The following is a 55,528-nucleotide window of genomic DNA, read 5'->3' as shown; positions in this document are numbered from 1 at the left end:
CTTCAAAGAAAAATCATCACCACAAGAATTTATTCAAAATCTGAATAACAAAACATTGTTGAACATTCTCGATACCATAAAAGTGCAGCAAGGCGATGTTTTCTTCCTAGAAACCGGTACAATTCACGCTATTGGCGCCGGAATTATTGTTGCCGAAATTCAGCAAACCTCTGACATTACTTACAGAGTTTATGATTTTGATAGACAAGACGCCAACGGAAACAAACGAGAATTGCATATTGATTTGGCTTTAGAAGCTTTGAATTACGAAAAGATTGAAGCACAAAAATTCTATTCTAAAATTGAAAACATTCCCAACGAAGTAGTCAATTGTCAATATTTTACAACCAATTTTATTCCGCTTGACGGAAATACAAAAATCCATAAAAATCAAACTTCATTTACCGTTTATATGTGTCTAGATGGTGACTTTCAGCTAACAATTGATGGCGAAAACTATACTTATCAAAAAGGCGATACCGTTTTAATCCCGGCTGCTTTAACTGATTTTCAGCTTTCTGGAAAAGCATCAATCTTAGAAATTTATATTTCGTAGTTTGTTTTCTAAAGATTTAGTGTAGTTTTGCACCGAATTTTAAAAATAAAAGAAAATGCCAAGTGTTAAAAATTTAAAGAAAGACATCAACTTCGTTTTAGGAGACATTATAGAGGCGGTTTACATCTATGAAATGACAACTTCCGGAAAACCATCCGACAAAACAAACGCTATCATTGATGAAGCTATCACCTCTTTTGATGGTTTGATTGAAAAAGTGAATGCCAAAAAAGTAGAAAATAAAAAAGCGCATTTTAAGCAAATCAATGCAGATTTAGAACAAACTGCGAATCAATTGGTTGAAAAAATCAACGCTCTTTCATAGAAAAAAGTCGTCAAATATTTTGGTGAATTAATTTTCACTTCTATATTTGCAATAATATGCTTCGCCAGCGTAGCTCAGTTGGCTAGAGCAGCTGATTTGTAATCAGCAGGTCGTGGGTTCGAGTCCCTCCGCCGGCTCCAAAAGAAACCGTTTCGTTTGTTCGAAGCGGTTTTTTATTAGAAATTAAATTAATACGAGAAGTTTATCCCGATGATTATCGGGAAGTGCCTCTGCCGACCCCAAAAAAGGAAAACGAAAGTTTTCCTTTTTTTTATGGAATGAACTCGCAAATCATTTCAATTCGTATCTTTATTGGCTTCAAAATTTTGAAAAGATTTAATATTATTATAAAAATATGTGTTCAACAAAACAAACTGAATTTATGATTAAGGCTATTCAGCTTTCTATCGAAAATGTGAAATCGGGCAAAGGTGGACCGTTTGGTGCCGTAATCGTAAAAGATGGAAAAATCATAGCGCATGGTGCCAATAGCGTGACTTCTACAAATGATCCAACAGCGCATGCTGAAGTTGTTGCGATTAGAAATGCCTGCGCAGCGCTTGGAACTTTCCAATTAGATGGTTGCGAAATCTATACGAGTTGTGAACCATGCCCGATGTGTCTTGGTGCAATCTATTGGGCACGACCAGATCGAATGTACTTTGCCAACACCAAAAAAGATGCTGCTGATATCAACTTTGATGACCAATTTATCTACGAAGAATTAGAACTTCCTTACCAAAACAGAAAATTGGAAACAATTCAAATGATGAATGAAGAAGCTTTGGAAGCTTTCAAACTTTGGTCCGAAAACATCAACAAAATAGAATATTAGATTCTAAATCAGCATGATTCAATTTATTTTAAACAATCAACTCATCAAAACCGACAAGCCGGCAAGTACCACGCTGCTTGATTTTGTTCGTTATGACGAAAACTTACGCGGTACAAAAATCGGTTGCCGTGAAGGCGATTGCGGTGCATGTACCATTTTGATTGGATCGATGAAAGACGGAAAACTCGAATACATGAGTGCTACTTCCTGCTTAACGCCATTACCAAACGTTCACGGAAAACATGTCGTTACGGTCGAAGGTTTAAACTTACCGGATAAATTAAATCAGGCACAGCAAGCCATGGTCGACTGCTCGGGAACCCAATGCGGATTCTGTACGCCTGGTTTTGTAAACTCAATGTGTGGTTATGCGCTGACATGTACTGCACCAACTTTGGAAACTGCAATTAGTGCGATTGATGGGAATATTTGTAGATGCACAGGCTACAAAACCATTGAAAGGGCTTCGGCACAATTAGCTGAAAAATTACTAACGAAAGACCAAAACAATTCACTGCAGTGGCTCGTTACCAACGAATTTGTTCCTGATTATTTTTTAGGTATTGAAGCAAGAGTAAAAGCAATAAAAACTGAATCATACAATTCAAATGGTAGGATTCCAATTGGTGGTGGAACCGATTTATATGTTCAGAAACATGACGAATTGCACGATTTCGATTTGGATTATTTATTCGATAAAAGCGAACTTAACGGAATTTCATTCAACGGAAATACCTGCATCCTAAAATCGTCAGCAACCGTAACCGATTTAATGGAGAATAAAACGTTGTTAGATGCGATTCCGAATTGGTACAAACACTTAAAATTACTTTCGTCAACACCAATCCGAAACATTGCAACCATTGCCGGAAATATCGCCAACGGTTCGCCAATAGGAGATTTTACGATTATTCTTTTGGCAATGAAATCACAACTAACATTGACCAATAAAGAAAATGTAAGTCGAAAAGTATTGCTCAAAGATTTCTATTTAGGCTACAAACAACTTGATAAGAAACCAGACGAAATCATCACCGAAATCGCTTTTGAATTACCAACCAACGGAACGAAATTCAATTTCGAAAAAGTCTGTAAAAGACAATATTTGGATATCGCCAGCGTGAATTCAGCAATGACAATTTCCAGCAATGGAAATACTATCACCGAAGCGCGTGCTTCAATGGGTGGAGTAGGACCAATCCCAAAATATCTGGCGAAGACCAGCGAATTTTTGACAAACAAAGCAATCACAGTTTCAGTCATAAAAGAAGCAGAACAAATCCTGCAAACCGAACTATCGCCAATAAGCGATGCACGTGGAACAGAAGCTTACAAAAGATTATTGGGACGTCAATTGTTCTTCAGCCATTTTATCGAACTATTTCCTGAAACTATTAAAATGGAAGACCTGATATGATTAATATAGACGCACATAATCACGTAAAAGGGAAATCCATTTATCTTGACGATATTCAGGAACTAAAAGGTACTTTATATGCACTTCCTTTCGATTCGACGGTAGCACACGCCAAAATTAAGAGCATAGATTACACAAATGCCTTAAACAGTCACGGAATTGTTTCAATTTTAACAGCCAAAGACATTCCTGGTCAAAACCAAATTGGCGGAATTATTCCTGATGAACCTTTATTTGCCGAAGATGAAGTTCACTTTCGTGGACAGGTAATCGCTTTAATTGTCGGAACTTCCGAGCATCATTGCCGAATGGCAGCAAAATTGATTAAAGTCGAATTCGAAGAACTTCCTGTAATTGTTGACCCAAGAGAAGCACAGGCGAAAGGCAAATTAATCATGCCGCCAAGACAATTCAAATTAGGTGACACCGAATCCGCTTGGGCAAAATGTGAACACGTTTTTGAAGGAAGAAGCGACGTTAACGGGCAGGAACATTTATACATAGAAACGCAAGGTGCTTACGCTCGTCCAAAAGAAGACGGAAGCATTCTCATATCATCATCTACTCAAGGTCCAACAGCCGTTCAACGAATGGTAGCGCAGGTTTTAGGAATTCCGATGCACAAGATTGAAATCGATACGGTTCGTCTTGGTGGCGGTTTTGGTGGAAAAGAAGACCAAGCTACACCTTGGGCAGTTATGGTAGCGTTGGCTTGTCAGATTCTGCACAAACCGGTAAAAATGTCGATGAATCGAATGGATGACATGCGAATGACTGGAAAACGGCATCCGTATTCAGCCGATTTTAAGATTGGTTTGGATAAAGACCTTAAAATCATAGCTTACGAAGTAACGCATTACCAAAATGCCGGAGCGGCAGCCGATTTGTCGCCAGCAGTTATGGAGCGAACATTATTCCATTCGACAAATGCGTATTTTATTCCGAATGTGATTGCGAAAGCATACAGCTGTAAAACTAATTTACCTCCAAACACGGCTTTCCGAGGATTTGGTGGACCACAAGGGAAATTTGTCATAGAAGCTGCCATTGTAAAAGCTGCCGAAAGTTTAGGAGTTTCTCCTGCTGTAATTCAGAAAATGAATCTCGTAAAAGAAGACGACGAACTTTCGTATGGACAAATTCTACAACAGGTAGAAGCGACCAATACTTGGGAAACCTGCATGAAAAGCTATGATTATGAAGCACAAAAAGCAAGAGTCGAAGCATTCAATAAAGATAATAAACGTTTCAAAAAAGGATTAGCAGTTCAGCCGATTTGTTTCGGAATTTCATTTACCAACACGATGATGAATCACGCTCGCGCTTTGGTACACATTTACCATGACGGAAGCGTTGTGGTAAGTACCGGTGGAGTTGAAATGGGACAAGGATTAAATACTAAAATGCTTCAAATTGTAACCGAGACTTTCGGGATACGCGCAAATCGTGTCCGAATAGAATCTACCAATACGTTGCGTGTTGCTAATACCTCGCCAACAGCAGCGAGTGCCGGAGCCGACTTAAACGGAAAAGCTTTGCAAATGGCGTGTAACGCTTTACTGTCGAGATTACTAAAAGTTGCGGAAACCGAATTGAATACTGCCGCATTGCAAATTAATGATGAATTTGTTTTTGCCAATGAGAAGGCTACAGAAATCAGCTGGAAGGATTTGGTGATGAAAGCACACGTAATGAGAGTGGCACTTACGGAGAATTCACATTACGCCACGCCAACTATTCATTACGATAAAACCAAGGAAAAAGGACATCCGTTTGCGTATCACGTTTACGGAACTTCGATTCATGAAGTTACGGTTGACTGCCTTAAAGGAACTTACGATTTTGACAGTGTAAACATCGTGCACGATTTCGGGAAAAGTATGAACCCAACGATTGACAACGGACAAATTGAAGGCGGTTTGGTTCAAGGAATTGGTTGGATGACGTTAGAAGAAATCGTCTACAATGACCAAGGAAGATTAGTATCCAATGCATTGTCAACTTATAAAGTTCCCGATATTTATTCGGTGCCAAAGGAAATCAATATCCAACACCTTGAAACAGAAGGTCACGAACTCGCCATCAAAAAATCAAAAGCCGTTGGTGAGCCTCCGTTAATGTATGGAATCGGAGCCTATTTTGCTATTCGAAATGCAGTAAAAGCTTTTAATCCCAACGCAGATTTGGCTGTAAATGCACCTTACACCCCGGAAAAGGTTTTGATGGATTTGTATAAAAAGGAATAGGTTTTACGTTTATTGGTAAAAGTTCCGCTGTCTAAATTCCCTTTACAGTAGTTCCGACTGCCAAAGCAATAAATCCAATAAGTAATAACGTGTAATTGTGTTCTTTTAATATTTGAACATCTGCGAAGTGTCCAATAATTCCAAGTATACCGCAAATTAATCCAATAATCCAGGTAATTTTCGTTGGTGCTGAAGGGTAGTTCATATAATTAGTTTAGGTGATTTTCCGAAATTAGATTGTTTCAGATATTCAAATATAGCCTATACATTTTAATTAAGAATACAATCTACAGATAATAGTCAATAAATGTGGCTTGAAAAAAAACTTCAACCGGAATAATGCAGTTTTCTTTAATCTAGAATATAGATTCCCGCCTGCGCGGGAAAGACAAATACTATTTCCCAGCTCTATTCTCCAGAATCTTCTTAAACGAACGCCCTCTAATCTCATCCAAAGTCAATCCTGTTGCCAAGACTTCTTCTTCGGTAATTGCGCCGCTGTTTAGGGCACGAAGGAAATAGTTTAATAATCCTTGTCCTGTAGCGGCATCGTCAAATAGATCTCCAATCAAAGTAGCACGGGCTGCTTTTTCCACAAAAGTTTTTAAACGGTCAACGGCGTCGTCATAGCTTTCCAAAAAGAACGCATAAACTGCAGCATAACGCATTGGGAATTGAGCAGGATTTAAATCCCAACCTTGGTAATACCCATTCCACAACGAGTGTCGAATGTGATTGTAACCTTTTTTCCACGCTCGGTGAACGACTTCTTGGTTTTCTTTTTCCTGTGCCGGAGTCAAATTACCACGGTGCGGACCAATAGGCATTGTATTCGTAGCGCCATCGCTCAACCATATTCCGGTATGAGCCAGAGCAACTTTAGTCACATGATGCGCAAAATCGCAAACAGGATGATCCATTTCCTGATATTTCGCCGTAATGCTGCAGCTTGCGGTATAATCGTAAGTTCCAAAATGCATTGCGATGCAACGACCTTGAGCGGCTTTTATAAATCGGTATAAAGGGTTTGTTCCGTCAATATCCATAATAGCTTGCGTGGTTTCGACCATCATTTCCATTTTCAGAGTTCCTTTTACCAAACCTAATTCGTCTTCTAAAATGGTAAAGAAATTTGCCAAGGTTTCCGGTTGCTCTGGAATGGTAACTTTTGGTAACATCACGACAAAATTGTCTGGTAAAATTCCGCCAGTTTCCTTTACTAAAGTCGAAACAAAAATATCCAGTGTACGCAATCCTCTTTCTTTCATCTCTTCAGTAAATGGTTTGATGCGGATACCAATAAAAGGCGAAAGTGTTTTGTCTTTCATTCCTTTGGCAACTTCTTTCGCAGTAGATTCAGCCGTTGCATCTTCCTCTTCATTGCTGCGGTTTCCGTAACCGTCTTCAAAATCAATACGGAAATCTTCAATGGCTTCCGATTTTAATTTGGCAACCACCTTATCATAAATACGTTTGCTAAACTCGTTTCCGCCAGTCAGTCCAAAAGCTTTTCCAAAAACTTCATGATTGTGTGCATAGGTTTCTAATATTTCTAACGCTCTTTTTCCCAAAAGAATAGGAGTATCAGATTTAAAAAGGTTCGCACCACCATACAAGGTATGCACGGGTTGACGCTCGCTTCTGTCACCAGGATAAATATCGTTGAAAGTGTTATTGGCTTTGCTTAAACTGTTGAACAATTGTTCTTTTTTATTTGATGGTATAGTCATAATAATTACTTCTAGTCTGTTCTCTATATTCTTTTCTCTTGCTTCTTGCTCCTTTTCTCTCACCTTAACTTCCTCTGTAAGTACTATATCCAAAAGGATTAACTAACAAAGGCACATGATAATGCGTTTCGTCAAAAGTGCTGAAAATGATTTCCACCTTTGGGTAAAAGGTTTTGGTGTTTGAATAATAGCTTCCGGTATCGAAAACCATTTTATAAGCATCAGGTTTAAGGTTTCGCTGTTGCGGAAGTAAATCTGGAATCCTGCCGTCAACATTGGTAATGCCCTGTGTTATGGTTTGCCAAGTATTATTACGGAAAGCCTGTAACCTTATTGATATGTTCTTTCCGGGAATTCCAGTCGAAGTATCTAAAACGTGTGTTGTGATTTGACTTACTTTAAGGAAACTGAAATCGCCGTCTGGCAGCATCTTTTTAAAACGGATGATGGAAATTTTTTGCTGTTCGCCCATTGCAATATGAAGTTCTTCTTCGGCGGTGTTCTGCAATCTATCTTCTAACAGAGCCAACATTTCTGTTGCTGATTTTCCGGTAGCGCAAACAATGAAAATGAAACCGAATTTATTTTCATAATCGATATTGGCTTTCGCCAAAGCTTCTATGGTCTGGTGAGTCGCCACTGCAACTCCGGCTTGTTCTTTGCCAGCAAACTTTTCAGTCAGGCTTTTGACATCGCCAATTTTCGGATGATATGTGAATGATTCACGCCAATCCGATTCAGTACATTCGTCATACCATATTTGGGAAGACAAATGCACCAATTGCTTTTCGGATGTAAATGGAAAGTTTTTCATCATTCCATCTGCCCATCGGTTTGAACCACAACAAGCGAATAATTCCTTTATTGCCGATTCTTTATCTAAATTATTAAATGCAGTTAAATTCATAACGTTTTATTTTAGGCTCGCACCTTGTTCAATCCAACACCGAATCATGTTTCGTTCTTCTTCGGTGATGTTGGTTTTATTATTTTGAGGCATTGTTTTGGTAACAACCACGCGCTGCATAATCAAATCTCTTTTATTGTAAATATCCTCTGGCGTATCATATTTTACTCCGTTGGGAGCCGTTTTATAAACATCGTCAGTTGGCGATGATGAGTGGCATTGTACACAACGCTTTTGAACAATCGTCTGAACTTCTGTAATGCTTACTTCTTTTTTACATTCATACGGATTAGTGCTTGGCGCCGAAATAAAGCAGGCTGCCAAAAGAATCACAACCGAAACCGGGAGAATCCATACGTTGAGCTGCTTTTGTTCTTTTAGATTCAGATAGTGTTTTACACCTGCTGCTCCAAGTGAAATTATCGCCAGTATCAGCCACGGATATTCATACCCAAAGGTAGACGGAAAGTGATTACTTACCATCACGAACAATACAGGAAGTGTAAAATAATTGTTGTGTAAGGAACGTGCCAATGCTTTTTTTCCTAAACTCGGATCTAACGGAATGCCTAATTTTGCACAACCCACCATTTCCTTTTGTCCTGGAATAATCACAAAGAACACATTGGCAACCATAAGGCTTCCAATCATCGCTCCAAAATGAATGTACGCTGCACGCGCACTGAATATATGACAATAGAACCAGGCAAATGCAATCAGGAATACAAAACCAATTACCGCAAATGTCAATTGATTTTTGATTAGTGATGATTTGCACATCTTGTCGTAAATCAGCCAGCCAACTACAAACGAACTAACTCCGATTAGGATTCCTTCCGTTGCCGTAATGTCCAAAACATTCTTATCTATTAAGAAAGCAGAAGCATTAAAATAATAAACCACGAACAGCAAGCAAAAACCAGATAGCCATGTAAAATAGGCTTCGTATTTGAACCAATGCAGGTGTTTCGGAATTGTCTTTGGCGCAACTTTATATTTCTCTAGATAATAAAACCCGCCACCATGCACTGCCCAAAGATTTCCGGCTAATTCATCACGTACGTCTTCTGTACGGTTTAATGCATTTTCAAGGAAAACAAAATAAAACGAAGCACCAATCCAGGCAATCCCGAAGGTAATGTGCATCAATCGAATGACAATATTCAGCCATTCCATCATCTGCGCTTCCAATGGTGTCCCCTGTACAAGAATATAAGTGTTAATCAGGATTCCGACAATGGCCATCAGCATTCCGGCATAAATATAATTCATGCTCGTGTTGCGGATATCATCATCCGTTTCAGGGTCTTTTTGGGATTTACCTTTTATGAAGTTGGGCATTTTGTATGACATATAGCCCAGCGTAACCAATACGCTGAAATACACTACATACAAAACAATTATTACGAAGGTTCCTATTGACACTACTTATTGATTTTACCAAACAATCGTAAACGGCTGATACCACCGTCAGGGAAAATGCTCAATCTGACGTGCGTTATTCCGCTATGCGTATTTATTTCTTTTACAAATTCGTGTCCGTTATCAGCACTTAATTTTTGTTGTGGTAATAAAACCTGCCAATTACCGCCATCGATAACATAATCGTCATTATCGCTTACACAGCATTCAATCGAACAACTATCAGGATAGTTTCCTTTAAAATGACAGGTGTCGACAACTATTTTGTCAACCGTTCCTCTTTGTGCTAATTTTAGTATAACCCAATCGCGATTATTTGGTGTACGGTTTCTTTTGGTTTCCCAGCCGTCTCCCATATTCGCACCACGATTAGGCATAATCAGGTTGCTCATTGCACTGAAGAACATATCGTTGCAAGCAATTGCTTGTCCGCCATTTATTGCAGCCGTTAAATCTATTGTTTCATTTGCCGAAACAGCATCCCAGTTTTTAAAAACTTCCCCATAAACCCGGAAACGGGCTACGCCGCCATCAGGATAAATATGTAAACGCAAATGCGTAAAGATTTCATTGCTTTCGCATTCGTAAAAATTCTGCGAACCTGCATCTAAATGGGATTTTGGCAGAAGTTCTTTCCATGCTAAATTCTCCCAATCCGTAATTCCATCGGCATTTGACAAATTAATGGCTTCAACCGAAGCATGTGGCGGATGGTTTCCTAAAAAGAAATTGGTGTCAATATCAAAACCGCTAATTTTTCCTGAAACACCCAATTGAATTACAGCCCAATCGTTTCCTGGAGTTCTTTTGCGGCGACTTTCCCAGCCGTCCATCCATTTTCCTCTGTCTGTATATTTATCGGTAATAAAAATGCCTCTTGTTGGCAGGATTAAGTTTTCTTTTTCTGCGAAGAAATCATCTGTACTATATAAAACCTTTCCGCCTAAACGTTCTGCTGCTAAATCGGTAAGTGCTGTAAATGCTGGCGATTCTTTTATAATCTCGGTTACTTTTGCAAAAGCCATTGTCCTTTATTTTTGTTTTGTATTAATTTATTCTGATAAACAGTTGCGCCATTTACTATGGTTTCAAGCACTTTTCCGTTTAAGTTTTGCGCAATATATGGACTTATTTTATATCTAAAAAAAATGTCTTCGGGTTTTACTAAATCGATTTTGTCAGGATTCCATATCACAATATCGGCATCGTTGCCAATCTTGATTGTTCCTTTGGTTGAAGCCTTAATAAACCGCGCCGGTTCTGAAGTCACTAACGGAATAAATTGTTCCAAAGTCATCGTTTTATTAAGAGCTGTCCATGAAGCAGTTAATAAGAATTGAATACCCGCAATTCCGCCCCACGCTTTCTTCAGATTACCACTTTCCATTTCTTTGATATTGGGTGGAGCAGGCGAGTGGTCTGTAGTAATAAAATCCAAAACTCCTGAACCAAAAGCTTGTTTCAATTGGTCATTGTTCGCCTTTTCACGTATTGGTGGCGCACATTTATAGATGCAGTTTCCGTCCGGAATAGCCTCGGCATTAAAGAAAATGTATTGCGTGCAGGTTTCGGCGGAAATTGGTAAACCTTCTTTCTTGGCAGCTTCAATTTTGGATAACGCTTCCGCGGATGCGACGTGAACGATATGAACTGGGCAATTGTGTTTTCGGCACATCCGAATCATTAAGTCAATGGCGTCATTCTCCCATTTCTTTGGACGACTGGCAAGATAATGTTGATAGCTTGTTGGATTGTTTTCGAAATCACAATCAACTTCGGTATCGTATAATTCGCAGTGTGTCAATAACGGAATATTGTATTTGGCAATAATTGGCATCGCTTCGTCCAAATCTTTTTCGGTTACATTAGGAAATTCATCAATGCCTGAATGTGTCAAGAAACATTTTACGCCTACAACTCCAGATCGAATCAGTTCTTCTAAATTACCCGTATTTCCGGGAATTAATCCTGCATAGAAACCAACATTGACATTCATTTTACCTTTTGAAGCTTCTAGTTTTTGATTAAACGCGTCCAAAGTTGTCGTTACCGGACTTGCATTCAAAGGCATATCGATAATCGTTGTGCTACCAGCAGCAGCAGCAGCTTGAGTAGCAGTTTCGAAACCTTCCCATTCGGTTCTTCCAGGTTCGTTAATATGAACGTGCACGTCAATAACACCGGGCATAATTACAGAATTGCCATAATCATTAGCACCATCCAATTTATTGAAATTTATAGCTATAATTTTGTCAGTAAAAGTTATTGTAGCGGGTTGTAGTTTATTGTCAACCCAAACTCGACTACTATATATTTTTCTTTCGTGCACTGTAATTTAGTTTTGGATTTACCCGAAAGGCAAACATACAAACTTAAGTATAAAAAATTAATTTTGGATAAGTAAATACTGTGGTAGTTATTTGTTGTACAACAAGCGAAATAAAAATCAGCTAAACAAAAAATAGTTTTCGATTTTAAAAAAGTAAAAGTTTAGTCTATGTCGATTTTTTTTAATTATTTCGACCTACTTTTGAATCATGTCGATTGAATCGACATAGTAAAAAAGCAATATCTTTTTTTACAAATCTATAAGTTAACTTTTAAATGACAAAATCCTTTTACAAAGAACTTCAACAAGCCTTGCAATCCGAAAAGCGATTAGTTTTGATGGTTGTGATAACCAATGAGGGAAGCAGTCCAGGGCGAAAAGGATTTAAAATGGCAGTGACTAAAAATGCAATGTTTGGCACAATTGGCGGTGGAATAATGGAGCATAAGTTGGTAGAATATGCACAATCACTTTTGGGCAAACCATCTTTTGAACCATTAATAAAACATCAAATCCACGATAAATCCGCACCAAAAGACCAATCGGGAATGATTTGTTCAGGTCAGCAGACTATTGCTTTTTTTAATATTACGAATGAATTTATTCCATTGGTTAACCAAATTCTAACGGAAGAAAATTTCAAGATAACATATAACAATTTTGGAATTAATGTTCCTTCTGAAAATGAAGCATGGTCGTTTACTGAAAGCAATATTCAACGTCAGAAAGTATACATTATTGGCGGCGGACACGTTGGTTTAGCGTTGAGTGAAGTGCTGTCACGCATGGATTTTGAGATTCATATTTTTGATCATCGGGAAAACCTGAATACTATGATACAAAATCAGTTTGTTGATTCGATACAAACCGTCGAGTTGGGACAAATAGATGCTTATATTCCGGAAGGAAATGACGTTTACGTGGTGATTATGTCTTTTGGTTATCGTACCGATGATGTAATTATCCGAAAATTAATCAACAAGAATTTCAAATATATTGGGATGTTGGGCAGTAAAGAAAAGATTGCAACCTTGTTTCAAAGTATGATTGTCGATGGTTTTGATAAAGATAGAATTGCCCAAGTCTATGCTCCAATTGGGATTGATATAAAAAGTGAAACTACTCAAGAAATTGCTATCAGCGTTGCGGCACAATTGATTAGAGTTAAAAACCAAAATAGATGATTTCGACTTCTGAAGCTTTTTCAATACTAGAAAATCTCAAATATTCTAAAAGAATAGTGGAAATTCATTTACTAGAATCTCTAAATTATGTCCTGGCTGAAACGGTTTTTTCGCCTATCAATATGCCTCCATTCCGTCAAGCTACGATGGATGGTTTTGCGATTAGTTTGCACGATTCGTTGCACTATGAAATAGTTGGTGAAGTCAAAGCGGGCGATTTTTTAGACACAAAATTAAAACCGGGTCAAGGTGTAAAAATATTCACTGGTGCAGCAATTCCTTTACTGGCGCAAGCAGTAATTCAGATTGAAAAAGTATTCGTAAGCGATTTAAATATATATTTAGACGAAATTATTAAACCAGAAACTAACGTCCGCCAACTTGGTGCGCAAATTGGTAAAGATGCAGTTGCCTTACCAAAAGATTCGTATTTAAATCCTGCTGCGATTGGATTCCTTACTGCTTTAGGAATGACCAAAGTGAAAGTTTATCAAAAGCCAACTATTGGCATTGTAGTAACTGGAAATGAATTGGTTACCGCTGGCGAGAATTTGCCATACGGAAAAGTGTATGAAAGCAATGCAATAATGCTGCAAACTGCCTTGCACAATGCAAATTTCAACGTTATTTCTAAGTATCAAGCGGATGATAATTTTGAAAACACCAAAAAAACATTGGAAAAAGCTATAAATCAAAATGATATTGTATTGGTTTCTGGCGGAATATCTGTTGGCGATTATGATTTTGTCGGCAAAGCTTTAGAGCGTCTAAATGTAGAAATATTGTTTTATAAAGTAAATCAAAAACCTGGAAAACCTTTATTGGTTGGTAAACAGGACGATAAAATTATTTTTGCCTTACCCGGAAATCCAGGAGCGAGCCTGACTTGTTTTTACGTGTATGTGTTGCCAATGCTGCAAAAACTTTCTGGAATTAATTATAATTATGGTTCGACACTGAAGAAAAATTTGGCACATGATTTTACTGTTGATAATTTGCGTTCCCAGTTTTTGAAAGCATCGATTGTAGTCGATGAAGTAACGATACTCTCACATCAGGATTCGGGAATGTTGAATTCTTTTGCGCTCGCAAAGGCTCTAGTTTATGTGTCCGAGGGGAAATATCAATTGTTAAAAGGCGATAAAGTTTCGGTCTACCTTATTTAAAAAAAAGATTTGTCGCTATATTTACGGTTCGTTAATTTTTTAAAATATGCTTGCAAGCGAACTTCTCCCATCCCAGTTATTACTTTTTTTATTGCTCCTTGTAGCCTTTTTATATGCGAGCGTTGGACACGGTGGCGCTAGTGGTTACTTGGCTTTGATGAGTTTATTTGCGTTTCCAATGTCGTTTATGAAACCCACTGCATTGGTACTCAACATATTGGTTTCTGGAATTTCTTTTTATTTTTACTATCGTGAAAAGAAATTTGAGTGGAATTTATTTTATCCCTTTGCAATAACCTCGATTCCATTTTCTTTTTTAGGCGGTAGCATTTCTATTGAAACGCACATTTACAAAATTATCTTGGCCACAGTTTTGCTATTTGCCGTTGCAAGATTATTGGGTTTAATCGGAAAACAAAAAGAACAATTGGAATCAATAAACATTCCGTTAGCCCTTTTAATTGGTGCCATAATTGGTTTTTTATCAGGCTTGATTGGTATTGGCGGTGGCATTATTTTGAGTCCAGTAATTTTGCTTTTAGGTTGGGCCGATATCAAAAAGAGTGCTGCTGTTTCAGCATTATTTATTTTTGTGAATTCAATTTCAGGACTTTTCGGATTTGTATCGAAAGGAGGAACTTTGCCAATATCTTCGGTATCTTTGATTACTGTAGTTTTGATAGGCGGAATTCTTGGGGGTTATTTTGGAAGTAAAAAAATGAATACCGTTGTCCTTCGAAATATTTTAGCTGTTGTATTGCTTATCGCCATCTTTAAATTATACACCACCTAATGGAAATAATTATAAAATACTTCGGAATTATAGCCGATATTACCTCGAAAACAGAAGAAGTTATTTTTATTGAAGATGACTGTATCACTTTAAAATTAATACAATCAAAAATCGAAATAAAGTATCCTAAAATACTGGTTATTAATTATTCAATAGCAGTAAATAAAAAATTCCTACAAAATGATATTTTGTTAAAAAACAAAGATATAATCGCTTTTTTACCACCCTTTGCTGGAGGTTGAATAATGGATTAGAAACTGAAATAAATTCAGCCTAAATGAAACGATACGAAAGACAAATTGCCTTGCCTGAAATTGGAATTTCTGGTCAGCAGAAACTCTCCCAAGCCAAAGTTTTAATCATTGGTATTGGTGGCTTGGGATGTACTGTTTTGCAAAATTTAGTAGCTGCAGGAGTAGGAAAGATTGGGATTGTGGACGGCGATGTTGTGGAAGAAACCAACTTACATCGTCAGTTTTTGTATAATTTAGATGTTTGTGGAAGAAAAAAAGTTGAAGTTGCTGCTGAAGTTGTCAAAAAACAAAATTCAGAAGTTGACATAAGTGTTTATTCAGAATATTTGAACAAACTAAACTGTCTCGAAATTGTAGCTGATTTTCAAATTATTGTAGACTGTTCCGATACTATCCCGACGCGCTATTTGGTTAACGATTTGGCTGTCAGAAAGGGAATTCCAATGGTTTATGCTTCAATTCATAAATTTGAAGGACAGCTTTCGGTTTTCAACTACAAAAATGGGTCAACTTATCGCTGTTTGTTTCCTGAAAACGAAAGATTGGAAGCCATTCCAAATTGTAATGATTCTGGAGTTTTAGGAGTTTTACCTAATATTTTAGGAGCAATGCAAGCAAACGAAGTATTGAAAATTATTCTTGGAATTGGTGCCGTTTACTATGGGAAATTATTAATTTTTAATAGTTTAGATAATAGCTCACAAAGTATTAAAATTGAGAAGATTGAAAATATAATTAATAAAAGCTTTCTTATTCATAGGGGTATTACAGTACTTGATTTTTTTGCCAATAAAAATGCTTTAATAATTGACATTAGAGAAGCATATGAAGAACCAAAATTAGATTTAGAAACTTTCGAAAACGTACCTTTGTCTGAATTGGATATTTTTATGAAAGACGTTAACATAAATCAAAAAGTAATTCTTGTTTGCCAACACGGAAACCGCAGCGCATTAGCAGTTGATTATCTTATAAAAAAAGGATTTTTAAATGTTTTTCATTTGCAAAACGGCATCTTATCTTTAGAAAACAGCTATAGCCATGATACCTAGTAATCAAAAAAAAACATCGTTTATACAAGGTTCCATTTCTGCAGAATTCATTGGAAATTCTATTGCTAAACATCAAAGTAAAATCACAATAGGGGCACATAACATCTTTCTTGGGCAAGTTCGAGCTGATGTCATCGATGGCAAAACGGTTACTGCAATTGAATATACTGCTTATGAAGAAATGGCAGAAAATAGTTTTTTTGAAATTCGTGAAGCGGCTTTTGCCAACTATGAATTGTCTTGCATGCATATTTATCACAGTCTGGGATTGGTTAAAGCGGGAGAAATTTGTCTTTTTGTATTTGTTTCAGCACCTAGACGAAAAGTTGTATACAAAGCTTTAGAATTTTTAGTTGAAGAGATTAAGGAAAAAATTCCCATTTTTGGCAAAGAAATTTTTGAAGATGAATCGTATACTTGGAAAAAAAACATATAAAATGGTCGATATCACTCATAAAATTACAACATTACGAACAGCCGTGGCGCAAGCTATTGTAAAGGTGAGTTCAAACGAGACTATTCAAGCTGTATTAAACAATAAAGTTCCAAAAGGTAATGTGTTAGAAGTGGCAAGGACGGCAGGATTATTTGCCGTCAAAAATACTTCGAGTGTTATTCCCGATTGTCATCCAATACCTATTGAATACACAGGGATAAAATTTGATTGTCAAGAATATTGCATCAAGATTGAAGTTACAGTTAAAACAATTTACAGAACGGGAGTAGAAGTTGAAGCCATGCACGGTGCATCTGTAGCAGCTTTGACGGTGTTTGATATGCTGAAACCAATAGATAAAAATGTCGAAATTTTGACGGTGAAATTAGTACACAAAAAAGGAGGTAAATCAGATTATAAAGTGGCGCAATTTCAAAAGTTAAATATTGCTATAATGGTTTGTTCGGATAGTGTTTCAGCCAGAACTAAAGAAGACCAATCAGGTAAAATAATTACTCAAAAATTAGAAAAACTGGGATTGTTTATCGCTCATTATGACATCATTCCTGATGATATAACCGTAATTCAAAAGTTAATTAGTGATCATTGTACGTCCAAAATAGACCTTATTATTATGACAGGTGGAACAGGTTTATCGCATAGAGATGTAACGCCCGAGGCAATCCTTCCGTTAATTGATCGAAGAATTCACGGAATCGAAGAAGCCATTCGGTCCTATGGTCAAGAACGAACGCCATTTGCAATGTTGTCTAGAAGCGTTGTAGGTTTTAAAGGAAATACGCTACTTATGGCATTGCCCGGTTCAACAAGTGGCGCAGCAGAATCTATAGACGCAGTTTTTCCGTCGGTGTTGCATTTATTTCAATTAATAAACGGATTTGATCATGCTAAATAATACACTTTTAAAAGATGACTTTAATCGTAAACACGATTATTTGCGTATTTCAATTACTGAGCATTGTAATTTGAGATGTACCTATTGCATGCCCGAAGAAGGAATTTTGCTTACGCCAAAGCAGCATTTGATGACTGCTGATGAAATTATTTCTGTAGCGAAAACCTTTGTAAATCTTGGCGTGACCAAAATCAGGCTGACTGGTGGAGAACCATTGATTCGAAAAGATGCCGCAGAAATCATGGTTAGATTGGGGAAATTAGAAGTCAATTTGACCCTTACAACCAACGGAATTTTAATTCCTAATTTTATTGAAACTTTTAAAGAAGCAGGAATTAAAAACATCAACATTAGTATTGATAGTTTGATAAAAGACAAGTTTAATACGATTACAAAGCGAGATTATTTTGATGTAGTTCAAAAAAACATCAATTTATTACTGGGTGAAAAATTTAATGTCAAACTTAATGTGGTTTTGATTAAAGCATTTAACGACAACGAAATATTGGATTTTATTGCTTTGACAAAAAATAAAAATGTTCAAGTTCGATTTATTGAATTTATGCCTTTTTCGGGCAATCAATGGGACAAGTCGAAATTGGTTTCGTATGATGAAATTCTTGATGTCATTCAATCCAAATACGCTATTTCCGAAATCGAACGTTTGCACGATGCAGCAAATGATACAGCAAAAAACTTTAAAATTAATTCGCATATAGGCAGTTTTGCCATTATAAGTTCGGTTACTAATCCGTTTTGTAGTACGTGTAATCGCATTCGCCTTACGGCCGATGGAAAACTTAAAAACTGTCTGTTTTCAAATATTGAAACACCTTTATTAGAAACATTACGACTAGGAGAATCGATACTTCCGTTAATTCATCAAAATTTAATGACAAAAATGGCGGTTCGCGCAGGAATGGATGACGATTCTAAATTCCAAAATCCGGAGTTGTACTTTCAGAACAGAACAATGATTGCTATTGGAGGATAATTTCACGATGAGCAGTTCAGAACCTTGTTGATAAGTTTGTAGTACGTGATATTTTAACTAGTAATTTACTTTTTAATTTTAAATAACTAACCAATCATATAAACTATGATTAAAAATATAAACTTATGAAAAAACAATTTGCAGAATTTTTTGGCACCTATTGGCTCGTCTTTGGCGGTTGTGGTAGTGCACTGTTTGCTGCAGGAATTCCTAATTTGGGAATAGGATTTGTTGGTGTATCTCTCGCTTTTGGCTTAACTGTTTTGACGATGGCGTATGCGGTGGGTCATATTTCGGGAGGCCATTTTAATCCTGCAGTCTCTTTAGGACTTTGGGCAGGAGGCAGATTTTCGGCAAAAGATTTAGTTCCGTATATTGTTTCACAATGCGTTGGAGCACTTGCTGCAGCGGGCACTTTGTTTATTATTTGTTCAGGGAAAGCTGGTTTTATGATTGATAATACCAAAGCAGGTGCTTTTGCATCCAATGGTTACGGTGCTTATTCTCCAGACGGTTATTCGATGCAATCGGCTTTTATTGCAGAATTTGTTTTGACTATGTTTTTTTTACTCGTAATACTCGGGACTACCGATAAATTTGCCAATACCAAATTTGCTGGAGTTGCCATTGGACTTGCCTTAACGCTAATTCATTTGGTAAGTATTCCCATTACTAATACTTCTGTAAATCCGGCTCGTTCCTTATCACAAGCGTTGTTTGTTCAAGGCGAAGCATTATCGCAGGTTTGGTTGTTTTGGGCGGCTCCAATTCTAGGTGCAGTTGTTGCAGGATTACTTTACAAAAATCTGTTACAAGATTATTCGGAGGCTTAATTTTTGAATTTAATTTTATAAAGAGAAAAGAGTGAAATCATTCATTTTTTTCTCTTTATTTTTGCATTATGAATTCACTTTTCCCAAAAGAAAAAATTACGTTTGACCTTCCCGATGCTACGATTGTGTATTATCCTAATTTTTTTGAAAATGGTAGTGCCGATGCATTTTTTGAAAGTTTAAAAAATGAAATTCCGTGGCAGCAGGACAAGATTACAGTTTATGGGAAAACACATCCGCAACCCAGATTGACGGCACTTTTTGGTAACGAAGGCAAACCTTACCACTATTCGAATATTGTAATGCAGCCCAATGCTTGGAGTATTTTATTGTTATTTATTAAAAACAAAATTGAAGAAATAGTTACTGAAAATTTCACGACTGTTTTGCTGAATTATTATCGTGATGGCAGAGACAGCAATGGCTGGCATGCTGATAATGAGAAAGAATTAGGAATAAATCCAATTATTGCTTCGGTGAGTTTTGGTGCGGAACGGTTTTTTTATTTGCAGCACAATACCATTGCAGCACAAAAGTTAAAACTAAATTTGAAACACGGAAGTTTACTAATTATGAGCGGAACAACACAACATTTTTGGAAACATCAAATAGCGAAAACAGCAAAACCAATTGGTCCAAGAATAAATCTTACGTTTAGGATAATAAAATAGGTATTCCATTTAATTTTTGAATTTTTAGAGACCTCTCTTTTCATATAAAATTGTTTTAATTTCTTAAAAGTTGAAAAAATAATACTATTGTTAACCAACAAATTACTATTTTTACTAATATTGAATTTCAAAGTAAGCAACAAGGAATATTTTTATAAAATGCTTTTACAGAAATGAAAAAAAGTAAGTTAGTAGAACTTGATTACGAACAATTAGAACGGATTGTCAGCATGGCGCAAGAGGGAAAAAAGCCTTTTGAAGTAATTAAAGAAGAATTTGGGCTATCAGAAAACGAAGTTAGTGAAATGATGCGAAAGCTACTTTCCAAAGATAAATTTGAACTTTGGAAGAAGAAAGTTGCAGGAAGCAAGCCAAAACCAAAATTAATTATCGACGACTTTGATGATTTGGATAGTAAATATTATATCAAAAATAAATTTGATTAATCCTAAAAACTCTTGTGCAGCAAGAGTTTTTTTTATTGTTTAGTTAATCAAATCTAAAAATTTGTAATCCCTTGTAACTATTGATTATTTTTGAGGACTTATCCAAAAAAAATTGTAGCAATGAAAAAATTAATTTTAAGTATTGTTTTTATTTTGGCGGTTTCTAACTTCAATGCAACAGCACAAAAAAAAGCACTAAAAGAAGTAGAAAAAGTAACCATCGATCTCAATCATGTAAAAGATGACAAGGTTATGGTAACTATAATTCCGCCAAAAATGGTTGGTAATGATGTGGTATTTCATCTCCCAAAAACAGTTCCAGGAACTTATTCTGCCGATAATTACGGAAAGCTTATCGATGATTTAAAGGCATTTGATAAAACCGGAAAAGAACTAAAAACAGCTAAAACAGATGAAAACTCCTGGAAAATTTCTAATTCAAAATCTTTATCCAAAATCACTTATTGGGTAAACGACACTTTCGACACTGAAACGGGGAAAGGATTTGGCAAAGACGATATCTTTTCGCCAGCAGGTATAAATATTCTTGAAGGCAAAAATTTTATGGTCAACAATCACGGTTTTGTGGGTTATTTTGACAACAAAACCGAGATAAATTTTAACTTAACTATTTTGCATCCTGCCACCCTTTTTGGAGCAACTTCTTTAATAGATAGCGATAAAAGTACTACAGTAGATAATTTTGTTGTAGCGCGTTATTTTGACTTGACCGACAATCCTATCATGTATGCCAAACCAGATTATGAAACATTTACTGTTGATGGAATGCAAATATTGTTCAGCGTATATTCGCCAACAGGCATACACACAGCCAAAGAATTATTGCCCGATTTAGAAAAAACAATGCGGGCTCAAAAAGCCTTTTTGGGTTCTATTAACACCAACAAAAGATACACCGTTTTGCTTTACCTGTCAGATGTAAAACAACCCGATGCCAAAGGATATGGAGCACTAGAACATCATACTTCAACCACGGTAGTGTTTCCTGAATTAATGCCTAAAGAAGCTTTGGGCGAACAGTTAAAGGATGTAGTGTCGCACGAATTTTTTCACACTGTAACTCCCTTGAGCATTCACTCAAAAGAAATTCAATATTTTGATTACACCAACCCAAAAATGTCCAAACATTTATGGATGTATGAAGGTGTGACCGAATATTTTGCCAATCTCTTTCAAGTAAATCAAGGATTAATTGATGCCGATGCGTTTTATGAAAGAATGGCAACAAAAATAACCAATGCTTCTAGCTTAAATGACACCATGCCGTTTACCGAAATGAGTGCCAATGTGCTTGTAGATCCCTATAAAGACCAGTACTTAAATGTATATGAAAAAGGCGCTTTAATAGGAATGTGTATTGATATTATCATCCGTGAAAAAAGCAATGGACAAAGAGGAATTCTAGATTTAATGAAAAAATTATCCAAAGAATATGGTGTGAATAAGCCGTTTAATGACGACGAACTTTTTGGCAAAATCACTCAACTAACGTATCCCGAAGTAGGCGAATTTTTAATCACTTATGTTTCTGGAAAAACCCCAATACCTTACGAATCCTATTTTGCAAAAATGGGCGTAACCAAAGGAAAAATTCAGATTCCAGTAAATCCATTGTTAAAAGATCGGTCAACGCCTTATATCACCGTAAACCCTACAACGAAAGAGATTATCGTCATTCCGAGTACAGAATTAAACAACTTTATGAATAATTTAGGGCTAAAAGGAGGTGATGTTATTATGGCAATAAACAATAAACCCTATAATCTAGATACCATTTACGATCTGATAATAGAAAGCCAAAACTGGAAAACAGACGACGCGATAAGTGTGAAAATAAAGAGAGATAACGTAGAACAAACCATAAACGGCAAAGTAAAACTGAATTTTGACGAGGCGCAAGGCTATAAATTTACCGATACCTCAAAACAGGTTCTGAATACTTCTTGGCTGAAAGGATAAGTTATCTTTTTGCCAACTGTAAATCCTCAATTTGAATGTCAAATTGAGGATTTTTTATAAGCCATTCCCATGAACGTTATCGTTTCATCGCAAAATGTCCTTTATGAATTTTTCCATCACTACGGGTTACATAAAACCAGTAATCATCTGACGGTACAAGACTGCCATTATAAGTGCCGTCCCAGGCTTCTATACAATTCATTACTTTGAGCATTTTGCCATAACGGTCAAATATTTTCACCTTGAAGTCGGCTTCATACTGCGAAAAATTTATGCGCCAATTATCATTTATGCCATCACCATTTGGAGTGAAATACTTTGAATAGTTTAACAGTACTGCTTCGTCAAGCACTGTGCCGCAGCCAAATTTATCTCTGACATATACATGATAAATTCCAGGCAATAAACCCGTAAATTCATTGCTGTCTTGGTACACAATTCCATCTATTGAATATTCATATATGCCTAAACCAGTTACTGTAATTATAATGCTATTGTTATTTTCTGTCCAGTCAAATTCCTCAATTTTAGTAATTGTGGCAGGATTTGATAAAAAGATATTAAAATCTTTGCGCGAATCACAAGTAAGGCTTCCGTGATCCTCTGTAACAACCACCCAATAATTACCTGGTGAAGCTATAGTGATTGCATTGGTTGTTTGTGTTGTTGACCAAGTGTAGCTATCAAAACCCGAATCTGCTTCGATTAAAACAGTCTTAAATTCACAGAGAGGGTATTTATCTTCCATAACAATTCTAGGCGAATCTATGAAAGTAAATGACAAGGCAGCGACTTTATGACAAGCATCAGCAGAGGTAACACGTACATAAACAGTATTATTAGTATTACTCAAATTACAAGCGGTATAGTTGGCAATACTTCCAGTGGCGTTTCCTATTTCGGCATCGGCAGCAGTCGTGAAATAAGAAAACCCAAAAGCATTTACATTGGCAATAAGATTGGTATTATAAAACGTTAAATCTACATTTTCAGAACCATCATTTAGTTTATCACACAAGTTGATATGATAATCAATGGCGGTCGGAATAGCAAGAAAATGACTGTTTAAATATACATAGCCAGTATAAGATCTGCAATTAATTCCTTTTTTTACAACCACTTGAAAATTTGCTGGTCCATTCAAGTTATCCAATGTATTATTGGTTGACCAAGTTGCACCTCCGTCAAAACTATACTCGTCACCAGGTGTTAAAATTTTCAGTGAGGCATAAGTACCACAACCAGCTTCTGTAAGATCATAATCGGGATAACTGTCTTGTAAATTATTTAAATAAACATAAGCATTGGGCGACGTACAGCCTTGTGAATCTCTAATTTTAACGAGGTAACTTCCGCTTGTCAAATTCAAAAATACATTTGAAGCTTGCCAAGTTGTTCCGCCATCAATACTAAATGACATGGCAGGAGTTGTTATTGTTATGCCACCCAGTGCACCACAAAAAGGATTGTCTTTGACATATAATGGGAGTGCTAAAAATTCGCTACTTAAAGAAACACTGTTAAAATTAGAAATACAACCCTGTGCGTCTTTTGTTCGAATTAAATAAATACCCGATGCTAGTCCGGTTGCAATGTTATTAGTGGTCCACGTTACGCCATCATCAAAACTATATTCAGCAGCTGTTGAAGTAATGGTGATGCTTCCTCTATCCCCACAAAAAAGAGGGTCAACAGAGGTAAAATCGGGAAAAGAAGATAAATAAGGGATGATGCTCACATTAGAATTATAAGAAGTACAGCCCGAGGCAGTTCTTATTTTAACCGAATAAGTTCCGTAAGGTAAGTTGTTTTTTATCGAATTTGTTTCCCATGTTACTCCATTATCATAACTATATTCCGATGCTGTTGACGTAACTTGAATAGCGCCAGTAGCGGTAAAACAAGTTGGCTGCGTCAACACAATAGACGGTAATGGCGCTACCGAATTACTTAAAATAGTTACCGAGCCATTTGCAATACAACCATAAGAATCTGTTACTCTAACCGTATACGTTCCCACTGCACCTACTGATATACTTTGAGTAGTTTGTAAGCTACCAGCCCACAAATAGCTCACTCCGGGTGATGCGGTGAGCGTAGTGCTGCCCGAACAAACGTTTAGTATACCGCTAATACTTGCAAACGGGTTTTTAACAATAAGTTGAACCCCAATTATTTTATAACACGTTGCACTTTGTGTAACTCTTACAAAAATAGTTGTAGAATAACTTTCATAATTTGTAAAGGCAACAATAGGATTTGTATTGTTTGTGGCATCGGTTAAATTAGTAAAGTAGCTAAAAGTTAATCCATTTGCATTGGTAACAATACCGCTATTGACATTCGAAAGATTAAAAAATTCTTTCCCATCATTATTGTTATCACACAATGTTAAACTCGTAGTTTGAACGGCAACATTGCAATTTACACAATTCAAAAACCAAATATCCCAACCCGGATTTGCATCGTCATCTGTTGCCGAATTGAAGCTGGTACCGCTGCAGTTGGTTTGTGTAATTCCAAAATTTATTGTGGCAGAAACGTTGTAACTCTCGGTGATTATGTTTGGTAAATTGGCAGCAACCAAGTCAAAACAAAAACGTTTGGTAACTAAATCCAAAGTTGTCGGTGTTTGCGAAGTATAAATTACCGTACCAGTTGCATCTCTGACGTTCAGTACAACCGATGTAACAGTAGCATTGATAGTGCCCGAAGTAGGTATGGTAAAACTTCCACATACTGAAATAGGTAATGTTGGGCATATTTTATACAATGGATCTAATTGGATACTGCCTTGAAGATTTTCGTTGGCGTGCAACAAGCAAATATCATCAACATAGGCGTAGCCAAAATGGCCATTCAAACCACATCGTGAAGCCATTATTTCGAGAGTAAAATTTTCATTATTTGGAATTGATGAAATATTTAATATTCCGGCTTGCCAGTTTGGGGTATAAAGTATAATATTGCCACCTTCAACAATATTGGCTTGTTTGAAAATACAGTTAGTAGGTGTGCCAATTAAACAAAATTCATCAACCACCACGCCCGAATGATTTACGACTCTTGCTTTAAAATATGGTTGTTCGTTATCATGGTCATTTGTTGTAATACTTTGTAAAACAGCTTTATAATTAAAAACTAATTGCGTTTCATTGTTGGTTTTAAAACGTTTGGCTTGCAGTAAACCCATAGTTGGAGAAGATTCCTTATAATTAAGTTTTAAAGTATATTGATCATATGCATTAATATTACCAATAAATTCATCAATAAAATTAGAGGGAACTGTTGAAACCATAAGGCCAACATCATTTGGGTCGTATTGTTTAATTCTTAAATTCGCAACTTCCGAAATGGGTTTGCATTGCATCGGGTTTAACGGAGCTCCATCGATATATTCATAGTTTTTTAAAACATTAGTACCCGAAATAGTATCAAACTCTTCAAAACTTCCGTTACTGCATAGCGGAACAGCACTTAATGATGTAATAGAAGTAATGCTTTTTTTACGTTGTAATGAAATATTTTTTTGTTCATTTTCGAAAAAAACTTTTCTCTTAAAAGCATCAGTAATTAAGTGACCTAATCTATCCTCAATTTTCCGATCATTCAAAACAGTTTTGAACAGTATCTTTTCATTGGTTTTATTTTGACCAAAAATAGCGGTACTTGACAATAGTAGAAAAAAAAACAGTACAGTTTTCATAAATTACGCTGTAAGACAAGAAAATAAATATAAGAAAGTTCTTGTGAATAAAAAAACAAATTTATGATTTATTTAGTTTTATATCAACGACATTAGCAATCAACATACTTTTTATTAAAGATTTATTAATGACTATTTTATTTCTATAGTAATGAATACGTGACATCATAAAAAATATAAAGTAAATTTGTGCGTCAATAATAGCAAATGAAAGACATCCTTTTACTCACACCGCCGTTTACGCAACTTAATACGCCTTATCCGGCAACAGCCTATTTGAAAGGATTTTTAAATACTAAAAACATTTTAGCCTATCAAATGGATTTAGGTATCGAGGTGATACTGGAACTTTTTTCAAAACAAGGTCTAACGAGTATCTTTTCTAGAACGGAGATTGTCATCCCGACCGCAGTTGAAGGAACTCAAAATTTGCAACGAATTTTTTCACTTAAAGAGAATTACATCAACACTGTTGATGCTGTTATTGCTTTTCTTCAGGGAAAAAATCCAACATTGGCACGTCAAATCTGCAGCGGAAACTTTCTGCCACAAGCTTCACGTTTCGATCAATCAGACAATATGCAATGGGCATTTGGTTCTATGGGAATGCAGGACAAAGCGAAGCATTTAGCCACGCTATATCTCGAAGATTTATCTGATTTTATCAAAGAAACGGTTGATGAAAACTTTGGCTTTAGCCGTTACGCCGAAAGATTGGGGAGAAGCGCTAATTCGTTTGATGAAATGTACAATAATCTACATCACGACTTGACGTATATCGATAGTATTTCCTTGCCCATTTTAGAAGAAAAACTTAAACAAGTTCAACCCAATTTAGTATTGATTTCAGTTCCGTTTCCTGGTAATTTATATAGTGCTTTTCGTTGTGCACAATTCATCAAAAAGCATTATCCAAAAATAAAAATAGCCATGGGTGGCGGTTTCCCAAACACAGAACTTCGTGATTTAAAAGATAAAAGGGTTTTCGAATTCTTTGATTTCATCACACTTGATGATGGTGAATTGCCTGTAGAATTGCTCCACAAAGCAGTTTGTCTTTCTGAAGGAGCTACTTATAAAAGAACGTTTCTCCTCGAAAACAACAAAGTAGTTTATAAAAACAACGCAACTAAACCCGATTATAAACAAAGCGATGTTGGTACGCCTGATTATTCTGATTTGCTTTTGGATAAATATATTTCGGTTATCGAAATTGCCAACCCAATGCACAGCTTGTGGAGTGATGGACGTTGGAATAAACTAACGATGGCGCACGGCTGCTATTGGGGAAAATGTACTTTTTGTGATATTTCTTTGGATTATATAAAGCTATACGAACCTATAGCTGCTAAAACTTTAGTTGACAGAATGGAAGAAATCATTGCTCAAAATGGAGAAAATGGTTTTCATTTTGTAGATGAAGCTGCACCACCAGTATTAATGCGTGAAGTTGCTTTAGAAATTCTTCGCAGGAAACTTACAATTTCGTGGTGGACGAATATTCGTTTCGAGAAAAATTTCACTGCCGATTTGTGTTTGCTACTAAAAGCTTCGGGTTGTATTGCCGTTTCGGGCGGATTGGAAGTGGCTTCTGATAGATTATTAGAATTAATTCAAAAAGGTGTAACGGTAGAACAAGTTGCAAAGGTGACAAGGAATTTCACAGAAGCTGGAATCTTGGTTCATGCCTATTTGATGTATGGTTATCCAACGCAAACGCTTCAGGAAACCGTTGACAGTTTAGAAATGGTGCGCCAAATGTTTGAGTTAGAAATTATTCAATCGGGGTTTTGGCATCAGTTTGCCATGACCGCTCACAGTCCTGTGGGAATGTTTCCAGAAGATTTTGGTGTAATTCCAATTGCTAACACAATTACTTTTGCAAACAATGACATTCATTTCAAAGACAAAACTGGAATTGACCACGATAAATTTAGTTTTGGGTTAAAAAAATCATTATTCAATTATATGCACGGCATTTGTTTTGAGTATGAACTTCAAGATTGGTTTGATTTTAAAATCCCTAAAACAAAAATCGCTTCCGATTATATTGTTTCATGTCTTGAAAAAGACCAAAGTATACAAACAAAACCTTCGGCAAAAATTGTTTGGATAGGAGGGAAACCAATAACTGAAATAGTTACTAAATCAAAAAAAGGAAATCACTGGCAAATGATGGTGCTTACTTTTCATGGTAAAAAAGCAACATTAGAAATCAGATTGGAAAAAGAAATAGGGGATTGGTGGTTTAAAAAATTGGAATTACTTAGTGTAAACAATAATCAAACAATAAGCTTTGCACAGCTCAAAGATGATTTCGAAATTTCTTTTGAGAATTTTGAATTATTTTGGTATTCAAAACCACTACAATCTCTTAAAAACTTTGGGTTGTTAGTTATTTGAATTATCCCGAAATTCTTTCCTACTTATTAATATAATACATATCAATAATATTAAAACTGTGGCAAAAACGTGCAGGTAGTGTCATTTAGTTTTATTACAAAACGGGTTCTCCGTAAAGATCAAACTCGGTAGCATCAATAATTTTTACAGTAACAAATTCGCCTGTTTTGACATAAAATTTTGATGCTTCAATAAGTACTTCATTATCAACATCGGGGCTGTCAAATTCGGTTCTTCCAATAAAATACTGCCCTTCTTTTCTATCGATTACACATCTAAAAGTTAGTCCAATTTTTTCTTGATTAAAATCCCAAGAAATTTGCGATTGCAAGTCCATTATTTCGGAAGCGCGAGCTTGTTTTATTGCCTCGGGCACGTCATCTTCTAACAAGTAAGCATGTGTATTTTCTTCGTGAGAATACGCAAAACAACCCAGTCGTTCAAACTTCATTTCTTGAACCCAATCTCTCATTATTTCAAAATCTTCTTGAGTTTCGCCAGGATAACCCACAATCAAAGTGGTTCTAATCGTAATTCCTGGTACAGCTTCCCTAAAATCTTTTAGTAATTTAGTTGTTTTTTCTTTCGTAGTTCCTCTTCGCATTGATTTCAAAATACTATCTGAAATATGTTGCAACGGAATATCAATGTAGTTACAAATTTTTGGTTCGCGTTTCATCAATTCCAAAACATCCATAGGAAAACCAGTTGGAAAGGCATAATGCAACCTAATCCATTCAATTCCTTCTATTTTTACAAGGTTTTCTAGTAGTTCAGCAAGATTTCTTTTTTTGTATAAATCCAAACCATAATAGGTCAAATCTTGAGCAATAAGAATCAATTCTTTGACACCATTTTTAGCTAAACCTTCCGCTTCTTTTACTAATTTTTCAATAGATTGCGATATGTGCTTACCGCGCATAATTGGAATAGCACAAAAACTACATGGTCTGTCACAACCTTCCGCAATTTTAAGGTAAGCATAATTTTTTGGTGTTGTAGTAATGCGTTCACCTATTAACTCGTGTTTATAATCGGCGCCTAATGCTTTCAATAGTAATGGCAGTTCAGTTGTGCCAAAATATTGGTCGACATTTGGAATTTCTTTTTCTAAATCTGGACGGTATCTTTCGGATAAACATCCGGTTACGAAAACTTTATCTACAAGGCCTTTTTCTTTTTTAGTTGCATATTCAAGAATAGTATTTATAGATTCTGCCTTGGCATTATCAATAAAACCACATGTGTTGATTACAACAATATTGCCTTCTTGTTCGTGCACCACGTCTTTTCCGCTGGCTTTTAATTGTCCCATGAGAACTTCACTATCATAAGTGTTTTTGGAACATCCCAGAGTAATTACGTTGATTTTATTTTTCTTTAATGATTTAGTTCTCATAACTTTAATTCCAATTATTTTGAAGGAGTGCAAAATTACTCTTTTTATTTCGAATTGTTTAGTTAGTCTTTGTTTAAAAACAAAAAACCGACAGTAGCACTATCGGTTTATAGTTTTCAATTATTATTTTTTAGAAATTTATAGAATAACTAATGGTTACATTATTGTTGTAACTACTTATTCTGGCAGGATCTGTCAATCCTGAAGAAAGAAAGGTGTAATTAAAATTCCTGTGGTCATAAGAATATGCTAAATCTATTCGGCTGTCGCCAAATGCATAGCCCAATCCACCAGAGTATCCTGTCAAATCTCCAAAAGTTTGATCGACTTTGTAAGGGCTTTGGTCAAAACGATATCCGCCACGCAAACTCACTTTTTTGATTTTATATTCGCCACCTATACGAACTTCTATAGCATTGCGCAAAGCAGTATTCATAAATGAATTCAAACCTGAATAATCATTTTGCGGTTTGAATTTGGTGTTAGTATAATTTTTTGACGAAACATCAACACTCAATACTGCTTTTTTAGCATATATGTATGCGACACTTCCTGTCCATTTGCTAGGTGTTTGAACAGTGTAAGGTAAATAAATCATCGTAATTCCTGGATTAAACACAACTGGATTAGAAGTGCCACAATCGGGGCAATTAGCAAAAACAGCTTGTCGCTGTTCATCTCTTAATCTATACCAAGTTGGAGATTCATAGGCCAATCCGAGGCGTAAATTTTCTACAGGTTTAACAATGGCACCAAGATTAAATGAATAACCACTTCCATAAGTATGCGTTTCGGTGTCAAATTGCACCGATTGTAATCCCGTTGTGGCGCTAGCGGTGTTATAAGATTCAAATACAGATGTAGATTTAGTTAAATTCGAGTAATGATAGTTTAGATTAACCCCTAAAAAAAGTATGTCTTTATAAGCTGTTGCAAAGTTTCCAGTAAATTTTCCGTTATATCCGCTAGTACTGTTATAATTGTCTTGAAAATAATTGTTATTGGTTGGAACATTAGAAACATAATTTGAATTTAACGGATCAGTGCTCACAGGATTAAATATAAATGCTTGATAACCAAGATAAGCTTGTTGATCGATAAAATTCAAATTTTCAAAATTAGCATTTTGAAGCGTTGTTAGTGTTATACCTCCTTCTTGAGGTAAACCATTTGCAAATCTCAAAAAATATTTGTCAATAGAATTGTAAGGGTTGATTCCAGCAGAATAAATGCTATTATTGAAATTATTACTATTTTCATAATTAAGCGCAACAGTAAACTTTCTCCAATCATTTTTTGGATTATTGTTTTTAAAGACAAAAGCTACTCCAGCTTGATTTATGTCTATTGAGTTGTCTTTGTCACTAGTATTGGTGCCATAATAGGCAGAATTATTTTTAGTATTAAAACTAGTTCCTGAAAAAGTGGCGTAATTGTTATTAAAGAATATCGAGCCAGCAGGATTTTGATTGATAGCAGATAGGTCTCCGCCAACTGCCCCAAAAGCACCACTCATACCTCTAAATCTTGCAGATCCTGTTAAATTTTCAACAGCATATCGAAGTGCATCTTCGGGTGTTGTTTCTTGTGCTTGCATTACTGAAAATGTCAATCCAATAATGATAATTGATAAATATTTTTTCATAGTGTAATTATTATTTATTATTCAAAAAAATATCTATGCAATTCATAAAAAAGCATAGATATTTATAAGTCATTTATATTATCTTCTTCCACCACCACCTGATGATCTTCCACCACCACCACTGCCACCACCACCACTGCCATAGGATGAAGATCGGGAGCCACCACCGTAGGAAGAAGGTGAATAAGAACGTGCAGGTGCAGATTCGGTTCTTACATTGTTGCTTCTTGAAGACTGCTGCATCTGCATCTGGTTAGATCTTGATGAATTTATTGGGTTGTATGAGGTGTTATTTCTAACCGGATAAGAAGCCGAAGATCTGGTATTGTAGTTGTAATTATTTCTTATATTATTGTTATTAAAATAATTGCTTCTTGTAGAAGAATTTGAAGGATTTGAATTGGTTATAGGGTTTGTTCTTCCGCCGCCAACATTGTAATTATTTGAGTTGGCTGTTCTACTACCACTTGAAGCGTAGGAAGCAGAATTACCTCTTCTACCACCGTTATAATAATAATTATTGTGATAATTTCCATATCCTCCATTACCGTACCAGTTGTTACCATACCAATTATTTCCGCACCAACCGTTTCCGTACCAGCTATTCCAACCAAAACCAATTCCTAAACCCGGACCATACCAATTATTCCAACCCAATCCCCAACTTGGTCCATAAAAATTGTTATATCCCCAATAATTTCCATACCAATAGTTGTTCCAATATCCGTAACCCCAGTTGTTGTCATACACATTTACTGTAACATTCTGCGGATTACTTCCCCAACTTGAATTATTAGCATTGTAATTACCAGTACCATTTCCATTGTTGTTTGTGGCGTCATTGTTTTCTGAATTCACAGAAGTATATTTATCAACATCGGTAAAAACCTGCGAATCTTTATTCAAATCGCTAAAGTACTCTTGGTATTTATTGCTTTGTGAGTTGTTGTTATTTGAAACTTCTCTTTTATTTGAATGCGAATTTCCATAAACTCCATCACTATCATAATAAGAACTGTTTTGATAAGATCCACAAGAGGAAATTACGAACGCGATTAATCCAATTAGTGAACAAATGGATAATCTTTTACCGGAAAAAAAATAAGTTTTCATATCTATAGCATTTTAATTGTTGGACTATACAAAAATAGTTAGTTTTGCCGAACTATTTAGTTAAAATTAGTTAAACAATTTTTATGCCAAACATTCAACATGAGTAAAAATTTAACAAAAAGGGCAGAAGATTATTCAAAATGGTATAACGAACTGGTTGTCAAGGCAGATTTGGCTGAAAACTCGGGAGTTCGTGGTTGCATGGTCATCAAACCTTATGGCTATTCTATTTGGGAAAAAATGCAAGCAGAATTAGACAGAATGTTCAAAGAAACCGGGCATAGTAATGCTTATTTCCCGCTTTTTGTACCCAAAAGTATGTTTGAAGCAGAAGAAAAAAATGCCGAAGGCTTTGCCAAAGAATGCGCTATAGTTACTCATTATCGTTTAAAAAACAATCCAGATAAACCAGGCAAATTGATGGTTGATCCCAATGCAAAATTAGAAGAAGAACTTATTGTAAGACCTACTTCTGAAGCTATTATATGGTCAACCTATAAAAATTGGGTGCAATCATACAGAGATTTACCTCTATTAATAAACCAGTGGGCAAATGTTGTAAGATGGGAAATGCGTACTCGTTTATTTTTACGGACTTCCGAATTTTTATGGCAAGAAGGACACACTGCTCATGCAACAAAGTCAGAAGCTATTGAAGAATCTGAAAAAATGATGCATGTGTACGCTGATTTTTCCGAAAATTTCATGGCTATTCCAGTAATTAAAGGATTGAAGACAGAGTCTGAGCGTTTTGCTGGTGCCGAAGAAACATATTGCATAGAAGCCTTAATGCAGGATGGTAAAGCATTGCAAGCAGGAACTTCACATTTTCTCGGACAAAACTTCGCAAAAGCTTTTGATGTTAAATTTACAAATCAAGAGGGACATCAAGATTATGTTTGGGGAACTTCTTGGGGTGTATCTACACGATTGATGGGAGCGTTAGTAATGACGCATTCTGATGACAATGGTTTAGTTTTGCCACCAAATTTAGCTCCAATTCAAGTTGTTATTGTACCCATTTTTAAATCTGAAGATGATCTAGATGCCATTTCTACTGTTGTAAATGAATTACTACATCAGTTTAAAAAACTTGGAATCACTGTTAAATTTGATAACAGAACTTCACAAAAACCTGGATTTAAATTTGCAGAATGGGAGTTAAAGGGTGTGCCAATTAGAATTGCAATTGGTCCAAAAGATATAGAAAATGGCACTTTCGAAATTGCTCGTCGGGATACTTTGTTAAAAGAAGTGGTTTCAAACGAAGGAATAGTAAATCACATTGCTGATTTGTTAGAGCAAATTCAAAAAGACTTATTTGAAAGAGCATTGAAATTCAGAAATACTCATATTACACAAGTAGATTCGTTTGAAGAATTCAAAGAGGTACTGGAAAATAAAACAGGTTTTATCTCGGCACATTGGGATGGAACGTCTGAAACAGAAGAAAAAATCAAGGATTTAACCAAAGCTACCATCCGTTGCATTCCATTAGATAGAATAACGGAAAGTGGGAAGTGTTTTTTTTCTGGAGGTAAATCTATTGGCAGAGTGTTATTTGCAAAAGCATATTAAAAAAATAGAAAAAAAAATATATAGTCTCTTGCGCAAATAAAAAATAGTTGTATTTTTGCATCCGCATTGAGAAAGATGGCCCGTTCGTCTATCGGTTAGGACGCATGGTTTTCATCCATGTAAGAGGGGTTCGATTCCCCTACGGGCTACAATTTTAAATATAAAAAAATAAAAAATGGCAAATCACAAGTCAGCTTTAAAGAGAATTAGAAGTAACGAAAAAAAGAGAGTCTTAAATAGGTATCAGCACAAAACTACACGTAATGCCATAAAAGCCTTAAGATTATCTACAGATAAATCTGATGCTTCTGCAAAATTATCGGCGGTGGTTTCTATGATTGATAAATTAGCTAAAAAAAATATTATCCATGATAATAAGGCATCTAACCTAAAATCTAAATTAACTAAACATGTTTCAAATTTATAAAATGAGACTTTATTATAATATATTCAAAACGTTCCGATGATTTGGAACGTTTTTTTTTATTTGAATTTGAGATAATCTTTGTAGAATTAAAATGACACTAAAAAAACATTTTAATTAAGTGACATTTTGTAAAAATATGTATCCTCCAAATCAAAAGTAACTAGGTTTTGCGAAGTATAACTATAGAAATAAATATTTTTATTTAAAATTTCTATCATAATTTGAAATGTTCAAGTCGCATATTTTCATATTTGTTATAAAAATTGAAGTTTCAAATTTTCTAACATTTCTTTGGTTACTGGTTTTGAAAGAAAACCTATTACAGGATATGTTCTAGCTTTATTTATATCGTAAGGGTCAATTGAAGAAGAGAGGACGATGAATCTTGTTGAGTCAAAAATATTTTGATATCCTTTTTTAATATAATTTTCTAAAAATTCCCAACCATCCATTATGGGCATATTTAAATCTAAAATTACTAATTTAGGATATTGAATGTTTTCATTGGTAATCCTTTCTTCTAATAAATTATCAAAATATAAAATTGCTTCTTCACCGTTATTTACAGTAATTATTTCTTTGGCAAACTCAACTTTCTCGACAACTTTTTTACAAAGCATCAGGGTAATTGGGTCATCATCTACACATAATATTTTATCTAACATTATTTATTAATTGTTTTTAAATATAATTGTAAAAGTTGTTCCTTTTCCAACAGTACTGTTTACAGATATTGTTCCTCCCATACTTTCTACCTGCGATTTGACCAGATATAATCCTAATCCTTTACTGTCTGTATAATTGTGGAAACGCTGGTAAAGTCCAAAAATTTTATCCTTATTTTTAATTAAATCAATACCTATTCCGTTATCTTTAAAAGTAATAATTATAGTGTCATTTTCAATTTTTGTTGCTATCGATACCTTTAATTGTCTTGTATGTTCCCTATATTTTATTGCATTTGTCAGTAAATTTAAAAAAATACTTTCTAAATAAGACTTATTTATATCTAAAATTGCTATGTCCTCTAAATCAATTTTTAAAATTGGTTTATGAACACTAATTAGAAAGCTCAATTGATTAAAGACATTTTCAAAAATTTCTTTTATTAATACTTTTTCTTTATGAATAGATGGATTATCCTTTATGATAATCACTTTCACTAAATCATTAATAGTTTCATTCAATAAATGCGTTGATTTTGAAAATCCTGTAATTATTTCTTTTAGTTCAGGATTTTCAATTGGTATATCTTCAATAAGATTTAGAAGTCCGGTTAAATTTGACAATGGCGCCCGCAAATTATGTGAAGTGATATAAGAAAATTGCTTTAAATCGTTGTTGTTTTGTGTTAATTCACGAATAAGTTGTTCTCTTTCTTTTTCTTTTTCCTTTTCTAAAGTTACATCCCTCTGAATAGATATCCAATGAGAATGTTCACCATCCTTGTCGGTTACTGGAATCATAGAAAAATTAACCCAAAATTCTTTTCCATTCTTTCTATAACTAATGGTTTCAATAAAACATTCTTTATATTCTTGGATAGCAGTTTTGAGTTTATCATATTCATAAATATCAGATTTTTTACCAAAAAATAATGAAGGCGATTTACCAATTATATCTTTTTGTGAGTAACCCGTCATATCTGTAAATGCGGAGTTAACAAATATTATGTTCGGGATTGGATCATCCGAAGTATCAATATCGGTAATCATAACAGCGTCTTTGGTCTGCGTGATAACTGTTTCAAGCAATCGAAGTCGTTGTTCTTCTTGTTTTTGCTTGGTAACATCTTGTATCGCTCCAATCATTCTAACCAAATTACCATCCGAATCTTTTACTAAAAAACCCCTATCAAAAACATACTTATAGCTCCCATCCGCACATTGAAATCGATATTCATCCTGCCATTTTTCTGTTTTTTGTTCTAAAAATGAATACAGCTTTACTGACATCTTTAGAGTATCTTCGGGATGAATTTTATCAAACCACCATTTGGATGTTTTTCCAACATCTTCCTTTTTATAACCAAAAACACCCTGAATTCCTTTATTCCAAATAAAACTATCGTCATCCATTTTCCAGTCCCAAATAGTATCACTTGTGGCTTTGGCAACAATGTCATAGCGTTCGTTGGATTCTTTTATTTCGATGTTGGTGAGCTGCAATTTTTCAAGTACCGATTTATTTCTTTTTTCATTTTGGTATAAAATAATTTTTAATAACACACCAGAAAAAAGAACAAAAAGAAAATCTTTCACATAATTAAATTGGTGAAATGATTCAAGATTGGAGGTTGAAAAATAGGCTACAAATAATTTATGACCAAGTATCGCCACAAACAGTAAAACAACTATAAAGACTAATGCAGTTTTAGTAGAATTATTTTTCATTGTCCCAAAAATACACAATCAAAAATTAATTTTGATTAATTAGATATAAAAATATTGACAAAAAATAGTTCGTATTGATAGCATCGATAACAAATTGTAAACATTCAAACATTCCGTTTAAATCTAAAAATAAAGTGTACCTTTGCGGCTTCAAAAAAACACAGATGGAATCTATCAGAAACATTGCTATTATTGCTCACGTCGACCACGGAAAAACAACTTTGGTGGACAAAATTATGTATCATTGCCAACTTTTTCGTGAAAACGAGAATGCAGGTGATTTAATTCTTGACAACAATGATTTGGAACGTGAAAGAGGAATTACGATTACTTCAAAAAACGTTTCGGTTGTATATAAAGGAACAAAAATAAATATTATTGACACTCCTGGTCACGCTGATTTTGGTGGTGAAGTAGAACGTGTTTTGAATATGGCAGACGGAGTTTGTTTGCTTGTTGATGCTTTTGAAGGACCCATGCCTCAAACGCGTTTTGTGTTACAAAAAGCTATTGATTTGGGATTAAAACCATGTGTGGTAATCAACAAAGTAGATAAAGAAAATTGTACACCAGAAGAAGTTCATGAAAAAGTTTTCGATTTGATGTATGAATTAGGTGCCGAAGAATGGCAACTAGATTTTCCGACCGTTTACGGCTCTGCGAAACAAAACTGGATGTCAGATGATTTTAGAAATGTAACTTCAAATATCGAACCTTTGTTGGATATGGTAATCGCTCATGTTCCTGCTCCAAAAGTATCTACAGGAACGCCTCAAATGTTAATCACTTCATTAGATTTCTCCTCTTTTACTGGTCGTATTGCGATTGGAAGATTAGAAAGAGGTGAGCTAAAAGAAGGAATGCCAATTTCTCTTTGCAAACGAGAAGGTAAAGTAATTAAATCAAGAATTAAAGAGCTACACACCTTTGAAGGGCTTGGTCGAAAAAAAGTAGAAAGTGTCATTGCAGGTGATATTTGTGCTATTGTTGGTGTTGAAGGGTTTGAAATAGGCGATACCATTGCTGATTTTGAAAATCCTGAAGCATTGCAAACTATTGCTATTGACGAACCTACAATGAGTATGTTGTTTACCATTAACGATTCTCCGTTCTTTGGTAAAGAAGGAAAGTATGTTACCTCACGTCATATAAGAGACCGTTTGACAAAAGAGTTGGAAAAAAACCTAGCAATGAAATTAGGCGAAACCGATTCAGCTGATAAATTCATGGTTTTTGGACGAGGCGTTTTGCACTTGTCTGTACTTATTGAAACCATGAGACGCGAGGGTTACGAAATGCAAATTGGACAACCACAAGTAATTATTAAAGAAATTGATGGTAAAAAATGTGAACCCATTGAAGAGTTAACCATCGATTTACCAGAAAGTCTTTCAGGTCGTGCCGTAGAATTTGTTTCCATCCGAAAAGGCGAAATGTTGAGCATGGAAGCCAAAGGAGAACGTATGATTGTAAAATTCAATATTCCGTCTCGTGGAATTATTGGTTTAAGAAATCAATTACTCACGGCTACTGCTGGCGAAGCGATAATGGCGCACCGCTACATCGGATACGAACCTTACAAAGGAGAAATTCCCGGAAGAAACAACGGTTCATTAATTTCTATGGAAAACGGAAAAGCGATTCCTTATTCTATAGATAAATTACAAGATCGTGGCAAATTCTTCGTTAATCCTAATGATGAAATCTACGAGGGTCAGGTTATTGGAGAAAACTCCCGTAGCGATGATATGGCTATCAATGTTACCAAAGCTAAAAAACAATCCAACGTTCGTTCATCAGGTAATGATGAAAAAGCCAGAATTATTCCGCCGATTATTTTTTCATTAGAAGAAGCGTTAGAATATATTCAGAAAGATGAATATGTAGAGGTAACACCAAAATCTATTCGTTTGAGAAAAATCTATCTGAACGAAACCGACAGAAAACGTAATAAGATTTAAGTGAATATATTTTAAATAATAGGAAACCATCAACTAGAGTTGGTGGTTTTTTTGTTTCTTTAAATATAGAGTTTTTGCCTATTAGCGGGAGAACGGAAGGAATTAAATGAGTATCTGTAGGTGAAAATGAATTGCTAATGGCAACAAATGAGTTTCTAACACATGAAAACGTTCTGCTAAAGGGTGAAAATGTTCTACTAAAGTATAAAAATGTCTTGCTAAATTGTTTTGTATGACTACTATAACTTGAATTATTGACTGCTCCCGAGAAGAAACTCTAGCGGTATATGAAATCGTTCGTGCCAAGAAGCTTCCGAATGATCTTTACCAGGAAAGAATTTAGTTATCCAATTTTTATTTGTAAATCCTTTTTCTTTCATAATCTTATCTACTCCTTTTTGAAGTGTAGGATAAAGAGAATCCAAAGTTTTGTCACCATAATCAAAATAGATTTTATGCGTTTTGGGATTCGGAAGATTCTTTTTCAGATACTTGATAAAAGCGTTCGGAATCGGATTTTTATCGGATGAAAATGTTCCTGGCCAATGTGTCGAAATACAAGCGGCACCACCAAAGACTAGTGGGTATTCACAAATGGCATACATCGAAATCAATCCGCCCATACTCGAACCTGCAATGAAAGTATTGGCTACATCGTTTTTGGTTGAAAATGCTTTGTCTATAAAAGGTTTTAATTCAGAGGTTAAAAACTTTAAATACAAATCGGAATAAGGCTTGAAAACTTCTTTATTTCTTCCCGCTTTTTGGAGTTGAACCGAAATAGTATCTCTTTGGATTGGTGTTAAGAATTCATAAGGTTTTTGAGGGAAATATTCAGATGTCTTTTTTCAGGGATATTCCAAATACCTACTACGATGAATTTCTGTGTTTTATTTTCAGAAATTAATTTTCCAGCAACTTCATCAACTTCCCAGGCTTGCTTATTCCAAGTTTTTTCGGCATCAAATAGCATTTGCCCATCGTGCAGGTAGAGGACAGCATATTCTTCTTTATCAGAATAGCCGTCGGGTAGCCAAACATCAACGTTGCGCTAATCTACAAATTTGGATTTGAAGTTTTCAAAATGTTGTATAGTTCCCGAAGTAACTTTAATTTATTGTGCATACATAGAAAATACGAAAAATAAAGCAAGCAATAGTGCCACCTTTTTATTCATAGCTTATCGTTTTAAAGTAAAATGTCCTCTAGCACTTCGTCCGTCTTCAAACTGAATAGAATACCAATAATCATCGGCAGGCATTTCATGGCCATTATAAGTTCCGTCCCAGCCAAGACCTGTAGTTCCAATTTGTTTTAACAATTTTCCAAAACGGTCAAAAATAAGTATTTTGGAAAGATAATTAAATTGGGCATTTACGCCTTTTACATTCCAGTAATCGTTATAACCGTCGCCATTTGGTGTAAAATAATGCGGAATTCCTAATACGGGAATCGTTATAGGTCCCACTGTACCACAGCCATTACTATCTCGAACATATATATCGTGAATTCCCATAGGCACATTAGTAAATAAATTGCCGTCTTGATAAGGTCCGTTTATATCATCAATAGCAAACTGATATTTTCCTGAACCTGTTACGGTTACTAAGATAGAATTGATATCCGCTAAATCAACAACATCAATATTTTGAATACTGGCAATTTGAGATCCCGTTACTGTAATTACTCTTGTTTTGATACATCCAAATGCATTGGTAACCGCAACACTGTACAAATTTGGAACATTATTTACTGATAGTGTTGGACTTGTAATTCCGCTCATTATACTGCTATTCATATACCATTGGTATTGATAATTTGAAGGTGGCGAAGCATCTAGAATTCCGGCATCAAGGAATGTTTGCGTATCGGGCAAACAAATAATAATGTTTTCTTGTAAATCTATTTTTGGAGTTGGATGCACTATAAACGGGATAGTATAAGTCGCTGTGCAGGTTGTATTTATTGGGTTGGTGACCGTAACTAAAACATTTTGTGTTTTGGTTCTAAAAGGATTTGGTAATTGCGATAAAACCGCACCGTTTTGAAGTGTATATGAAATTTGTAACCCCGTTTGCAAACCCAAAATTGTACTTTCAAAACCAGTAGTATCAAAATCTATAAATTCATCTTGATCAACAGGATTAGGTTCATCATCACAAAATGATGTTTTAGTGATAGCAATAGGAAAAGCTTGAGGCAAATCGTCCACAATAAATTGTAGTGTTTCTTGATCATAGCAGGGATTTCCGCCAGTTTGTGTCGTATTATTATTGACTCTAATAGTAATAGTTTCTGTTCCGTTTACTTGAAAAGGATTAGGTAGCGGAGACGAAAGTGACGTTCCGTTGGCTCCAAAATACGTGACGTTTACGCCGGTTTGTCCGTTCAAAACGGTAGATTGAATTGTAGCGGTATCAAAACGGTATATCCCATCCTGGTCATCATCGCAATGACGAATTAAATTTAAGCTATTTATCGGATTTGCCACAGGTAATGCTTCAACAATAATATCAAAAGTCTTGAAACCAAAACAGGAATTATCAATGGTACTATCCACCCGAGCCCAAATGGTTTGCATGTTTGGGAAACCGATATTTCTATAATTTGAAGGATTTGAAATGGCCAATGTGTTGCCCGATGCATCAGTTTCTTCAAGGAAATCAGCTTCGGTTTTATAATATTTCACGGTAACATTATTGGGTAATATTGCCAATAGACTTGCAGTTATTGAATCAAAATTAAAACTTGAAACACCATCTCTATCATTATGCGCTGCATCTAAAAAATCATCACATTTGTATTGATTTGGAATGAAAAAACTAGGTGGAATTTGTGTTACCGAAACTATCAAGTCTATTCGCGCGATTCTAAAACAACCATTTGAATTTTCAACTCGGGCATAAACACCGGCATTTCCTGAAGTGTAAGCAATAGGATTTGCAATTAAAAATGCATTATTTTGTGTACTAGCCGCTGCAGAAGTAGTATAGTAGGTAAAAGTTTCGTTAATATAATTAGCCGAAATCACATCGTTTTTTTGAGTGAGATTAAATGTAGAAATCCCATCATTATTATCATCACATTGCTTTAGCGAGATAGGAGTTGTAATAACGGGTAAAGCAAAGGTGGTCAGTTTACCATCTGCAGAATATAATCCGCAACTATTGCCGGTTTTGTTCAAAAACACGCGGTACAGATTGCCTGTCATAGCAGGCGAAACATTGAATATCGTTAGCGTATTAGTGGTCACACCACTATAAGTTAAATTGTTTGAAAGTGCAGTCCAAGTGGAACTATTGTTTGTAGAAATTTCCCATTGGTAAGAAGTAACCGGGTTTGATGTAACACTAAAAGTAGCGGTTTGTAATTCGCAAACAGTTGTATTTTGAGGTTGATTTGAAATACTAATTGGAGCGGCTATAATATAATTATTGTTAGGAATAGTGTAGCCAGAACCACTAGTTACCAATCCGTTTGCATTTACTGTGGGAGGAACTAAACTGCCTAGTAAACCATCATGGTTTCCGTCTAAATAACCTGCTTCTATCACATCTAAACACAAATCCTTATCGCTGTCTAGTTCAACATAATTATAAACACCGTTAGCATCAGTATCGGCAATAGTGTAGTTAAGCAGTCCATTATTTGGTGCGGTTTGCACACTGGCAGCCAAGCCATTTGTTCCAAAATTAGCTCCATCAATAATCCCATTTAAATTGCTGTCGGATGCATTACTTCCCGATTCTTTTACATCATAAATTCCATCATTATCTGAATCTAAATCGAGATAATTAGGAATTCCATCTGAATCCGAATCAGCAGGAGTAATGCCTGTGCCAAACATATCATAGATTCCATCTTGGTTCAAATCGGTGGTTGAAAAAGCTAAAATAGTTCGTCCCTGTGCTTCTATAAAATCAGGAATGCCATCGTTATCACTATCTAAATCAATTTGATCTGGAATCCCGTCATTGTCAGAATCTTTGGGAATACAAGTACCGGTTAAATGAAGTTTAAGGCGACTAGAATTTAAATCAGAAATATTTAAATTTTGAATAATTAAAGAGTTGATTAAATACCCTCTAATAGAAAAAGTTCCAGTTCCAGCAGGCAAAGGTACTACGCCGTTTAATCTGAAACGTATTTCAAAAGAAGAAAATTGAGTCACGCCACTTTCAAAAACGCCATCATAATTGGAATCAATCAACAGCTGATTGGTTGGGTTAAGTATTGTAATTGTTTTATTTACGGGGCATGTGATTCTAATTTCGGTAGCCGCTGTCAATAAATCTGCTGCGATAGCTGTAGTTGGATATTCAATAGAGATACTTAAAGGTTTTGCAAAATTGGAAAGAGTATAAAGCACCGAATTGTTTTTTGGCACAGCCGTTTCTGAAACAAAATTGCCTTGCGCATCGCCTGTAATGGGTACGTTTGGAGGTGTTCCCGTTCCTAAAAAAGTAACCGCTCCTGTGTAAGAATTTGAATAATTATTGGTAGAAATAGTTCCAGCTGTTAAATTAGCAAAATTAAAATTTTTATTTCCATACGATTCTAAACAATTGGTGATGCCATCATTATCATTATCTAAATCTATGTTGTCAATAATGCCATCATTATCAATATCGGAGGGACAAGAACTCACAGGGATATCATCTGATGGAGGAACAGTTATGGGACATCCTGTTAATTGCCCTATAACTTTGTAGTATCCTGGTCCTTTTCCGGGAGGTGTTGCTGTAGTTTCTGTTGGCTGATAAGTGTTATTAGTTCCCCCAGGAATTATACTCCCATTAAAATACCATTGAAAACTATCAAAATTGCTTATTGCATTTACTGTTAATACACTGTTTGGGATACAAAAGGATTGAGAAGCAGTAACTTCATTTATCGTTACTTCGGGTTTAAATGTAAATCCAGAGTAGAATCCACCATAAGTTGCTGCACCACTTGAACCATAGTACGAAAGATATACTTCTTTTGAAGAAAAAATAGAAATATTTCCTGTTAATTCAGGAAAAGTATACGTTACATAATTAGGATTTCCTGTAATCGTAAAAGGACCATTAACCGCTGTTGGTATGGTTGTCAATGTATAATTTGTCCCATCAATAATAAAATTTAAAGTAGCTCCAGCTTTTGTCACAATACAAACTGTACCTCTAAAATCTGTTAATGTGCCCACTTGATTGATGAAAGGAATATTATTGATAGATTTAGGCGTTTGACAGCTAAGTGGGGGAAGAAACTGCATATTTTGATTGGCTTGACTATTTCCTCCTCCTATACCTTGGTAGGCAAATACATTTTTAGAAGTATTAATATATAAATTACCATTAGCAGAAAAACTACTACCATCCAACACAAGATATTGTCCAGAACTTAAAGTAGTGTAAGGTGTTGAAGACCCATTTAAAAAAACATCTGTGCCATTTTCATTGGCTACAATTAAGGGACGTTCAACTTCATCAACTCCAGATCCTTTGATAAAAATGTATTCTTTTCCGGTGCGTTCTGCGGAAACAATTTGATCAAAGCCTAAATCTATATTGGTAGTTGTACCATTACTTCCTGCAAAAGAACCACAGTTTACAACAATTGGTTTGGTAGAAGAAATAGAAGCACCTATCAAGCCATCTTTGTTCGCCGCCGTTGGTCCTTCAACCGCGATGGCATAACTTTGACCAGCATTTAAAAAAATGTTGGGAGGTGTGTTGCCTGCTGCGGTATTATTGATTAATTGAACACCAGGTTTTATATCACCAAATGAAATTTCTGTATTATTTTCGGTAGCAAGAATGGTTGCAAAAGTATAATGATTAGCATTTGTGGCGGGAGCAAAAGTATTAACAAAAGCACCAATTCTAAATTGAGTTCCCAAGGCAGCATTTCCTTTGGAAACAATACCTCCCGCTTGAAAATCACCTTGAGATGAAGTCATTCGTACAGTTACATAAATTAAATCTTGTGCTTGTACAATATATCCTTTATTATTTTTGATGGTTCCCACATCACTTCTGGAAATTAATACTTGAGTGTCGAAACCTGTACCAATATCATAAACATAAGGAGTATCTCGGCTTACAGTGCCCGAAATCGTAGCACCGCCAATTTCTTGTATTTGAAAACTAATAGGCGTTATACTAGGACACGAGATGTATAAAGTTTGATTATGAGGTTCTTGTAGATCTGAATTGGATACAGGCGGAATATAATGGGTTTTGCTAAATTGTGCTTGGCAAAGCAACGAAAAAAACAAAACAGTAATTAAAAAAAATAAACTCTTTTTCATTCGTTAAAAATAACAAAAAAAAAAAGAAAACGTAAAAGAAGTATTCTATTATTGTTTTCTTTAAAGAATTGACTTATGAATGCACTACAAATCTCGTTTTTGAATGATTTTATAGGATAAAAAAATGAAAATCGTCGTCCAAACTAAAACAATTAAAATCGTGTAAAAATGCACATCATAATCTTTAACATCAGTAGCGCCAATCGTGGTTTTGATGTTTTTTATAATCGATAGTTTGGTAAAGGGTTCCACTATTAAATTACTCATTGATTCCAAGGGAAAAAATTGCATGATATAAGCAGCTGTTTCACTTTTTGGGAAAATTTTGAATGTTAAAACGCCTTTAGCGATACCTTCTACAATGTTCCAAACAAAAAGGAAGCCAATAGCAAAGGCGGAACGTTTTACCAAAACACCTAAAAATAAACAAAAGGAGAAAAATCCAACTAACTTGAAGAAATAAGCTAGTAAATATTCCATTTGAGAAAAAACAATACCAATTTCGGTGTACGATGAGAAACTGTATCCTAAAATCAGGGACATTAAAAAAATAAACACAGTTGATGTTAGTGCAAAAAGTACAACGGTTAAAAATTTTGAAAGCACAAATTCCTGCTTGCTCATTCCGTCAATAAGGTTTTGCTTTAAGGTTCCGTAACTATATTCATTTGCCATCATAGAAACGATGACAATGCCCAAAAAAAATTTAAGAATGGCAGCAATATAGGTTGTGAAATGCCAAATGTAAGGGAAATTAAAAATCCCTTGATCAGCTAAATGCAACTGAAAATTTCCAAGATTAAATTTTATAGAGGCAATTAATGCAATAAAAGATAATATCACAAAATAGCTAATTGTCAAAACTCTACTGGCTCTGTTTTTCCAGATTTTTTTTAATTCAATAGTAAGTAATCTTTTCATACTAGTTTTTTGTTAATTCAAGAAATTGTTCTTCTAAACTCATTTTTTTAAATACCAAATGATTGAGATAAATTTCTTTTTCAACTAAATAACGGTTTAAGGAAGAAGCACTGAACTGACTTTTAAAATGAACAATTACTTTTCCTTCTAGTTCAGAAATATTTTCGACTTGAGGATGATTTTTAATAATATGGATGAGTTGCGCATTATTTTCAGCTTGTAATTCAAAATAACCTGTTTGCGTGCTCATTCCGTCAACTGTCCCAGAATACAAGATTTCGCCAAAGCGTAAAACCAAAACATGACTGCACACTTTTTCTACTTCGTCTAATAAATGCGAAGCCAAAAGTATAGTTGTTCCTTGCGAAGCGATTAACCTGATAATATCACGAATTTGATGAATGCCTTGTGGGTCTAAACCATTTGTTGGTTCGTCTAGAATTAAAATTTCGGGATCATTTAAAAGCGCCGAAGCAATGGCTAATCGTTGTTTCATTCCTAACGAAAAGGTTTTAAACTTGCTATCTTTTCTGCTGATAAGTCCAACAATTTCTAGCTTTTCATTTACTTTAGAAAAATTAATATTTTTGATTTTGCAAACCAACTCCAAGTTTTCTTTTGCCGACATGTACGGATAAAAATTAGGACGCTCAATAATGGCTCCCACTTTTTTGAGTGCTTCATGGGTTTGCATTGTTCCGCCAAACCAACTATAATCGCCCGAAGTTTTATTAACAACATTTAAAACTATTCCTAGTGTGGTAGATTTTCCAGACCCATTTGGACCAAGAATTCCATATACATTACCTTTTTTTATTTCGAGGGAAACATTGTTTACAGCATGAACTTTGCCATAACGTTTGTGAAGATTTTTGATAGAAAGAATAGACGATTCCAAAGGTTTGGTTTTTAAGTTTCTTGTAGGACGATAGAAACTTTATTTTGTTACTATTCTTTTCTTCTAAAATAAAATTTAGAGACAAATTGCTTTTTTAAATTAATGTAAAACAGCGTTTCGTTAATGTCTTTTAATTCTTTGGTCAAGGCTATCTTATTATTTCGGGTATCGTTTGTTACTTGTATTTTGCAAGTTTTACATTCAAATTCACTAAAGTGAGCATTCACTTTTTTGGTTTCCAAAAAACGATGTCCTAATAACCAACAAAAATAGTTTTTTTTAACCGTTGCTTGAGTTAGGTAGTTTAATTTCATACCATTAGGTTTAAGGATGTATTAAACGTACTAATTATGAAGGATTAAATCCAAAAAAAATCGATAAAATACAATTTATTAAAAATACACATCATAAATACTTACAAATAAATTAAAACTGATGCGATTAAATTATTTATAAGTCACAATGCTAGGTTCGCCAATTTGAAAATCGGGCAGGGACAAATCGCTGTTTTTAAAAGAGTTAGTTTTAAAAACATTGGTGCCTTGCAGCGGAATAGAAGGATAATAAGAAAACGAAATTTGAAAGCTATTAAATACTAAATAATCATTATTTAACAACACGCCCAAACTAAAAACAGAATATAGTTTATCGTTAAAAAGTTTATCATTTTCTCGACCAAGCAAACCAAAAGTTGCGTTTACAAAGGGACTAAAATGGAATCCGTGCCAGTTTCCTGATAAATAAGTTTGTGTTTGAAAGGCTATTAAAAGTTTTTTGGTGCCGTTAAGCAAAGGGTTTCCAAATCCTGAAATTTCACTTTGTTCAGATAATGTGACCCTATCTTTTATGATTGGAGCTCTATTATTTCCTATAATCAAGGTTGGTTTTATAAATTGTCTTACTGTCCAGGTACCGATTGATAGTAAATTGGTAAAATAGTTGGCTTCGACCCTTAATGTTGTTTCTTGCGAAGTGCCACTTTCAAAAAAACTTCCCAATTCTAAATTGGTTCCCAAATACCCAAAAGGAAAAAAATTACCATAAGCAACACGTCCACCAAAATAGGGTCTTTTAACATTGTTTTTATCCTGAAAACCACCAGTTAAAGAGTATACTTGACCATAAGGTACGTCTTCAATAATCCCAAAATTGAATAAATATTTATCTTCAGCAAATTTTCTAGTATTGATTCCTATGGTTGCTAGATATATTTTTTCTGATGCAAAAAACCCTGTTAAATCATAAGCGGGAGTAGGGTTTTCGAAGTAAACTACATTTTTATAGCCTATTGAAGTAATTAAATTCGTAGTTCTAAAGTCTACACTTCTTCCTCTAAAAATTTTAAAAGAATAGCCAAACCAATATTGTTGTTTTTGTAATTTGAAATTCTGAATGGCAAAAATACCTGTAGCATTAGGTAAGGAATCGACATAAAATCTGTTCTCAAAATAAGCTCCACCAGCCATTCTTGTCAGTGGCGAGAAAAAAGGTCTTTCTATTTTTGCACTTCGGGTAACATTATTATTCAAATCATTTTGGTACGAAAAAGTGGTGCTTATATAGGTGTCTTTGATATTATTTATCGTGTAATGAACTTCGTAAGCTCTTCTTTCGTCATCAAATTTTTTGGTAAAATTATTTTCAATTTCGTGACCTAACCCAAAAAAGTTTCTTTCTGTTAAATCAAAATTTCCTTTGGAACTTGAAACTGCTCCTGTTGGAATTATACTCCAAGAATCTAAAACTCGCACGGAAACATCGATTGAATCTTTGGAACCCAAAATTTCGACAGGTTTAATAATAACGCTTCTAACGTAGCGTTGTTTTCTAATTAAACGTTCTGATTCTTTGACAACTAAAGAATCTAAAGGCTCATTTTTTTTAAACAAAAGTAAATTTCTAATCGTCCAATTTTTGGTTTTTAGGTGGAGTCTATTTCCAAATTTTTCAAATCCTTTGTCGGGGGTGTCTTTATAATTATCTACTGAAAAGCCAAAGGGATCTAATGTTTCTACTCTAATTTCTCTGACGATTTTACCTTCATTTCTGTCAAAAGATTTCTTTATAATATATTCTTTTCTTCTATTGATTTGCGTTGGGGTTTCACGAATTTGAGATCTGAATAAAAGTTTATAAATAAATTTTTTGTACTTACGTTTATTCGAATAATCTTCAATTTTTTTATATACTTTGACAGAGTCATTACCGCTATTTTTGATTTGCGCTTGACATAGTTGTATAGCAAAGAATAAAAATAAGAGGAAGTATGTGTACTTAAATTTCATAGCAAGTTCCAATGAAACAAATATAATGGCTTTTGACAATTTTTATTTATATAATTTATGATTTTATTTATAAAAAAAACTATCTAATTCCACTTGGTTTAATCCTCGGAATTAGATAGTTTTTGGCAAAAACAATAACATAATTAACTCTTTTGTTCTTTGTTGAAATAAACCAAGTAGTAGTACATTTGTTTTTCTTCGTCCCAGCCTTTTTCTACATATTTTTCGGCACTTTCGGGATTGATAAAATCTAATTTTATTTGAATATTGGTATCTAAATTAATCACATTTTTTATAAATCGTCGCGCTTCAGAAACAGCTGCGTTGGCAATAGGGAACGTTGTAACATCTTCAATACTATATTTTTCGCCTTTGTCTACTTTATAGTTTTTGAATTCCGGAATCAAGTCAGGATTACCAAGTACTTCATTCAAGAAATTACTTTCTTCAAATTGATCGTTTTTTGCAAAATAATTCACCGAACGATTCATAAACATTACCTCTTCTTTCTTGTCTTCGGCAGGAAAAACAACATCTTTGGCAAATCCTTGACAGAATTTTAAATATTTTTTGGTAATAAAATTTTCATCTTGAAAAGCATCAACCGATAGGAAATGCTCTAACCAATAGCGCGTGTCATATCTATTGCTGTCTACCGAAAGGATTTTGTATCCCTCTTCTTTTTTGTAATTAAAAATTAGACAACCTTTATCTAACTTGTTAAGATTTATTCCTTGTTGCAAAATCATTTTGAGTGTTGTTCCTTTATCTTCAAACTGCATAAAATTGGACATGATTTCACTTTTAAAAATACCAATGCCATCTACCACATTATTATCAATGTTAAGGTTTGTCAAATAGGCAATATAGACTTCACCGTTTTTGATGTGTGGGTGATTGGATTGCTCAAAAAGATGGTTGGTAATTTTCTTTGAAACGTTGTGAATTTCGTTTGGGTTTGCAAAAATTTCTGTTGCAAAATTGAACATTTCGTTGTATTCTATATCGACTTCATGGGCAAACTGAAAATAGTTTTCCTCTTTTTCGCGAAATGATTTGAAAAAATATTCCTTTAATAACGGTACAATTTCGTCATTCAATCTATACCCTTGATCAGAAATAAAAATACTTTCATTGCGACTTTTGTTTCCAATTCGGTGTATTGATAAGCTCTCAATATGAGCATTAAATAGGTTTATCATTATTTTGATTTTATGATAATAAATCGAGAGATAAAAGGATGATCGATTTTACTTGTCTATTCTCTCTTCGTCTATTCTCTGTTTTCTTTTTTTAATTCCAATTTTCTTCAAATCCGTAGTCTTCAAAACTATCTTCACCACCGAAAGAATCTAAATCGTCCTCATCTAAATCATCCACAAACTCTGAATAGAAATCTTCTCCTTCGGTTTCAAATTCTTTTTCAGGAGCAATAGCAGGTAATTCGCCGTGAGAAAATAATAAATTAGGATAAGTTGCTCCGGTTTCAGCTTCTTCTATTGAGGCAAGTTCTATTAAAAAAGTCCACATATTAATGAAATCATATACATAAATTATCTTGGTTTGACCTTCGCCAAGCAATTGATTTAAAGTATAATCGCTCATTGTTTTTTGTTCCCCAACAATATCACCCGTGTCAAACATTGGTATTTCATCTTCTTGATTCCAGGTGTCATCGCAAGTATAAAAAGAGGCTACTTCCAATCCGTCAAAACCAAAAGCATTCACAATAGCGTTGTGAAAATCTTCTAAAGTAGCTTCTTCTTGAATGGCTATATCTCTAAAAACATCCTCTTCGGCATCAAGAATTGCTCTAAATTTGTAAATCATTATTAAAATTTTTCGGTAAGCCACCAAAGGTAATTTTAAATTGTGAATTAAATATTGTCAAATGGTAATTGTTGAAAATAATTTAATGAATTTATAATATAAAACCAATTCGAATTCCACCCCATTTAGCAGAACTACCATAACTAAATTCTCGTGTAAGGAATGTTCTTGAATATTCGAGAAAAAGACCGCGATATTGGAACACGATTCCAAAATTATCCTGAAGAGTAAATCGTTCTATAGCGCTATTATTTATGGTATAAATACTTTTGCGGTTAAATAATCCTCCTTGAAGCGTTGCATCATAACCAATGATATTTAGTAAAGGCTGTGAATAGCAATATAATTGAAGTTTATTTTTATTTTTTGTACTCGTGAACGGCGAATTAATGATTCCCAGAGTAGCATTAAATCCAGTAGAAGCATTAGTAAAGAGAGTCCCTATTTTCACTTCAGCATTTCCTTGTATTGAAAAGAAATTATTAAATCGAATCAATTGTTTTTCATAACTGATTTCATAATTAATAACAGCATCATTTTTTATTTGATTGTACCAACCCAGCGGAATAGTATTCCCGGTTGCTCTATGAATAGCAGTTTGCATATCGCCTCCAAACGCACCAGGACCAATAATTCCTAGGTTTAAAGATGAAACGATTCTGGATTTGTGAATCGTATCTGTGGCAATAAAAAAACTTTTCAGCATTATAGCAGCCGCAAATGGGCGGTCGTCAAACTGAATTTGGTCACTCGCTATATTATTAGCTGTAAAACCAATATGTTCCAAGGAAAGCCCGTATTTGAATTCGCTATTTTTTGAGGCGATAAAAAGATGGTTAACAGGATTTTTGGCAAATTGTGGGGAAACCAATTCAAAATTATAGCCTTGTGTATATTCTTTATCTGTTCCTGTAAAATAATCATTATCATAATGAAACCTGAAATAATGTGTACTTTTTATATCTCGGAAAGATGCCATATTATCAATTTTTTGCGCCATTACAATGGCAGGAATAAAAAATAAAAATGGCAAAAAGATGTTGAATGTTTTCATAGCAGCATGTACGAAATTTTCAAATAGAAAGTTTAAAACAGAATTTTGTCTTCAAAATAATATACAAAATAGTAGGTTTTGAAAGTTCTTATTCAACGATACTGCAAAGTTCAGTAATTTTATAAAAAGTGTCGATTAAAACATCAGATGCCATTTTTATTTCGCTATCCGAAGCTTTTTTTTCAACTAATTCATGCACTACTTTGGTGTTTTTTTTCAAAATCAACAAAGTTTTAATCAATTTAGGATTTCTAAACTCCTGTGGCATACTTTCTACGGACAAACAATCGGAATGTTCTACTAAAATTTTAGAATTTGATTTTATCAACTTGAGGTTTACTTCTTTATTTTGAAAAGTTTTTGCGATAATTTCTTGATAAGCTTTTATGTCCGTCCATTTTTCATATAATGAAGGTGCGGGAAGGGATTTTTCTGAAAAGTATGTTGCAAAAGCAAACAGTGATTTAATAATTTTCATTAGGTAGTTTTGGGTTTAATATGGTGCAATGCTAATCATTTTAACGCGCCATAACTATCAAATTGCTTTAAATATTTATTAAATCTAAAAGATAATTAGCAACTTTATGACTTTGAATTACATAAAAAAGAATCGATGTACTGCACCAAAAAACTAATAATTGTTACTCTGTCGAGTATTGCGGTAGTTCAACGATAAAGTTAGATTTAGGATTTGTAAACAATTAATTTCGAAATATATTACTATAAAATCCAAAGAACAGCTTGCGACTTTAGGCATTCTTTAAAGATAAATATCCTGTCAGATAATTAATAATTCAAACTGAAAAAAACCTGTTCCCAACCGAACGGGTTTTTTTACATTTCATCCACAAAAAATAACAATTCGGTAAACTTAAATTGTATAGTTTTAGTCCTTGATGCAACTTTGACTCATCAAAAATAAAACAGATGAAATTTTTTTACACTTTTATATTTTTAGTAGTCATTTTCGTGGTCAACGCACAGCATATTATATCTGGAACTGTAATGGATGAAAAAAATAAACCCATTCCGGGTGCCAATGTTTTTATTGACGGTACTTATGACGGTACATCAACTGATGAAAAAGGAAATTTTAGTTTTCAAACTAGTGCTTCAGGAAATCAAATTTTGGTAATAAGTTTTTTAGCTTTTGATACCTTGAAAATTGTTATAAATATTGATAATTATAAAGACAAAATGTTTAAACTTAAAGAAAGTGTTAATTCATTAGATGCTGTGGTGATTACTGCAGGAAGTTTTAGTGCTGGAGAAAAAAGCAGAGTTTCGGTTTTAAAACCGTTAGACATAGTCACAACGGCGGGGTCTGCCGGAAATATAATTGCAGCTTTACAAACCCTTCCTGGAACTCAAAATGTAGGCGAAGACGGAAGATTATACGTTCGTGGTGGTGAGGCAGATGAAACACAAACTTTTGTTGATGGGATTCGAGTAGCGCAACCATATGGTGCTACAACCAATAATTTACCTACACGAGGACGCTTTTCTCCGTTTTTATTTAGTGGAATTTCATTCTCTACGGGCGGTTATTCGGCAGAATACGGCGAAGCATTATCGAGTATTTTACTATTGAATACAAACGATGAAGCAACCCAGAACAAAACCGATATTTCTTTTATGACCGTCGGTTTAGGATTGAGTAACACTCAAAAACGAAAAAAAACTTCCATTAGTATCAACACAGCTTATATAGATTTAGCACCGTACCAATTCGCAATTCCGCAAGATGTAGATTGGAACAAACCTTTTCAATCGTTATCGGGAGAAACTGTGTATCGATACAATTTTGCTCAAGGAATTTTTAAATCGTATGCAGCCTTTGACGCCTCAAGATTTGACTTAAATCAAGAAGATATTAACCAGCCTAATAAAGTGAGAGTGAATTTAAAAAACAATAATTTGTATTTCAATACGTCATACAAAGGAAATTTTGGAAGCAATTGGCAAATATTTACTGGGTTGAGTTATGGTTATGGTGAAAATAAAATTGGTATTAATGCAAATACTGTATACAATAATGAACATGCGGCTCATTTGAAATTCAAATTAACCAAAAAATTGTCCTACAGAGTGAAGTTAAATTTTGGATCGGATTATTTTAGTACCAAATTTGATGAAAATTACAACAACACTTTCAATACGGGTTATAACACTTCCATTGCAGCTGTATATACCGAAGCAGATATTTTCTTTTCAAAAAAGTTTGCAACCAAACTAGGTGTAAGAGCTTCAACTAATACTTATCTCAATACAAACAGCTTTTCTCCACGAGCTTCGCTGGCATACAAAATTTCAAAAGACAGTCAATTGGCTTTTGCGTACGGAAATTTTGAACAAGCGCCAAGACAAGAATATCTAAAATATTCTAACGATTTTAAAACCGAAAAAGCATCGCATTACATTTTGAATTATCAATATGTAAAAAATAGCCGAACCTTACGAGCCGAGATGTATTACAAAGGGTATACCAATTTAGTGAAATATGATACCCAAAGCGTTGGAACTAATTCTCAATTTTCAAATGATGGTTATGGATATGCAAAAGGTTTGGATCTTTTCTGGAGAGATGGTAACAGTGTAAAAAATCTAGAATACTGGATTTCTTATTCTTATATCGATACCAAAAGGGATTATAAAAACTTTCCAGCAGAGGTAACACCCAATTTTGTCGCAACACACAGCGCGTCATTTGTAACTAAATATTGGATTTCGGACTGGAAATCACAAATAGGTTTTACTTACCAATTTAGTTCGGGAAGACCCTATAATAATCCCAACGAAAGTGTGTTTATGAATGAAAAAACAAAGTCCTACAGCAACTTGAGTTTCAATTGGGCCTATTTGTTAACACAGCAAAAGATTTTGTATTTTTCTGTTTCGAATGTTTTAGGAACACAAAATATCTTTGGATACAACTATGCAAATACATTGAATGCAAATGGAATTTATGATAGAAAAGCTGTAACACCTACAGCAGATAGATTTTTTTTCGTAGGTTTCTTTTGGACGATTAGTGATAATAAGAAAGATAATCAACTGAAGAATTTGTAGAAAATTAAGGTTATTTTATCATTCATAAAACAATTCATCCATGAAAAACAACATTTCAG

The 55,528-nt window shown here is 34.7% G+C and carries 43 protein-coding genes, 2 tRNA genes and 2 pseudogenes; 24 read left to right on the top strand and 23 right to left on the bottom strand.

Features of this window, described 5'->3' with window-relative positions:
* From Q0Q96_RS03095 to Q0Q96_RS03070, 6 genes and pseudogenes are all read left to right on the top strand, one after another.
* Positions 1-556, top strand: a pseudogene (locus Q0Q96_RS03095) (mannose-6-phosphate isomerase); the annotation flags it as partial.
* Between the two features lie 55 nt (positions 557-611).
* Positions 612-881, top strand: coding sequence for a hypothetical protein (locus tag Q0Q96_RS03090; RefSeq protein WP_293871589.1), 270 nt, complete (start codon positions 612-614; stop codon positions 879-881).
* Positions 882-944: 63 nt separating this feature from the next.
* Positions 945-1,021: transfer RNA gene (locus Q0Q96_RS03085), tRNA-Thr, on the top strand.
* Between the two features lie 215 nt (positions 1,022-1,236).
* On the top strand, positions 1,237-1,716 hold the full coding sequence (locus tag Q0Q96_RS03080; protein ID WP_293871587.1) for a nucleoside deaminase: 480 nt from the start codon (positions 1,237-1,239) through the stop codon (positions 1,714-1,716).
* 13 nt (positions 1,717-1,729) lie between these two features.
* Positions 1,730-3,133, top strand: a complete 1,404-nt coding sequence (locus tag Q0Q96_RS03075) for an FAD binding domain-containing protein (RefSeq protein WP_293871585.1) — start codon at positions 1,730-1,732, stop codon at positions 3,131-3,133.
* Entirely contained in the window at positions 3,130-5,379 is a 2,250-nt protein-coding gene (locus Q0Q96_RS03070; RefSeq protein ID WP_293871582.1) for a molybdopterin cofactor-binding domain-containing protein, read from the top strand. Before Q0Q96_RS03075 ends, Q0Q96_RS03070 begins: the two co-directional genes overlap by 4 nt.
* A 31-nt stretch (positions 5,380-5,410) precedes the next feature.
* Here the strand turns inward: Q0Q96_RS03070 and Q0Q96_RS03065 are convergent, their stop codons facing one another.
* The 6 genes from Q0Q96_RS03065 to allB all read right to left on the bottom strand — a co-directional run bounded on the left by Q0Q96_RS03065 (position 5,411) and on the right by allB (position 11,767).
* The gene (locus tag Q0Q96_RS03065; protein WP_293871579.1) at positions 5,411-5,584 is read right to left on the bottom strand and encodes a hypothetical protein; all 174 of its coding nucleotides are present in this window, start codon (positions 5,582-5,584) and stop codon (positions 5,411-5,413) included.
* 190 nt (positions 5,585-5,774) lie between these two features.
* Positions 5,775-7,202, bottom strand: a complete 1,428-nt coding sequence (locus Q0Q96_RS03060) for an aldolase/citrate lyase family protein (protein ID WP_293871576.1) — start codon at positions 7,200-7,202, stop codon at positions 5,775-5,777.
* Complete coding sequence (uraD, locus tag Q0Q96_RS03055; protein ID WP_293871574.1) at positions 7,174-8,016, bottom strand: 2-oxo-4-hydroxy-4-carboxy-5-ureidoimidazoline decarboxylase; 843 nt, start codon at positions 8,014-8,016, stop codon at positions 7,174-7,176. Before uraD ends, Q0Q96_RS03060 begins: the two co-directional genes overlap by 29 nt.
* A gap of 6 nt (positions 8,017-8,022) precedes the next feature.
* Positions 8,023-9,441 carry a urate hydroxylase PuuD gene (locus Q0Q96_RS03050; protein ID WP_293871571.1) on the bottom strand — a complete coding sequence of 473 codons (1,419 nt, stop codon included), beginning with the start codon at positions 9,439-9,441 and terminating at the stop codon, positions 8,023-8,025.
* Positions 9,441-10,463 carry an allantoicase gene (alc, locus tag Q0Q96_RS03045; protein WP_293871568.1) on the bottom strand — a complete coding sequence of 341 codons (1,023 nt, stop codon included), beginning with the start codon at positions 10,461-10,463 and terminating at the stop codon, positions 9,441-9,443. The genes Q0Q96_RS03050 and alc overlap by 1 nt, the downstream gene beginning before the upstream one ends.
* A complete protein-coding gene (gene allB, locus Q0Q96_RS03040; protein ID WP_293871565.1) occupies positions 10,445-11,767 on the bottom strand; it encodes an allantoinase AllB in 1,323 nt (440 codons plus the stop codon). Before allB ends, alc begins: the two co-directional genes overlap by 19 nt.
* A 275-nt stretch (positions 11,768-12,042) precedes the next feature.
* Here allB and Q0Q96_RS03035 point away from each other — a divergent pair, with 275 nt between their 5' ends.
* The 12 genes from Q0Q96_RS03035 to Q0Q96_RS02980 all read left to right on the top strand — a co-directional run bounded on the left by Q0Q96_RS03035 (position 12,043) and on the right by Q0Q96_RS02980 (position 22,492).
* Positions 12,043-12,951 carry an XdhC/CoxI family protein gene (locus tag Q0Q96_RS03035; protein ID WP_293871562.1) on the top strand — a complete coding sequence of 303 codons (909 nt, stop codon included), beginning with the start codon at positions 12,043-12,045 and terminating at the stop codon, positions 12,949-12,951.
* Positions 12,948-14,117, top strand: a complete 1,170-nt coding sequence (locus Q0Q96_RS03030; RefSeq protein ID WP_293871559.1) for a molybdopterin molybdotransferase MoeA — start codon at positions 12,948-12,950, stop codon at positions 14,115-14,117. Before Q0Q96_RS03035 ends, Q0Q96_RS03030 begins: the two co-directional genes overlap by 4 nt.
* A gap of 46 nt (positions 14,118-14,163) precedes the next feature.
* A complete protein-coding gene (locus Q0Q96_RS03025; RefSeq protein WP_293871557.1) occupies positions 14,164-14,910 on the top strand; it encodes a sulfite exporter TauE/SafE family protein in 747 nt (248 codons plus the stop codon).
* Positions 14,910-15,152, top strand: a complete 243-nt coding sequence (locus Q0Q96_RS03020) for a MoaD/ThiS family protein (protein WP_293871554.1) — start codon at positions 14,910-14,912, stop codon at positions 15,150-15,152. Before Q0Q96_RS03025 ends, Q0Q96_RS03020 begins: the two co-directional genes overlap by 1 nt.
* 35 nt (positions 15,153-15,187) lie before the next feature.
* Positions 15,188-16,216, top strand: a complete 1,029-nt coding sequence (locus tag Q0Q96_RS03015) for a HesA/MoeB/ThiF family protein (protein WP_293871552.1) — start codon at positions 15,188-15,190, stop codon at positions 16,214-16,216.
* Positions 16,206-16,652 carry a molybdenum cofactor biosynthesis protein MoaE gene (locus tag Q0Q96_RS03010; RefSeq protein ID WP_293871550.1) on the top strand — a complete coding sequence of 149 codons (447 nt, stop codon included), beginning with the start codon at positions 16,206-16,208 and terminating at the stop codon, positions 16,650-16,652. The genes Q0Q96_RS03015 and Q0Q96_RS03010 overlap by 11 nt, the downstream gene beginning before the upstream one ends.
* Position 16,653: 1 nt before the next feature.
* On the top strand, positions 16,654-17,568 hold the full coding sequence (gene moaCB, locus Q0Q96_RS03005) for a bifunctional molybdenum cofactor biosynthesis protein MoaC/MoaB (RefSeq protein WP_293871595.1): 915 nt from the start codon (positions 16,654-16,656) through the stop codon (positions 17,566-17,568).
* Positions 17,558-18,562: a GTP 3',8-cyclase MoaA gene (moaA, locus tag Q0Q96_RS03000; RefSeq protein ID WP_366068857.1), complete on the top strand. Its 1,005-nt coding sequence runs from the start codon at positions 17,558-17,560 to the stop codon at positions 18,560-18,562. The genes moaCB and moaA overlap by 11 nt, the downstream gene beginning before the upstream one ends.
* A 125-nt stretch (positions 18,563-18,687) precedes the next feature.
* Positions 18,688-19,395: an aquaporin Z gene (gene aqpZ / locus Q0Q96_RS02995; RefSeq protein ID WP_293871547.1), complete on the top strand. Its 708-nt coding sequence runs from the start codon at positions 18,688-18,690 to the stop codon at positions 19,393-19,395.
* A gap of 68 nt (positions 19,396-19,463) precedes the next feature.
* Positions 19,464-20,066, top strand: coding sequence for an alpha-ketoglutarate-dependent dioxygenase AlkB (locus Q0Q96_RS02990; RefSeq protein WP_293871545.1), 603 nt, complete (start codon positions 19,464-19,466; stop codon positions 20,064-20,066).
* Between the two features lie 173 nt (positions 20,067-20,239).
* Entirely contained in the window at positions 20,240-20,512 is a 273-nt protein-coding gene (locus tag Q0Q96_RS02985) for a TIGR03643 family protein (protein WP_293871543.1), read from the top strand.
* 120 nt (positions 20,513-20,632) lie between these two features.
* Positions 20,633-22,492 carry a peptidase M61 gene (locus Q0Q96_RS02980; protein WP_293871540.1) on the top strand — a complete coding sequence of 620 codons (1,860 nt, stop codon included), beginning with the start codon at positions 20,633-20,635 and terminating at the stop codon, positions 22,490-22,492.
* A gap of 76 nt (positions 22,493-22,568) precedes the next feature.
* On the opposite strand, the gene Q0Q96_RS02975 is transcribed toward Q0Q96_RS02980, so the two are convergent.
* The gene (locus Q0Q96_RS02975) at positions 22,569-26,198 is read right to left on the bottom strand and encodes a T9SS type B sorting domain-containing protein (protein WP_293871538.1); all 3,630 of its coding nucleotides are present in this window, start codon (positions 26,196-26,198) and stop codon (positions 22,569-22,571) included.
* 207 nt (positions 26,199-26,405) lie between these two features.
* Between Q0Q96_RS02975 and Q0Q96_RS02970 the strand changes: the two genes are divergently transcribed.
* On the top strand, positions 26,406-28,601 hold the full coding sequence (locus Q0Q96_RS02970) for a radical SAM protein (protein WP_293871535.1): 2,196 nt from the start codon (positions 26,406-26,408) through the stop codon (positions 28,599-28,601).
* 94 nt (positions 28,602-28,695) lie between these two features.
* On the opposite strand, the gene rimO is transcribed toward Q0Q96_RS02970, so the two are convergent.
* The 3 genes from rimO to Q0Q96_RS02955 form a co-directional block, all read right to left on the bottom strand.
* Positions 28,696-30,000: a 30S ribosomal protein S12 methylthiotransferase RimO gene (rimO, locus tag Q0Q96_RS02965; protein WP_293871533.1), complete on the bottom strand. Its 1,305-nt coding sequence runs from the start codon at positions 29,998-30,000 to the stop codon at positions 28,696-28,698.
* Between the two features lie 130 nt (positions 30,001-30,130).
* Positions 30,131-31,645: an outer membrane protein transport protein gene (locus tag Q0Q96_RS02960; protein WP_293871531.1), complete on the bottom strand. Its 1,515-nt coding sequence runs from the start codon at positions 31,643-31,645 to the stop codon at positions 30,131-30,133.
* Between the two features lie 78 nt (positions 31,646-31,723).
* On the bottom strand, positions 31,724-32,758 hold the full coding sequence (locus tag Q0Q96_RS02955; RefSeq protein WP_293871529.1) for a hypothetical protein: 1,035 nt from the start codon (positions 32,756-32,758) through the stop codon (positions 31,724-31,726).
* Between the two features lie 99 nt (positions 32,759-32,857).
* On the opposite strand from Q0Q96_RS02955, the gene proS reads away from it, so the two are divergent.
* The 3 genes from proS (at position 32,858) to rpsT (ending at position 34,763) form a co-directional block, all read left to right on the top strand.
* Positions 32,858-34,336 carry a proline--tRNA ligase gene (gene proS / locus Q0Q96_RS02950; RefSeq protein ID WP_293871526.1) on the top strand — a complete coding sequence of 493 codons (1,479 nt, stop codon included), beginning with the start codon at positions 32,858-32,860 and terminating at the stop codon, positions 34,334-34,336.
* A 77-nt stretch (positions 34,337-34,413) separates the two neighbouring features.
* Positions 34,414-34,485 (top strand) — tRNA-Glu (locus Q0Q96_RS02945).
* Positions 34,486-34,511: 26 nt separating this feature from the next.
* A complete protein-coding gene (gene rpsT, locus Q0Q96_RS02940; RefSeq protein WP_293871523.1) occupies positions 34,512-34,763 on the top strand; it encodes a 30S ribosomal protein S20 in 252 nt (83 codons plus the stop codon).
* Positions 34,764-35,017: 254 nt separating this feature from the next.
* Here the strand turns inward: rpsT and Q0Q96_RS02935 are convergent, their stop codons facing one another.
* Together Q0Q96_RS02935 and Q0Q96_RS02930 are read right to left on the bottom strand one after the other, a co-directional pair.
* Complete coding sequence (locus Q0Q96_RS02935) at positions 35,018-35,428, bottom strand: response regulator (RefSeq protein WP_293871521.1); 411 nt, start codon at positions 35,426-35,428, stop codon at positions 35,018-35,020.
* A 6-nt stretch (positions 35,429-35,434) separates the two neighbouring features.
* Complete coding sequence (locus tag Q0Q96_RS02930; RefSeq protein ID WP_293871518.1) at positions 35,435-37,156, bottom strand: PAS domain S-box protein; 1,722 nt, start codon at positions 37,154-37,156, stop codon at positions 35,435-35,437.
* Between the two features lie 164 nt (positions 37,157-37,320).
* On the opposite strand from Q0Q96_RS02930, the gene typA reads away from it, so the two are divergent.
* Positions 37,321-39,117, top strand: coding sequence for a translational GTPase TypA (gene typA / locus Q0Q96_RS02925; RefSeq protein ID WP_293871516.1), 1,797 nt, complete (start codon positions 37,321-37,323; stop codon positions 39,115-39,117).
* 251 nt (positions 39,118-39,368) lie between these two features.
* Here the strand turns inward: typA and Q0Q96_RS02920 are convergent, their stop codons facing one another.
* The 11 genes and pseudogenes from Q0Q96_RS02920 to Q0Q96_RS02870 all read right to left on the bottom strand — a co-directional run bounded on the left by Q0Q96_RS02920 (position 39,369) and on the right by Q0Q96_RS02870 (position 52,878).
* Positions 39,369-39,839 carry an alpha/beta hydrolase-fold protein gene (locus Q0Q96_RS02920; RefSeq protein WP_293871513.1) on the bottom strand — a complete coding sequence of 157 codons (471 nt, stop codon included), beginning with the start codon at positions 39,837-39,839 and terminating at the stop codon, positions 39,369-39,371.
* 80 nt (positions 39,840-39,919) lie between these two features.
* Positions 39,920-40,108, bottom strand: a pseudogene (locus tag Q0Q96_RS02915) (esterase); the annotation flags it as partial.
* 189 nt (positions 40,109-40,297) lie between these two features.
* A complete protein-coding gene (locus Q0Q96_RS02910; RefSeq protein ID WP_293871511.1) occupies positions 40,298-45,412 on the bottom strand; it encodes a T9SS type B sorting domain-containing protein in 5,115 nt (1,704 codons plus the stop codon).
* 84 nt (positions 45,413-45,496) lie between these two features.
* Positions 45,497-46,333 (bottom strand): ABC transporter permease, encoded by an 837-nt coding sequence (locus tag Q0Q96_RS02905; RefSeq protein WP_293871510.1) that lies wholly within the window; start codon positions 46,331-46,333, stop codon positions 45,497-45,499.
* A 1-nt stretch (position 46,334) separates the two neighbouring features.
* Positions 46,335-47,231, bottom strand: coding sequence for an ATP-binding cassette domain-containing protein (locus Q0Q96_RS02900; protein ID WP_293871508.1), 897 nt, complete (start codon positions 47,229-47,231; stop codon positions 46,335-46,337).
* Positions 47,232-47,281: 50 nt separating this feature from the next.
* Positions 47,282-47,545 (bottom strand): hypothetical protein, encoded by a 264-nt coding sequence (locus Q0Q96_RS02895; RefSeq protein WP_293871506.1) that lies wholly within the window; start codon positions 47,543-47,545, stop codon positions 47,282-47,284.
* Positions 47,546-47,677: 132 nt separating this feature from the next.
* Positions 47,678-49,555, bottom strand: coding sequence for a hypothetical protein (locus Q0Q96_RS02890; protein WP_293871504.1), 1,878 nt, complete (start codon positions 49,553-49,555; stop codon positions 47,678-47,680).
* 104 nt (positions 49,556-49,659) lie between these two features.
* Positions 49,660-50,718: a nucleoid-associated protein gene (locus Q0Q96_RS02885; RefSeq protein WP_293871502.1), complete on the bottom strand. Its 1,059-nt coding sequence runs from the start codon at positions 50,716-50,718 to the stop codon at positions 49,660-49,662.
* A 91-nt stretch (positions 50,719-50,809) separates the two neighbouring features.
* Positions 50,810-51,346: a hypothetical protein gene (locus Q0Q96_RS02880; RefSeq protein ID WP_293871499.1), complete on the bottom strand. Its 537-nt coding sequence runs from the start codon at positions 51,344-51,346 to the stop codon at positions 50,810-50,812.
* A gap of 91 nt (positions 51,347-51,437) precedes the next feature.
* Positions 51,438-52,400 carry a lipid A deacylase LpxR family protein gene (locus Q0Q96_RS02875; protein ID WP_293871496.1) on the bottom strand — a complete coding sequence of 321 codons (963 nt, stop codon included), beginning with the start codon at positions 52,398-52,400 and terminating at the stop codon, positions 51,438-51,440.
* Positions 52,401-52,488: 88 nt separating this feature from the next.
* On the bottom strand, positions 52,489-52,878 hold the full coding sequence (locus Q0Q96_RS02870) for a hypothetical protein (RefSeq protein WP_293871493.1): 390 nt from the start codon (positions 52,876-52,878) through the stop codon (positions 52,489-52,491).
* Between the two features lie 449 nt (positions 52,879-53,327).
* Between Q0Q96_RS02870 and Q0Q96_RS02865 the strand changes: the two genes are divergently transcribed.
* Positions 53,328-55,469, top strand: coding sequence for a TonB-dependent receptor (locus Q0Q96_RS02865; RefSeq protein ID WP_293871492.1), 2,142 nt, complete (start codon positions 53,328-53,330; stop codon positions 55,467-55,469).
* The last annotated feature ends 59 nt before the right edge of the window (positions 55,470-55,528 follow it).

The sequence above is a fragment of the Flavobacterium sp. genome, assembly GCF_025352015.1.
In the GTDB taxonomy this organism is placed as follows: domain Bacteria; phylum Bacteroidota; class Bacteroidia; order Flavobacteriales; family Flavobacteriaceae; genus Flavobacterium.
The sequence above is the reverse complement of the archived record's forward strand: the minus strand, read 5'-3'. Positions and strand labels throughout refer to the sequence as shown.

What these genes read in the sequence shown, in the direction of transcription:
- Q0Q96_RS03065 (WP_293871579.1), bottom strand. Translation starts at nt 5,584, where the DNA reads ATGAACTACCCTTCAGCACCAACGAAAATTACCTGGATTATTGGATTA.
- Q0Q96_RS03080 (WP_293871587.1), top strand. Translation starts at nt 1,237, where the DNA reads ATGTGTTCAACAAAACAAACTGAATTTATGATTAAGGCTATTCAGCTT.
- moaCB (WP_293871595.1), top strand. Translation starts at nt 16,654, where the DNA reads ATGGTCGATATCACTCATAAAATTACAACATTACGAACAGCCGTGGCG.
- typA (WP_293871516.1), top strand. Translation starts at nt 37,321, where the DNA reads ATGGAATCTATCAGAAACATTGCTATTATTGCTCACGTCGACCACGGA.
- Q0Q96_RS03070 (WP_293871582.1), top strand. Translation starts at nt 3,130, where the DNA reads ATGATTAATATAGACGCACATAATCACGTAAAAGGGAAATCCATTTAT.
- Q0Q96_RS02935 (WP_293871521.1), bottom strand. Translation starts at nt 35,428, where the DNA reads ATGTTAGATAAAATATTATGTGTAGATGATGACCCAATTACCCTGATG.
- Q0Q96_RS03090 (WP_293871589.1), top strand. Translation starts at nt 612, where the DNA reads ATGCCAAGTGTTAAAAATTTAAAGAAAGACATCAACTTCGTTTTAGGA.
- Q0Q96_RS02970 (WP_293871535.1), top strand. Translation starts at nt 26,406, where the DNA reads ATGAAAGACATCCTTTTACTCACACCGCCGTTTACGCAACTTAATACG.
- rimO (WP_293871533.1), bottom strand. Translation starts at nt 30,000, where the DNA reads ATGAGAACTAAATCATTAAAGAAAAATAAAATCAACGTAATTACTCTG.
- proS (WP_293871526.1), top strand. Translation starts at nt 32,858, where the DNA reads ATGAGTAAAAATTTAACAAAAAGGGCAGAAGATTATTCAAAATGGTAT.
- Q0Q96_RS03035 (WP_293871562.1), top strand. Translation starts at nt 12,043, where the DNA reads ATGACAAAATCCTTTTACAAAGAACTTCAACAAGCCTTGCAATCCGAA.
- Q0Q96_RS02975 (WP_293871538.1), bottom strand. Translation starts at nt 26,198, where the DNA reads ATGAAAACTGTACTGTTTTTTTTTCTACTATTGTCAAGTACCGCTATT.
- moaA (WP_366068857.1), top strand. Translation starts at nt 17,558, where the DNA reads ATGCTAAATAATACACTTTTAAAAGATGACTTTAATCGTAAACACGAT.
- Q0Q96_RS02885 (WP_293871502.1), bottom strand. Translation starts at nt 50,718, where the DNA reads ATGATAAACCTATTTAATGCTCATATTGAGAGCTTATCAATACACCGA.
- Q0Q96_RS02905 (WP_293871510.1), bottom strand. Translation starts at nt 46,333, where the DNA reads ATGAAAAGATTACTTACTATTGAATTAAAAAAAATCTGGAAAAACAGA.
- Q0Q96_RS02910 (WP_293871511.1), bottom strand. Translation starts at nt 45,412, where the DNA reads ATGAAAAAGAGTTTATTTTTTTTAATTACTGTTTTGTTTTTTTCGTTG.
- Q0Q96_RS02980 (WP_293871540.1), top strand. Translation starts at nt 20,633, where the DNA reads ATGAAAAAATTAATTTTAAGTATTGTTTTTATTTTGGCGGTTTCTAAC.
- Q0Q96_RS02880 (WP_293871499.1), bottom strand. Translation starts at nt 51,346, where the DNA reads ATGATTTACAAATTTAGAGCAATTCTTGATGCCGAAGAGGATGTTTTT.
- Q0Q96_RS02960 (WP_293871531.1), bottom strand. Translation starts at nt 31,645, where the DNA reads ATGAAAAAATATTTATCAATTATCATTATTGGATTGACATTTTCAGTA.
- Q0Q96_RS02870 (WP_293871493.1), bottom strand. Translation starts at nt 52,878, where the DNA reads ATGAAAATTATTAAATCACTGTTTGCTTTTGCAACATACTTTTCAGAA.
- Q0Q96_RS03025 (WP_293871557.1), top strand. Translation starts at nt 14,164, where the DNA reads ATGCTTGCAAGCGAACTTCTCCCATCCCAGTTATTACTTTTTTTATTG.
- aqpZ (WP_293871547.1), top strand. Translation starts at nt 18,688, where the DNA reads ATGAAAAAACAATTTGCAGAATTTTTTGGCACCTATTGGCTCGTCTTT.
- Q0Q96_RS03075 (WP_293871585.1), top strand. Translation starts at nt 1,730, where the DNA reads ATGATTCAATTTATTTTAAACAATCAACTCATCAAAACCGACAAGCCG.
- Q0Q96_RS02875 (WP_293871496.1), bottom strand. Translation starts at nt 52,400, where the DNA reads ATGAAAACATTCAACATCTTTTTGCCATTTTTATTTTTTATTCCTGCC.
- Q0Q96_RS03020 (WP_293871554.1), top strand. Translation starts at nt 14,910, where the DNA reads ATGGAAATAATTATAAAATACTTCGGAATTATAGCCGATATTACCTCG.
- Q0Q96_RS02930 (WP_293871518.1), bottom strand. Translation starts at nt 37,156, where the DNA reads ATGAAAAATAATTCTACTAAAACTGCATTAGTCTTTATAGTTGTTTTA.
- Q0Q96_RS02865 (WP_293871492.1), top strand. Translation starts at nt 53,328, where the DNA reads ATGAAATTTTTTTACACTTTTATATTTTTAGTAGTCATTTTCGTGGTC.
- Q0Q96_RS02990 (WP_293871545.1), top strand. Translation starts at nt 19,464, where the DNA reads ATGAATTCACTTTTCCCAAAAGAAAAAATTACGTTTGACCTTCCCGAT.
- rpsT (WP_293871523.1), top strand. Translation starts at nt 34,512, where the DNA reads ATGGCAAATCACAAGTCAGCTTTAAAGAGAATTAGAAGTAACGAAAAA.
- Q0Q96_RS02955 (WP_293871529.1), bottom strand. Translation starts at nt 32,758, where the DNA reads ATGAAAACTTATTTTTTTTCCGGTAAAAGATTATCCATTTGTTCACTA.
- alc (WP_293871568.1), bottom strand. Translation starts at nt 10,463, where the DNA reads ATGGCTTTTGCAAAAGTAACCGAGATTATAAAAGAATCGCCAGCATTT.
- Q0Q96_RS03010 (WP_293871550.1), top strand. Translation starts at nt 16,206, where the DNA reads ATGATACCTAGTAATCAAAAAAAAACATCGTTTATACAAGGTTCCATT.
- Q0Q96_RS02985 (WP_293871543.1), top strand. Translation starts at nt 20,240, where the DNA reads ATGAAAAAAAGTAAGTTAGTAGAACTTGATTACGAACAATTAGAACGG.
- uraD (WP_293871574.1), bottom strand. Translation starts at nt 8,016, where the DNA reads ATGAATTTAACTGCATTTAATAATTTAGATAAAGAATCGGCAATAAAG.
- Q0Q96_RS03015 (WP_293871552.1), top strand. Translation starts at nt 15,188, where the DNA reads ATGAAACGATACGAAAGACAAATTGCCTTGCCTGAAATTGGAATTTCT.
- Q0Q96_RS03030 (WP_293871559.1), top strand. Translation starts at nt 12,948, where the DNA reads ATGATTTCGACTTCTGAAGCTTTTTCAATACTAGAAAATCTCAAATAT.
- Q0Q96_RS02895 (WP_293871506.1), bottom strand. Translation starts at nt 47,545, where the DNA reads ATGAAATTAAACTACCTAACTCAAGCAACGGTTAAAAAAAACTATTTT.